At 47.1% G+C, this 57,671-nt stretch carries 51 protein-coding genes and 4 tRNA genes (1 of these 55 running past the window's edge); 11 read left to right on the top strand and 44 right to left on the bottom strand.

Translation table 11 applies throughout. The features are described 5' to 3' along the window. The 18 genes from T494_RS0105600 to iorA form a co-directional block, all read right to left on the bottom strand. Window positions 1–1,735 carry the 5' portion of a flavin reductase gene (locus T494_RS0105600; RefSeq protein ID WP_028505444.1) on the bottom strand. Its footprint begins 56 nt before the window's first position, so the window shows 1,735 of its 1,791 coding nt (coding positions 1–1,735); it begins with the start codon at window positions 1,733–1,735; its stop codon lies off the left edge, out of view. Between the two features lie 15 nt (window positions 1,736–1,750). Then, entirely contained in the window at window positions 1,751–3,499 is a 1,749-nt protein-coding gene (locus tag T494_RS0105595) for a diguanylate cyclase (RefSeq protein WP_028505443.1), read from the bottom strand. Window positions 3,500–3,878: 379 nt separating this feature from the next. Next, complete coding sequence (locus tag T494_RS0105590; RefSeq protein ID WP_155984047.1) at window positions 3,879–4,502, bottom strand: hypothetical protein; 624 nt, start codon at window positions 4,500–4,502, stop codon at window positions 3,879–3,881. Window positions 4,503–4,588: 86 nt separating this feature from the next. Continuing rightward, entirely contained in the window at window positions 4,589–4,963 is a 375-nt protein-coding gene (locus T494_RS0105585; RefSeq protein ID WP_028505441.1) for an MmcQ/YjbR family DNA-binding protein, read from the bottom strand. A gap of 1 nt (window position 4,964) precedes the next feature. Continuing rightward, window positions 4,965–6,497: an asparagine synthase-related protein gene (locus T494_RS0105580; protein ID WP_028505440.1), complete on the bottom strand. Its 1,533-nt coding sequence runs from the start codon at window positions 6,495–6,497 to the stop codon at window positions 4,965–4,967. A gap of 124 nt (window positions 6,498–6,621) precedes the next feature. Continuing rightward, window positions 6,622–6,697 (bottom strand) — tRNA-Gln (locus tag T494_RS0105575). A gap of 13 nt (window positions 6,698–6,710) precedes the next feature. Next, a tRNA-Gln gene (locus tag T494_RS0105570) sits at window positions 6,711–6,786 on the bottom strand. A gap of 212 nt (window positions 6,787–6,998) precedes the next feature. Further along, window positions 6,999–9,029: a carbohydrate-binding domain-containing protein gene (locus T494_RS12440; RefSeq protein WP_051540128.1), complete on the bottom strand. Its 2,031-nt coding sequence runs from the start codon at window positions 9,027–9,029 to the stop codon at window positions 6,999–7,001. 145 nt (window positions 9,030–9,174) lie between these two features. Beyond that, window positions 9,175–9,849 (bottom strand): DUF4956 domain-containing protein, encoded by a 675-nt coding sequence (locus T494_RS0105555; protein ID WP_242836394.1) that lies wholly within the window; start codon window positions 9,847–9,849, stop codon window positions 9,175–9,177. Beyond that, the gene (locus tag T494_RS12435; RefSeq protein WP_037344097.1) at window positions 9,842–10,570 is read right to left on the bottom strand and encodes a polyphosphate polymerase domain-containing protein; all 729 of its coding nucleotides are present in this window, start codon (window positions 10,568–10,570) and stop codon (window positions 9,842–9,844) included. The genes T494_RS0105555 and T494_RS12435 overlap by 8 nt, the downstream gene beginning before the upstream one ends. A 175-nt stretch (window positions 10,571–10,745) precedes the next feature. After that, complete coding sequence (locus T494_RS0105545) at window positions 10,746–12,020, bottom strand: HAMP domain-containing sensor histidine kinase (RefSeq protein ID WP_028505438.1); 1,275 nt, start codon at window positions 12,018–12,020, stop codon at window positions 10,746–10,748. A gap of 33 nt (window positions 12,021–12,053) precedes the next feature. Further along, window positions 12,054–12,734 (bottom strand): response regulator transcription factor, encoded by a 681-nt coding sequence (locus tag T494_RS0105540; RefSeq protein ID WP_028505437.1) that lies wholly within the window; start codon window positions 12,732–12,734, stop codon window positions 12,054–12,056. Window positions 12,735–12,862: 128 nt separating this feature from the next. After that, on the bottom strand, window positions 12,863–13,804 hold the full coding sequence (locus T494_RS0105535; RefSeq protein WP_028505436.1) for a transglutaminase-like domain-containing protein: 942 nt from the start codon (window positions 13,802–13,804) through the stop codon (window positions 12,863–12,865). A 198-nt stretch (window positions 13,805–14,002) separates the two neighbouring features. Then, window positions 14,003–14,173 carry a 4Fe-4S binding protein gene (locus T494_RS0105530; RefSeq protein WP_028505435.1) on the bottom strand — a complete coding sequence of 57 codons (171 nt, stop codon included), beginning with the start codon at window positions 14,171–14,173 and terminating at the stop codon, window positions 14,003–14,005. A 167-nt stretch (window positions 14,174–14,340) separates the two neighbouring features. Continuing rightward, a complete protein-coding gene (locus T494_RS0105525; RefSeq protein ID WP_028505434.1) occupies window positions 14,341–14,772 on the bottom strand; it encodes an ACT domain-containing protein in 432 nt (143 codons plus the stop codon). 37 nt (window positions 14,773–14,809) lie between these two features. After that, window positions 14,810–16,120, bottom strand: coding sequence for a phenylacetate--CoA ligase (locus T494_RS0105520; RefSeq protein ID WP_028505433.1), 1,311 nt, complete (start codon window positions 16,118–16,120; stop codon window positions 14,810–14,812). A 37-nt stretch (window positions 16,121–16,157) separates the two neighbouring features. Continuing rightward, entirely contained in the window at window positions 16,158–16,733 is a 576-nt protein-coding gene (locus tag T494_RS0105515; RefSeq protein WP_028505432.1) for an indolepyruvate oxidoreductase subunit beta, read from the bottom strand. A gap of 25 nt (window positions 16,734–16,758) precedes the next feature. After that, window positions 16,759–18,486, bottom strand: a complete 1,728-nt coding sequence (gene iorA / locus T494_RS0105510) for an indolepyruvate ferredoxin oxidoreductase subunit alpha (protein WP_028505431.1) — start codon at window positions 18,484–18,486, stop codon at window positions 16,759–16,761. A gap of 248 nt (window positions 18,487–18,734) precedes the next feature. Here iorA and T494_RS12430 point away from each other — a divergent pair, with 248 nt between their 5' ends. From T494_RS12430 to cdd, 4 genes are read left to right on the top strand one after another with little or no spacing between them, the layout of a single operon-like run. Continuing rightward, on the top strand, window positions 18,735–19,259 hold the full coding sequence (locus T494_RS12430; protein ID WP_051540126.1) for a hypothetical protein: 525 nt from the start codon (window positions 18,735–18,737) through the stop codon (window positions 19,257–19,259). An 11-nt stretch (window positions 19,260–19,270) separates the two neighbouring features. Beyond that, window positions 19,271–19,867 (top strand): hypothetical protein, encoded by a 597-nt coding sequence (locus T494_RS0105500; RefSeq protein ID WP_028505430.1) that lies wholly within the window; start codon window positions 19,271–19,273, stop codon window positions 19,865–19,867. After that, a complete protein-coding gene (trmB, locus tag T494_RS13815) occupies window positions 19,839–20,513 on the top strand; it encodes a tRNA (guanosine(46)-N7)-methyltransferase TrmB (protein WP_028505429.1) in 675 nt (224 codons plus the stop codon). The genes T494_RS0105500 and trmB overlap by 29 nt, the downstream gene beginning before the upstream one ends. Before the next feature lie 21 nt (window positions 20,514–20,534). Further along, window positions 20,535–20,951, top strand: coding sequence for a cytidine deaminase (gene cdd, locus T494_RS13810; RefSeq protein ID WP_037344068.1), 417 nt, complete (start codon window positions 20,535–20,537; stop codon window positions 20,949–20,951). 94 nt (window positions 20,952–21,045) lie between these two features. On the opposite strand, the gene ilvC is transcribed toward cdd, so the two are convergent. The 11 genes from ilvC to secG form a co-directional block, all read right to left on the bottom strand. Further along, the gene (ilvC, locus tag T494_RS0105485) at window positions 21,046–22,071 is read right to left on the bottom strand and encodes a ketol-acid reductoisomerase (protein WP_028505427.1); all 1,026 of its coding nucleotides are present in this window, start codon (window positions 22,069–22,071) and stop codon (window positions 21,046–21,048) included. Between the two features lie 57 nt (window positions 22,072–22,128). After that, a complete protein-coding gene (ilvN, locus tag T494_RS0105480) occupies window positions 22,129–22,629 on the bottom strand; it encodes an acetolactate synthase small subunit (RefSeq protein WP_028505426.1) in 501 nt (166 codons plus the stop codon). Between the two features lie 91 nt (window positions 22,630–22,720). Beyond that, window positions 22,721–24,346, bottom strand: a complete 1,626-nt coding sequence (gene ilvB / locus T494_RS0105475; protein WP_028505425.1) for a biosynthetic-type acetolactate synthase large subunit — start codon at window positions 24,344–24,346, stop codon at window positions 22,721–22,723. 142 nt (window positions 24,347–24,488) lie between these two features. Further along, window positions 24,489–25,553 carry an acyltransferase gene (locus tag T494_RS0105470; protein WP_028505424.1) on the bottom strand — a complete coding sequence of 355 codons (1,065 nt, stop codon included), beginning with the start codon at window positions 25,551–25,553 and terminating at the stop codon, window positions 24,489–24,491. 100 nt (window positions 25,554–25,653) lie between these two features. Continuing rightward, window positions 25,654–26,856: an LL-diaminopimelate aminotransferase gene (locus T494_RS0105465; protein WP_028505423.1), complete on the bottom strand. Its 1,203-nt coding sequence runs from the start codon at window positions 26,854–26,856 to the stop codon at window positions 25,654–25,656. A 29-nt stretch (window positions 26,857–26,885) separates the two neighbouring features. Then, complete coding sequence (gene carB / locus T494_RS12425) at window positions 26,886–30,932, bottom strand: carbamoyl-phosphate synthase large subunit (protein ID WP_081777235.1); 4,047 nt, start codon at window positions 30,930–30,932, stop codon at window positions 26,886–26,888. 30 nt (window positions 30,933–30,962) lie between these two features. Next, complete coding sequence (locus tag T494_RS0105455) at window positions 30,963–32,030, bottom strand: carbamoyl phosphate synthase small subunit (RefSeq protein ID WP_028505422.1); 1,068 nt, start codon at window positions 32,028–32,030, stop codon at window positions 30,963–30,965. A gap of 187 nt (window positions 32,031–32,217) precedes the next feature. Continuing rightward, a complete protein-coding gene (locus T494_RS0105445) occupies window positions 32,218–34,626 on the bottom strand; it encodes a glycosyl hydrolase family 65 protein (RefSeq protein ID WP_028505421.1) in 2,409 nt (802 codons plus the stop codon). Between the two features lie 222 nt (window positions 34,627–34,848). Continuing rightward, window positions 34,849–36,957, bottom strand: a complete 2,109-nt coding sequence (rnr, locus tag T494_RS0105440) for a ribonuclease R (RefSeq protein ID WP_028505420.1) — start codon at window positions 36,955–36,957, stop codon at window positions 34,849–34,851. Between the two features lie 76 nt (window positions 36,958–37,033). Beyond that, window positions 37,034–37,807 (bottom strand): GNAT family N-acetyltransferase, encoded by a 774-nt coding sequence (locus T494_RS0105435; RefSeq protein WP_028505419.1) that lies wholly within the window; start codon window positions 37,805–37,807, stop codon window positions 37,034–37,036. Between the two features lie 52 nt (window positions 37,808–37,859). Further along, complete coding sequence (gene secG, locus T494_RS0105430) at window positions 37,860–38,120, bottom strand: preprotein translocase subunit SecG (RefSeq protein ID WP_028505418.1); 261 nt, start codon at window positions 38,118–38,120, stop codon at window positions 37,860–37,862. A gap of 160 nt (window positions 38,121–38,280) precedes the next feature. Here secG and T494_RS0105425 point away from each other — a divergent pair. Next, window positions 38,281–38,369, top strand: a tRNA-Ser gene (locus T494_RS0105425). 36 nt (window positions 38,370–38,405) lie between these two features. Then, a tRNA-Ser gene (locus tag T494_RS0105420) sits at window positions 38,406–38,492 on the top strand. Between the two features lie 195 nt (window positions 38,493–38,687). Here the strand turns inward: T494_RS0105420 and T494_RS0105415 are convergent. The 9 genes from T494_RS0105415 to nagA form a co-directional block, all read right to left on the bottom strand. After that, window positions 38,688–39,659, bottom strand: a complete 972-nt coding sequence (locus T494_RS0105415; RefSeq protein WP_028505417.1) for a GH25 family lysozyme — start codon at window positions 39,657–39,659, stop codon at window positions 38,688–38,690. Between the two features lie 27 nt (window positions 39,660–39,686). Then, window positions 39,687–39,965: a hypothetical protein gene (locus tag T494_RS0105410; RefSeq protein ID WP_051540124.1), complete on the bottom strand. Its 279-nt coding sequence runs from the start codon at window positions 39,963–39,965 to the stop codon at window positions 39,687–39,689. Next, window positions 39,962–40,237: a hypothetical protein gene (locus T494_RS12420; protein ID WP_037344065.1), complete on the bottom strand. Its 276-nt coding sequence runs from the start codon at window positions 40,235–40,237 to the stop codon at window positions 39,962–39,964. The genes T494_RS0105410 and T494_RS12420 overlap by 4 nt, the downstream gene beginning before the upstream one ends. Further along, a complete protein-coding gene (locus tag T494_RS0105400; RefSeq protein ID WP_028505415.1) occupies window positions 40,234–40,728 on the bottom strand; it encodes a hypothetical protein in 495 nt (164 codons plus the stop codon). Before T494_RS0105400 ends, T494_RS12420 begins: the two co-directional genes overlap by 4 nt. Then, entirely contained in the window at window positions 40,725–41,930 is a 1,206-nt protein-coding gene (locus T494_RS0105395; RefSeq protein WP_028505414.1) for a hypothetical protein, read from the bottom strand. The genes T494_RS0105400 and T494_RS0105395 overlap by 4 nt, the downstream gene beginning before the upstream one ends. 328 nt (window positions 41,931–42,258) lie before the next feature. Beyond that, window positions 42,259–42,801, bottom strand: a complete 543-nt coding sequence (locus T494_RS0105390; RefSeq protein ID WP_028505413.1) for a stage V sporulation T C-terminal domain-containing protein — start codon at window positions 42,799–42,801, stop codon at window positions 42,259–42,261. A gap of 193 nt (window positions 42,802–42,994) precedes the next feature. After that, window positions 42,995–44,008, bottom strand: coding sequence for a sensor domain-containing diguanylate cyclase (locus T494_RS0105385; RefSeq protein WP_028505412.1), 1,014 nt, complete (start codon window positions 44,006–44,008; stop codon window positions 42,995–42,997). A 26-nt stretch (window positions 44,009–44,034) separates the two neighbouring features. Next, the gene (locus T494_RS0105380; protein ID WP_028505411.1) at window positions 44,035–44,748 is read right to left on the bottom strand and encodes an MBL fold metallo-hydrolase; all 714 of its coding nucleotides are present in this window, start codon (window positions 44,746–44,748) and stop codon (window positions 44,035–44,037) included. 98 nt (window positions 44,749–44,846) lie between these two features. After that, entirely contained in the window at window positions 44,847–45,974 is a 1,128-nt protein-coding gene (nagA, locus tag T494_RS12415) for an N-acetylglucosamine-6-phosphate deacetylase (RefSeq protein WP_037344061.1), read from the bottom strand. A 238-nt stretch (window positions 45,975–46,212) separates the two neighbouring features. Between nagA and T494_RS13400 the strand changes: the two genes are divergently transcribed. Continuing rightward, entirely contained in the window at window positions 46,213–47,391 is a 1,179-nt protein-coding gene (locus T494_RS13400) for a DHHW family protein (protein ID WP_051540123.1), read from the top strand. 55 nt (window positions 47,392–47,446) lie between these two features. Here T494_RS13400 and T494_RS0105350 read toward each other — a convergent pair whose 3' ends face one another. From T494_RS0105350 to T494_RS0105335, 4 genes are all read right to left on the bottom strand, one after another. After that, window positions 47,447–48,184 carry a glycosyltransferase gene (locus tag T494_RS0105350; RefSeq protein WP_028505408.1) on the bottom strand — a complete coding sequence of 246 codons (738 nt, stop codon included), beginning with the start codon at window positions 48,182–48,184 and terminating at the stop codon, window positions 47,447–47,449. 127 nt (window positions 48,185–48,311) lie between these two features. Continuing rightward, window positions 48,312–48,896, bottom strand: a complete 585-nt coding sequence (locus T494_RS12405) for a M15 family metallopeptidase (RefSeq protein ID WP_242836393.1) — start codon at window positions 48,894–48,896, stop codon at window positions 48,312–48,314. Between the two features lie 19 nt (window positions 48,897–48,915). Then, the gene (locus tag T494_RS0105340; protein WP_028505407.1) at window positions 48,916–50,226 is read right to left on the bottom strand and encodes an alpha-amylase family glycosyl hydrolase; all 1,311 of its coding nucleotides are present in this window, start codon (window positions 50,224–50,226) and stop codon (window positions 48,916–48,918) included. A gap of 171 nt (window positions 50,227–50,397) precedes the next feature. Then, on the bottom strand, window positions 50,398–51,183 hold the full coding sequence (locus T494_RS0105335) for a ZIP family metal transporter (RefSeq protein WP_028505406.1): 786 nt from the start codon (window positions 51,181–51,183) through the stop codon (window positions 50,398–50,400). A gap of 247 nt (window positions 51,184–51,430) precedes the next feature. On the opposite strand from T494_RS0105335, the gene T494_RS0105330 reads away from it, so the two are divergent. Continuing rightward, on the top strand, window positions 51,431–51,901 hold the full coding sequence (locus T494_RS0105330; RefSeq protein ID WP_028505405.1) for a hypothetical protein: 471 nt from the start codon (window positions 51,431–51,433) through the stop codon (window positions 51,899–51,901). A 118-nt stretch (window positions 51,902–52,019) separates the two neighbouring features. Beyond that, a complete protein-coding gene (locus tag T494_RS0105325) occupies window positions 52,020–52,472 on the top strand; it encodes a hypothetical protein (protein ID WP_028505404.1) in 453 nt (150 codons plus the stop codon). A 482-nt stretch (window positions 52,473–52,954) separates the two neighbouring features. On the opposite strand, the gene T494_RS0105315 is transcribed toward T494_RS0105325, so the two are convergent. Both T494_RS0105315 and gap read right to left on the bottom strand, forming a co-directional pair. Beyond that, entirely contained in the window at window positions 52,955–53,536 is a 582-nt protein-coding gene (locus T494_RS0105315; RefSeq protein WP_028505402.1) for a cyclase family protein, read from the bottom strand. Between the two features lie 71 nt (window positions 53,537–53,607). Next, on the bottom strand, window positions 53,608–54,645 hold the full coding sequence (gene gap / locus T494_RS0105310) for a type I glyceraldehyde-3-phosphate dehydrogenase (protein ID WP_028505401.1): 1,038 nt from the start codon (window positions 54,643–54,645) through the stop codon (window positions 53,608–53,610). Window positions 54,646–54,854: 209 nt separating this feature from the next. Between gap and T494_RS0105305 the strand changes: the two genes are divergently transcribed. Together T494_RS0105305 and T494_RS0105300 are read left to right on the top strand one after the other, a co-directional pair. Continuing rightward, window positions 54,855–55,940, top strand: a complete 1,086-nt coding sequence (locus tag T494_RS0105305) for a HAMP domain-containing sensor histidine kinase (protein WP_028505400.1) — start codon at window positions 54,855–54,857, stop codon at window positions 55,938–55,940. 330 nt (window positions 55,941–56,270) lie between these two features. Further along, window positions 56,271–57,578, top strand: a complete 1,308-nt coding sequence (locus tag T494_RS0105300; RefSeq protein ID WP_028505399.1) for a hypothetical protein — start codon at window positions 56,271–56,273, stop codon at window positions 57,576–57,578. Window positions 57,579–57,671: the final 93 nt, after the last annotated feature.

Raw genomic sequence — 57,671 nt, 5'->3', positions numbered from 1 at the left:
CCTCGGGGAGTTCCTCCCCTTCATAGATATATCCGCATATCTTGCATACCCAGCCTTTCTTGCCTTCGGTCTGCGGCTTAGGCTTGACATTGTTCTGATAGTAGGTATAGGTCATGGTATCTCTGTCGCTGATAACTCTTGCCTCCGTAACGGAACAGATAAACATTCCGTGGGAACCAAGGTCAACATAATCCTCAACTTTAAGAGACATAACAGCGTTGATATACTCGCCCAGTATCACAAGTCCATTGTCGGAACAGGTGGTTTTTAAGCCTTCAAACTTATCTGCATTTCTGCCGCTTTGGAAACCGAAACGCTCAAAAACTCTGAACGGAGCATCAACAGACAGACAGTTCACATTGAGTATGCCTGTTTGCTTGATAACATGGTGAGAATAATTTGCCTTGTTGATGTTGACAGCTATCCTGTTGGGGCTGTCGGAAACCTGTGTGACAGTGTTTACAATAAGACCGTTATGCTTTTTGCCGTCGTTTGAGGTAACAACATAAAGACCGTAGCCAATGCGGTAAAGGGCAGTCATATCGTTTTTGTTTGCAAACTCTCCGGAGCGTTCGATATAGTCACGGCAAAGCTCCGAGGAAAGCTCGTCTATCTTCTGAGCATTGTCAGAGTTCATGGCGGACATTATCTTTACCACAGGCTCTGCAAAGGTTATGTTCTTGCAGGAGGCAAGCTTTTCTTTCATTATCTTTGCAGCAAGAGGTGCCCAGCTTCCGTTTTCCATAAGAGCAACGGTGCGGTTCTTGAATCCACGCTCGGTAAGGTGGTCGATAAACTCACGCATAAACGGATAGATATCTGCATTGTATGTAGTAGTTGCAAGCACAATTTTTCCATACTTGAATGCGTCCGCCACAGCCTTGGACATATCACACCTTGCAAGGTCGTTGACTACCACATCGGGGCAGCCCTTTTCCTTCAGCTTCTGAGCAAGGGACTCCACAGCTTTTCTTGTGTTTCCGTAAACAGAGGTGTAGCAGATAACTATGCCCTCTGCCTCAACATCATAGCTTGACCAGGTGTTGTAAAGTGAGATATACTTCCCAAGGTCATCGCTGAGCACAGGTCCGTGAAGGGGACAGATATACGCTATATCCAGTCCTGCTGCCTTTTTCAGCACGTTCTGGACCTGGGGACCGTATTTGCCCACAATGCCGATATAGTACCTTCTTGCCTCGTCCGTCCAGTCCTGCTCCACGTCAAGAGCGCCGAACTTTCCGAATCCGTCGGCAGTAAAAAGTATCTTATCTGCGCTGTCGTAGGTCATTATTACCTCCGGCCAATGGACCATTGGAGCGGTGACAAAGTTAAGGGTGTGCTTTCCAAGCTCAAGGGTCGAGCCTTCGGAAACCACGATCTTATTGCTTTGGGGTTCAACGCCGTAGAAGCGGCTCATCATATCAAAAGCCTTGGCGGAAGAAACGATGGCAGCACCGGGATATCTTTTCACAAAAGCACTTATACTTCCCGAGTGGTCGGGCTCCATATGCTGTACAACAAGATAATCCGGGGCTTTGCCCCCCATGGTGTTTTCAAGGTTATCCAGCCACTGGTGGGTAAAGCCTGCATCTACGGTGTCCATAACCGCAATCTTTTCATCAAGTATAACGTAGCTGTTATAACTCATTCCGCACGGAACTTTATACTGTCCCTCAAAAAGGTCCACCTTGTGGTCATTTACACCTACATATTTTACATCGTTTGTAATTACCATATTAACCTCCTTTTTTTATAGGGTGATGACCCGGTTTTTGCCTGCCTTCTTAGCCGCATAAAGCGCATCGTCCACTCTTATACAAAACTTTTCCGGATTCTCGTTTTCCTGAACATAGGCAACGCCTGCACTGATAGTCTGATAGCCTGCTTCCTTGAAATTGATCTTGTTAAAACCAAGTCTCAGCTGCTCGGCAGTCTGCTGTGCATTCTCGGCATCCTCTCCCCAGATGCACACCATAAACTCCTCACCGCCCCAGCGTCCTGCTACGGCTTGGATACCTGTGGATTTTATCACATCCATAATAAGATCTGACAGTGATATGAGCACCAGATCGCCCTCGTCATGTCCGTAGGTATCGTTGACTTTTTTAAAGTCGTCGATGTCTATCATGATAAGCGCAACCTTTTCCTGAGTGTGCACAAGCTCGATAATATCGTCCTGTATTTTCATTCGGTTAAACAGCTTTGTAAGTCCGTCTGTTACAGCCATTTTTTCGAGCTTTTGGTTTGCCTCCTCAAGCTCTGCGGTGGAGACTTCGATAAAGTTTGCAAGCCTGCTTATGACAGAGACCTGCTTTGTAAATTCAAATCCCCTCATGTTGAAATCAACGTCTCTGCCGTACACAGCCTCACCCTCACGAAGAGCGGCGATGACCAGCGTTACGTTGTGCTGGATAAGATCCTCTCCTTTGCGAAGGAACTCACCAGAGGTATAAAATCCCGAGGTGGGAGCAAGCCCATGGAAAGGCTTTGTTTCGGTATCTGCTATTTTGCCCCAGAAGAACTTTCTTGCGGCGCAGGAAAAGATCTTTATAGCCTGGGGCTGGAAGGCACTCACCTGCTCGCCAAAGTTCATAACGGTACGAAGTATCGTCTCGGGATCTCCGTAAGCCATTCTGACGCTTGTTCCCTCTTTGATATTGGCTGTCATCATCAGCGCACCGTCCGGGGTACTTCCCGTTGGAGCACGCATAATAATGGATTCGCCTTTTTTATATACAAGAGGAAATTCCAGGGAGTTTTTGAAAAAATACCTGTCGTTTTCAATATTCAGATATTTGTAATACACATCAAAAGCAGGCTGGTTGTCTATCTCATAAAGCACCTTTCCCTGGGACCTGGTAACGTCATGGTGTACGCCAAGGGGCTTCCAGCCGCTTATCTGCCATGTCTGTGCGTGGATATTATCTCCGCCGATAAATCTGAACACCACAGAGCCTGTTTCACATTCTCCTGCGCCGGAGAACACATAAGCCTGCTGCTCATCGATATCTATTGCGAACGCTCCGCCGCCGAACAATTCCACATCCTTACGCATTTTGCTGAGTTCGCCGCAAATTTCCGTTGTGGATAGTCCACGAATGGTAATAAGCATCTCAACAGCCTTTATCCAGCTGTTGCTGTTTACATACTCAACCACCTGCTGTCCGACCTTTGCGCTGTTAGCATCATCGATACGGTACTGCATTACCTCTGCCCTTGTATCGGGGTACTCAAAAATTGTGCAGACGATACATATATTATTTTTGGAAAGCTCTCCCTGTAAAATGTTTCCGTTGGTGGTACAGCCCATGTAAACCGCCTGTGGGATCTCGCTCTTTATCACCGAACAGATAGTATCCACCGCACTCTTATCCAGTATCTCTGAATAAATGTCAAACATTACCAATGAGCTGAGATTCTGCACGCACCATTGTTTGATTTTTCTCACGTCCTGAACAAAGGCTTCTTTGCCCTGATAATCAAATTGGATCTGTTTCAAAATATCACCTCTATCTGAGATATTAGTTTGTTTCAGTTAATTAATGTCTGTTCTGACAACATAAAATTGGCTTTATACAGCTTATATAGACAATTTTATGTTGAACGAGTGCAAGAAAAATAATAAAAATAATGTTTTTTCTTGCACTCTGATTTGCCCTTTAGGGCAAAGATGAGCTTGACATCAAGAAATGTGATGCGCAAATTCACTATTATGTTAAGAATTTGCGCTCCCCGAACGCAGTTCGGGGCAATAACCGCTTGACAGCGGTTATTAAGGACACATTAATTATAACACATTTCATATCATAGTGCAATAGCAAACGAAAAAATCTCCGCAGGATCCACGGAGATTTTTTTATTATTTTTTGTTTCCTTTGTCAGTTATCAAACTCCACGGTCACGGTTTCCTTGCTGCCGTTTCCGTCGCCGTATGTGATATCTGCGCTGTCATCGTGCCACTTGATATGATAATTGCCCTCGTTCCTGTAACCGTCATCGGTGGAAAAGCGTGAAAGGCGCTTTGCGCTGCCGTCATCAACCACCTGATAGATATTTCCCCAGCCACCGAGCAGCCACGATTCTTCCTCGATAACAACGGTATGCTGAGCATCGGAAAACTCAAAGCATTTAGGGTCATAGTCCCCAAGCAAAGAATCTTCAGATATAAACCACCCGAAAAACAGTATTACTGTACACAAAGCCGTCACTATCCAGGTGAAAGAATACAGCTTTGAGGTATCCTCGTCCGTTTTGATTCTTCTGAAAATACAAATGGCGGTAATAATTATGCACCAGACAACAACGATCCAAAAGCCCAACGTCAGGGCTGCGGAAGATATATTTTTGTGAAGTGAACTGCTGATTATTTCTTTGTTCTCATAAGTATATGTGACCGTATCGGGATATTTTCTCAACAAAAGAATACCACCAACAATCAGAACTGATAATAACAGTTCTATCCACGGAAAAACAGTCATAATTCTTCTCATTCTCTTGCTCATTTTTTGTCATCTCCCCTTCCGGCATTGGGCTGCATATCCCAAGGTCACAAAGCAAAGCCACGGAGTTTCCGCCGTGGCTTTGTTTTTTATTTCTTCTTTTTTATCTTTGGCGCAGTAAGGTCAAAGCTGCGCTCTATAAGTCCGCACACTGTTTCCATTGGAACCGTACCGTCAAGCAGAATCGTCAGCCAATGGTTCTTGTTCATATGATACCCGTGGAAAAAACCCGGCTGCCGGGAGAGAAAGTCTATCTCCAGCGGATCGCACTTGACGTTCATTATCTCCACCGGCTCATCCCTGTCAAGACCCAGCACAGAGGCGTTCACCGTCATGAGCAAGCCAAACCACTTTTTATTGTTCACATGGCGCAGCACCATATCCTCCGGGTACTTCGGCCATGGGCTTTCCGGCTCCACGCCGTAGGTATCAAGCACCCATTTCAAAACATCCTGTCTGTTCATATCAGCGTTTTACAAAGTATTCTTCGTACCACACAAGGAATGTGTAGATGGTCCATATCTTTCTCCAGTTGTCCGAGTTTCCCCCCACATACTCATCGTAGATAGCCTTTATCTCGCTGACGTTAAAGAACTTTTCGGCGATGTCGCTGTCAAACAGTCTGCGTACATCTGCGTTATAATTCTCGTCTGCCAGCCATATTCTTATAGGCACGATAAAGCCAAGCTTCTTGCGGAAGGCAATCTCCTCGGGCAGTACCTTTGCAGCTGCGGTCCTGAAAGCGACCTTGTTCTGCTCGGCATTGACTTTAAAGCGTGAGGGCAGGCGTGATGCGATATCAAACACTCTCCTGTCGGTCAGAGGCATTCTTATCTCAAGTCCTGCTGCGGTGCTCATTTTATGCACGTTCAGGTAAATGTCCCCCTCGAGCCATATCTGTATATCCACATCGCTCATTTTTGTCAGCGGGTCATAACCCTCATTTTCCTCATATATCTTCTTAGCGATATTGATAGGCAGCACATTCTCGTTGTAGCTTTTAAGTATACGCTTTTTCTCGTCCTCTTTCATAATGTTGGTATTGCCAACATAGAAAGTTTTGAGGTTATCACCGTATCTCTCGGCGTTGCGGTACATATTATATCCGCCGAAAAACTCGTCTGCACCCTCGCCGGAATAGCACAGCTTTGTGTGCTTTGCGGTCTCACGGCAGGCAATGGCAAATGCTATGGCAGATGCATCGCCAAGGGGCTGCTCCATGTTATACATAACATAGGGAACGATATCAAAATAGTCATTTGGGGTGATAAGACAGCGTGAATTGCCCCTGCCCAGGATATCAGCAGTCTGCTTTGCAAGACCCGACTCGTCAAATCTCTCGTCGTCGTAGCCGCAGGAATCGGACATCTTTGCATCGCTCATTGCAAGCACATACGAGGAATCTACGCCGCCGGAGAGGAACGACTCAGCAGTTTCATCATCCGTCTTGACCTCTTTCATCATCTGATGTACGGTCGTGTGTATCTCGTCAGCCCAGTCTTCAAGCGACCTGTTCTCATCAGGTCTGAACTCAGGCTTCCAGTAACGTGTGATGCTAAGCTTACCATTTTCAAACTCAAGGTAACAGCCCGGCATAAGTTTTTTCAGTCCTTTGAAGAAAGTGTCCTCACCGCCCACATAGGTAAGGGACATATATATCTGGAGCATATCCACATTAAGCTCTTTTCTGAAGCCCTCTTTTGCCATAATATCACGGATATTCACGCCGCACAGCAGCTTACCGTCATCGGTAAGATAATAGTAATATGGCTTCGTACCGAAATGGTCACGGACGCACAAGAGCTTTTCCCCGTCCTTAATACAAAAAGCGAACATACCGTAAAGATGCTCAGGCAGGGCTTTGCCCCACTTTTCATAGCCTTTGAGCAGTATCTGTTTTTCTCTGTCCTCACGGGAAAGACCTGCTGCAAGACCCAGCTCTGCACAAAGAGCCTCATGGTTGCGGATATGTCCGGCGAATTCCATAAGTTCTGTCATAATAACACCTCGCTGTAAAATTCTTTTTTGATTATAGCACAATCATGACAAAAAATCAAGGTATGTCCTTTCCTCAGCAAACGACAAAAACCGCCCTTTGCACTATGCAAAAGGCGGTATGCACTGGCTGGGGTAGAAGGATTCGAACCTTCGGAATGACGGAGTCAGAGTCCGTTGCCTTACCACTTGGCGATACCCCAATATATTATATGTTGGCTGGGATAGATGGATTCGAACCATCGAAATGACGGAGTCAAAGTCCGTTGCCTTACCTCTTGGCTATATCCCAAAATATGGGTATCACAGCTTACGGAACCGGTCCGTCTGAACCCTCTATCAGACAGCTTATTCATTATATCACAACACGAGCCTGATTTCAAGCGTATTGTGTTTTGTTTACAATTTGTTTACACTCATCCCGAAAAAGTGAAAACAGCCATGCACTTAACTGCACAGCTGTTTTCATGTGGTGAGAAATAAAGAATATGGAGAAGATGAAAGCTATTTCATTCTGCCGCTGCCAAACTGCTGACCGCCATTTGCACCGCCGGTTATAGTTGCGGTGACCTCAACGGTCTTTGTGCTGCTGCCTGCGGCAAGGGTGTAAGTCTCACCCTGCTTGATGTCAGGGGATGTGAATACAACGCCCTGCCAGGTCTTTGGGTCTTTGACTGTAAATAACGTCTTTCCGTCCTTGTCCTTTATAGTAAGCTCGGTGTCCTTTGCAATAGTGGAATCAAAGTCCACCAGCACGCTGCACTGAGTAGAACCGTCGGAGAAATTCTGCTCCATGCCCGTTGCTCCCAGAGCGATAACGCTGCCGCCTGTAACAGTTGCTTTGCCGTTGTAGTCAAGAGCACCGTTACCGCTGTTGGTAGGTCCGTAAACTACGGTTGTGCCGCCTTCAACGTAAAGGTCGCCGTTTGAATCAAGACCGTCACCGTTACAGTTTACAGTCACCTCGCCGCCTGTAATTTTCAGATATACACCTTCCTGAGCGGCAAACTCATTTCTGCCCGACCGTTCATTTGAGCCGGTATCGCTTCCGCCTGCACAGTTTATTCCGTCGTCGCTTGCGGTAACATCTATTTTTCCGCCGCTTATGGTGGTGGTCATGCCCTCGATGCCCTCATAGGACTTGGTTATGGTTATCTCGCCGCCTGATATGGTAAGGTCATTATCGGCGTGGATACCGTCATCTCCGGAGGAAATGGAGAACTTGCCACCGGTAATGTTTACTTTGGAATTGCTGTGTATACTGTCGTCGGCAGAGTCTACTTTAAATGTGCCGCCTGTTATCTCCAGGTCACCGCCTGCCTTAAAAGCCTTTGCAGAGGTGGATGTGCTGCTGTCGTCAGAGCTTTCGGAAGATGTGTTTGCGGTCTGAGCTATTACAGCTGATACAGGCTGTGCATCTGCCTGCACAGGCTCTTTTTGCATCTGCTGTCTGTTGCCGTCATCGGGAGGCTGCTGGCCGCCGGGCATCTGTGGAGGAGTCTCTCCATCGGGCATCTGAGGACGGTTTTCCCCCTCAGGCATTTGTCCCGACTGCTCGCCTTGCATACCCTGCTTCATTCTGCCACCGCGCATTCCTCCGCCGCCGTTGTTCATATTCTTCTGCCAGTTCTCATTTGGCTTTCCGTCCTGCTTTGTGGAAGCATTCTGGCTTCCGCCGCCTGTGGTAACGTCAAATGTTCCGTCGTCCAGTTTAAGGACTGTTTCCGCCTCAAAGGCATCATTGTTGGATACTATTTTGAAGCTTCCGCCGGTCACGGCAATATATCCCTTTGAAGCGTCCTCTGTATTGTCGGCTTTGACACCGTTGGTACCTGCGGAAATATCAAATTCTCCGCCGGTTATCTTAACGCTGTCCTTTCCGGAAATGGCAGTGTTTTTACTTGTGACTGTGAGCTTTCCACCGGTTATAACAAGATCGTCCTTTGAAACTATGCCGTGCTTGTAATTTGCGGATATTGTCAAAGAACCCGAACCGTTTATGGTAAGGTCGTCCTTTGAGAATATGCAGGCATCTACCTTTTCCTCGTCGCCGCTAAGTTTATACTCACTTGCGTCGGACAGCTTGTTCTCACTCTTTTCATCCAGCGTCACGCTGACCTTATCAGCTTGCAGCACGGTAAGTGGCGAGCCTGTGGAGCTTGTGATTTCTGCCCCTTTAAGGATAAGCCTTACGCTGTCCTTTTTGTCTGCGTTTACAACCACACGACCGTCTGTGAGCTTACCGGACAGAATATATGTGCCCGCCTTTGAAATAGTCAGCTTTCCGTCTTCCCAGGCAGCACCCTCTCCGCTTACTTCGGCAGAGGTCTCGCTAAGGGTTATCTTGCAGGCGGATGTTTCATCATAGCCCACCTCGTAATCTGCTGCGTCCACCGACACACTTATGTCAGACGCCACAATGGACGAGCCTGTCTTGTTGTCATCTTCCGAGCTGTTTTTCTTATCTGAGCAAGCGGCAAAGCTGGATATTGCAATGATAAGTGCCGCTGTCAAAGCCATAATCTTCTTTTTCATACTTTCTCAACCTCTGATCTGTCTGTCAGTCTGTAATCGCTTCTCTCGCCTTAATGCGGCAAAGTGCTACTATTATCGCTGCTTTTAAAGCTTGTATCTTTCTTTTCATGGCAAGAGCGCTCCTTTCTTTTGCACGGATACGCCGTCAGAGCTGTTCGCCTTCGATTTCTTTCGCCCTTGAACATATAACCTCCAGGTTACCGTTTCTTACTCTTATCTCATCAAGCATTTCCTTTTCTTTTGTTTTGTCCTTTAATTTTATTGTGTATTTAAGCTTGTACAGGCTGCCCATATTCACGGTCTTTACCTGTGTAAGCTCGTTTTGTGTGGTATAGTTTTCAAAGATGTCGTCAAAAACCGAGGCATAATCCAGGCTTTCGGGGATAAGGACCGTAAGCTCCTTTTCGGTGCCTGATGCATTGTTTTCCGGAATAAGCGTGAACACTATGTTCAGAGCACAAACCACGATAACTGCCAGGGAAGCAAGTATAAGATGCATTGTTCCCGTTGCAAGTCCAACAGCCATTGCCAGAAATATGGAACATATATCCTTTGCGTTGCCGGGTACGGATCTGAAACGCACAAGGCTGAAAGCTCCCATTACCGCAACACCTGTACCAACGTTTCCGTTGACCAGCATTATTACTATCTGCACTATGAAAGGCAGCACACTAAGGGTCATCAGAAAACCTCTGGATTTTTTGTTTCTGAAGTTGAACGAGGCAGCTATTATCACCCCGAGAACGATAGAGACCAGTGAACTCAGAAGTAAGGTCCCGTTTGTAACAGTTGTAAAATCAGCAGTTGTAAGATCAAGCACAATAAACGCCCTCCTTTTCCATATTCTTATTCAGTAATTCTTTCTGATAAGCTGCACCGTATTTTGAAAACGATGTGGGATAGATCTTCAGCTCATCAAGTATTCTCACCAGCCACATGGGCATTGGACCTGCTATCTTTATTTCCATTATTCTTTCGCCTTTTTCCAGCAGCTCGCTGCCCCACACGCCTCTTGAAAGATCAAGGGCATTTTCACGGTATGTTACATTTGAATCAAATGTTATTCTCACCTCAGGATCATCTGATGCATAAAGGGCTATTCTGTCATAGCTCAGATACATCGCCGGTGCAAGTCCCTCATAGAGTGAAAAGCAATAAGCAAGCTCTTTCTCTATCTGGGGGTTATTCATCGGCAGAGTCCTTTCCGAAGAAAATGCATTTGACTGCTCCAGGGACATATCCACCCTTCTTTTGTAAACCACGCCCTCATACTTCTTTTTCAGCTCCACAAAAACCGTGGAACCCTTTGAGGGTGTGCCGTAGCTTCTGACTCTGATCTTTTCCTTGTAAAGGGGCTTTTCCAGCGACCTTCTTACCAGCTTGTGGTCAGGTGTATCGTAATATATATTGCAGATCGTAGTCTTTCCGTATTTATCTACTTTTGCATATCCGCTGAGCGCATGCATCATCTTTCTGTATGTCTGCTCATCCAGCAGGTATTTCTGCTCGGTACGCTTAAAAATCTCTCTGTATTCTCCCATATCACTCATCCCTTTCTGTCTCTTGCTATGGTTTAAGTATAACCATGTAACCTTAAACGTACCTAAAGTTAGTGTGCAATTTTTGTGAAAGCGTAAAAAAGCGCATCTGCGGGGTTTTCCCGAGATGCGCCTTGAATATCAAACGCTTATTTCCTTAAAAGCTTTAAGTTTTGCTTTAAACTGCTCTGAAAACTGCGGTAAAGGTAACTGTGTTGTCTTCCGCCTTGCAGGTAATTTTGCCCTTGTGTGCATTCATCACTGCACGTGCTATGGAGAGCCCTATGCCGTATCCGCCCGGACCGGAGCCTTCACGGGACCGTGAGGAATCGTCCCTGTAAAACCGGTCAAACAGCTTTTCTGTGTCCTTTGGCGGGTCGCTGCATTTGTTTGAAACGCTTAGATGTGCGTGCCTTCCGCTGGCAGACTTTTTAAGAGACACGGTTATGTCCGAATCATCGTCGGCATATTTCACCGCATTTTCCACAAGTATTCCCACAAGCTGGCTCACAGCGGATTTGTCGCCGTTTATAGTGATCCCCCGGGTTATATCGGTCTTTATCTCCTTGCCGTTGGTCCTTGCAAGGGCTTCAAAGCTCTGTGCCGCATCGCTTACCGTCTGTGAAGCGTCAAACTCCGTGAACACCAGCTTTACGTCGTCCTCCTCCATTTTGGAAAGCCGCAGAAGCTCTTTCACAAGCCCGTCAAGCCGTGTTACCTGGTTCTTTATGCTTTTTGTCCACTCGCTCTCCTCTGTGGTCATCTCTATGACCTCGGTATTGGCTGAAATAATGGCAAGAGGTGTCTTTATCTCGTGTCCTGCATCGGTTATGAATCGGCGCTGTTTCTCAAAGCTCTCCACCGCCGGTCTTACAGCACGCTTTGAGAAAATGATGACCAGCAGGCAGGTCAGCAGGTAGCCTGCCGCTGCCACAACGGCTGATATGAGCAGAAATCTTTTCTTATTTTCGCTGCCCGACCTTGCATCAAGGAATATTACCATTTTGCCCTTATCGGTGGTATTTACGCTGTATTTATATATGTCTATGCTTCCCTTTTCGTCCCCGTCTTCAAGTGCCTGCTTGGCGTACTCCACAGCACGCTCGCTGTTCACCGCAGCGATATGCCCCGTGTTCACACCGGAAACGCTGCCATTTGTGGAAAAATAGACGATAAAATATCTTGTCTGGTATTTAGTTTCCTCGTTGAAGTTCCTGTCGTTCATCCTGTTCTGCTCGCTGCCCATTTTCTTGTCGGGCTTAAAGCCGTCGTCATGCCGTGGAAAATCAGGTATCATACCGTCGTTTTCCACAAGCATATTCATGACCTTATCATAGTCTGAATCTATGGAACGGATATTGAAGATATTGATGCCGCCGATTATCAGCAGCTCAACCACAAACAAAGAGACCGCAACGATAGCCACGAACTTTTGCTGGAGCCGTTTTATCATCTTCGCTCACTCCTTATTCTCACCCTGAAGTATTTATTTCTCCTGCTTCTGAACAAGGGTATATCCAACACCTCGTGAAGCCTTTATCTCCACATCCGCCCCCACGCTGGCAAGCTTTTTGCGAAGATAGGATATAAATACCCAAACCACATTTATTTCTGCATCGCTGTCATAGCCCCATATTCTCTCCATAAAACGCTCGGTGGAGATAAGCACGTTTTTATTGCTCATCATCATCTCAAGCATCTGGAACTCCTTGTTGCCCAGTCTTTGAGTGCCGTCAGGACCTTTCAGATCAAAGGTCTCACGGCTGAGAGTTATGTTGCCAAAGCTCAGGTCATTAGGTGAAAACTCGGTCTTGCGCCGTGTCATTGCTCTTATCCTTGCAAGCAGCTCACCCATGGCAAAGGGCTTTGTCAGATAGTCATCCGCACCGCTGTCAAGACCTGTTATCCTGTCGCTTACCTGAGACTTTGCCGTAAGCAGCAGCACAGGGGTATTTATCCCCTTTTCACGCAGCTTTTTCAGCACCTCTATACCGTCCATTTTGGGCATCATTATATCAAGGATCATACCGTCATAGTTTTCGCTTATGCCGTAGCTGAGAGCGTCCGCACCGTCATAAACAGCGTCCACGGAATAGTTGCTGTGTTTTAAGACCGCCACCAAGGCGTTGGAAAGCTCCTTCTCGTCCTCTGCAAGCAAAAGTCTCATATTCTCACTCCTTCTCCATTTTCCCCATTGTAGCATGGCAACTTTAATATTACCTTAAAGTATAACACAATTTCCCCTTTTTTGCAAGAAAAAAGGCACCGCTTATCAGCGATGCCCTGAATTTCATATTACCACTTCTCTGTATATCCTCTGATATACTGTCCGGGTACTTCGGAATAAAGCTTGACAAATCTTCTGTGCGAGAGATTTCCGCCGTAGGACATATTGTCATCTACCTGCGGGTCAACAACATAAACATTGCCGTTTATAGTAAGCTCTACCCACATATGCTGACCGTATCCGCCGCCTGCAAGTGTGGTCTGACCCCATACAGTATTAGCCTTAAAGCCCATGTAACGCAGCATTGCACACATTGTATGTGAATACTCGGTGCAAGTGCCAAATCCCTTTACCAGCACGGACTGGATAGGATTGCTCCAGCCGCCGTATGCGTAATATGTGTGGTTGATAAGATAGTCATAACAGGTAAGTACCTTTTCGTAATTTGTCATCTTATCATTTACAAGAGCCTTCATGTACTTTTCAAGCACTGCTCTCTCGTTGCCTGTTACAGTGATAGTCTGCTTGAGCTGGTCAGGCTTAACGGAATTAAGTCTTTCCTTTACCGAGCCGCCAACATCATAAATAACAGGATCGCCCTGTATCTTTGTAGTGGTCACAGGCTTTGCAGCGGTCACCTTTTTAGTTGTTGTAACTGCCTTTTTTGTGGTCACAGCTTTTGTTGTGGTAACAGCCTTGGTTGTAGTCGCTGCGGAAGTTGTTGTGGTCTGCTTGGTAGTCTGTTGTGTTACAGTCTTTGTCTGAGCAGTCGTTGGAGCTGCTGCAAGCTTTGGCTGCCACATTTTATATGTTACTGTCTGTGCTGCTTCCGTTTTCTCTGCGGATGATTCTGTGGAAACTTCTGCGGCGAGAGTTGTATTTGTCTCACCTGTACTAACCTGATCTCCGCCATTGCCAATCGCAAAATAACCTGATGCGCCGGTTCCTACGGCAATACAAGCCGCAGCGGCAATTATCCTGCTCTTGACGCTGGTTTTCAATGTACTCATTAAATAGTAACTCCTTATTATGTTTTTCCCCGTATACAAGTATAACACAAGGAAAAAGGAGTGTCAACGGATTTTGTAACCAAGTTGTAATATTTCTGTAATCGATATAATTTTAACGATTACAAACTGTAATTTTTAGCAAAATTGCACAAAAAAGCGCCCATCCTTTGGGACAGGTGCTTTCCGATAATTATGTAATTATTCCTGATTTGGAGCTCCTACAGGGCAAACACCGTTGCAAGCACCGCAATCAATGCAAGCATCAGCGTCGATCTTAGCCTTGTCAGCGTCCATAGCAATAGCACCAACAGGGCAGCCGTCTACGCAAGCGCCGCAGCCGATGCACTCATCACTGATTTTATAAGCCATAGTGAAATCCTCCTTGTTTTCATTTTATACAGACACGACCTCTTGTGCCTGTTATTATCATAGCACATTTTTTTAAAAAATCAAGTGCATTTTTGTATTTTCACTAAAATTTCATTTTTTGGGAATAGTTAGCCAATGCTTACATTCAAGGCGTTTTGTGGGCACTGTCAGAGTCCCAGTTCGTTCTGTGAAAGAAGCTTGTAGCCCTTCTCCTCCAGGGCAGTTATAGCCTTGTCATTATCGTCCACACGAAGCACCAGACAAGCGGTATTGCTTTCGGTATTGATAAACGCAGCGTACATATACTCAACGCTGATATTATAGCTGTAAAGCACCTTCATTGCCTCTGCAAGTCCGCCGGGTCTGTCGGTTATTCTCAGCACAAGAACGTTGGACAGCGTCACCGAGCAGCCCTCATCTTTGAGGACCTTAACGGATTTTTCCGCATTGTCAACGATAAGTCTCAATATACCGAAGTCCTTGGTGTCTGCAATGGACATAGCACGGATATTGATACCTGCGTTTCCCAGGAGCTCTGTGATCGCACTGAGCCTTCCGGGTCTGTTTTCAACAAAAACTGATAACTGTTTTACTGTCATGTAAATGACCCCCTATCTGTAATATAGTATATGATATTTAGTCTAAAAGCTTTCTGTTATCTATAACTCTTACAGCCTTACCCTCGCTTCTGGGGATACTGTTAGGCTCAACAAGACGTATCTTTGCCTTGATGCCCAGGACTGAGAGCATATCCTGAGATATTTTTCTCTCAAGTTCCTCAATGGAACGGATAGTATCGTTGAACATCTCATCGGTAATTTCAACTCTTATCTCAAAGGTATCGGTATTATTCTCTCTGCCAACAACGATCTGGTAGTTAGGCGTTGCATTGCTCATCTTCAAAAGTACAGTCTCTATCTGTGACGGGAATACGTTTACTCCACGGATTATAAGCATATCGTCCGAGCGACCCATTGGCTTTGCCATTCTCACAAGAGTCCTTCCGCAAGAGCACTTCTCTCTTGTGAGCACGCATATATCTCTTGTTCTGTAACGAAGGAGCGGGAACGCCTCTTTTGTGATGCTTGTAAACACAAGCTCGCCCTTCTCGCCGTCAGGGAGGACCTCACCGGTTTCCGGGTTTATTATCTCGGCGATAAAGTTATCCTCGTTTATATGCATTCCGTGCTGACATTCGCACTCAAAAGCCACGCCCGGACCGCTGGACTCGGTAAGACCGTAGATATCATATGCCTTTATGCCAAGAGATCTCTGTATCTGCTGGCGCATTTCCTCTGTCCACGGCTCTGCGCCGAAGATACCTGCTTTGAGTTTAAGATCATCCGGAGTAAGCCCCATTTTCTTCACCGTTTCTCCGATATAAGCGGCATATGACGGTGTGCAGCAAAGGATCGTAGCCCCAAGATCCTGCATGAACTGGATCTGTCTTTCGGTATTACCCGATGACATTGGCAGAGTAAGGCAGCCCACCTTATGGGAACCGCCGTGGAGACCTGCTCCGCCTGTAAACAGACCGTAGCCGTAAGCCACCTGACAGACGTCGTCATTTGTACCTCCGGCAGCGGTAATTGCTCTTGCAACGCAGTCTTCCCACATATCAACGTCGTTTTGCGTATAAAAAGCCACTACCCTTTTGCCTGTGGTGCCGCTGGTAGAATGTATCCTGACGCACTCGCTCAGAGGCTTTGCCAGCAATCCATAGGGGTATGCGTCACGCAGATCCGCCTTTGAAAGAAAGGGCAGCTTGTAAAGATCCTCAATGCCATTTATATCCTGTGGTGTAACGCCCTTTTCCTCCATTTTTTTCCTATAGTAGGGAACGTTGTCCCAGACGTGCTGTACCTGCTTTACAAGCCTTTCACTTTGCAGAGCTTTCATCTGATCCCGATCCATACACTCGATCTGTTCATTCCAATACTTTCCCAATGCCTCTCACTCCTTTGTGAACTAAAAAACTACGACCTCAGTTTGCCTGCCTGCCCATTGCAAATGCTTTCTTGTTAAGCTCCAGGAACTTAGCCGGCACACATTCCTCCACAGCCTTGTTCCAGCAAGCCTCGTCAAACGGCATTTTTGTGGACACAACCCCCATAAGCACCACGTTTGAAGCCTTGGCGTTGCCGCATTGCTCTGCTATCTTCAGAGCGTCGACAGCTATAACATCAATTCCCATATCTTTGAGCTTTCCTACTATATTCTCGGGATAAACTGCCGCACCGTTTATAACAGGCATCGGGTCTATCTGCTGGGTAGAGAGCACGATATGTCCGCCTTTTTTCAGGAAAGGCACATATCTTGCTGCCTCAAGGGTCTCAAAGCTGATTATAATATCAGCCTCTCCCTTTTCCACAACAGGCGAATAAACCTTGTCGCCGTATTTAACATAGGTGACCACCGAGCCGCCTCTCTGGCTCATGCCGTGTACCTCGGACACCTTTACGTCATACCCCTGCTGCAGCAGGACGTTTCCTATAAGTCTTGAAGCGAGCAGCGAGCCTTGTCCGCCCACGCCCACTATCATAATTGATCTCGTTTCCATTTATGTACATTCCTTTCGGTATGAATTACTTTACGATAGCGCCGAGCTTACACATCTCGGTGCAGATTCCGCAGCCCACGCACTGTGTGTGGTCGATAACGGACTTTCCGTCGTGCATTGATATTGCAGGGCAGCCTATCTTCAGGCACTGCTTGCAGCCTACACACTTATCGTTATCAACTTTAAGGGGTGGATTGTGCTTAACATATTTCAGCAGCGCACAAGGTCTGCGTGAGATGATGACGCTCGGCTCATCCTTAGCAAGTTCTTCCTTGATGACAGCCTCGGTTTCAGCCATGTGGTAAGGGTCAACGACTCTCACGCTCTTTATGCCGATGGCGTGGCACAGGTCAACGAGATTTACGGCAGCGGCGGGATCGCCTTTGAGGTTCTTGCCTGTTGTCGGGTTCTGCTGGTGACCTGTCATGCCTGTGATAGAGTTGTCAAGGATTATGACTGTGGAATTTGTAGCGTTATATGCCACGTTCACAAGGCTTGTCATACCGCTGTGCATAAAGGTGGAGTCGCCGATAACAGCAACAGAGTTCTTCTCTGCCTTTTCGCCCAGAGCCTTGTTAAAGCCGTGCAGTGCCGAGATAGATGCGCCCATGCATATGGTGGAATCCATAGCGTTCAGCGGAGCTGTTGCACCCAGGGTATAGCAGCCGATGTCACCCGAAACGGTAACGCCCAGCTTTTTAAGGCAGTAGAACAATCCTCTGTGAGGGCAGCCTGCGCACATTACAGGAGGTCTTACAGGGACATTCTCTGCGAACGTATCAAACTCCGGCTTTGTGCCGAGTATCTTTTCGGAAACGATAGTCTGGGATATTTCGCCGATGTAGCCGAAAAGCTCCTTTCCGATAACGTCAACGCCGATGTTTTTGCAATGGCTTTCGATTATACCATCAAGCTCCTCGATAACATATACCTTATCGCACTTTGCGGCAAAATCCCTGATAAGCTTTGTAGGCATAGGGTTTATCATACCAAGCTTGAGAAAGCTTGCCTTGTCGCCAAGAGCCTGCTTTGCGTACTCGTAGCAGATGCCTGCTGTGATAACGCCTATCTTTGTATCAGCCATTTCTACTCTGTTGAGGTCGCTGGTTTCTGCAAACTCCGCAGCAGCCTTCAGCTTGTCCTCAACTATCGGGTGACGCTTTATAGCCTTTGCAGGCATCATAACGTACTTGTCGATATTCTTTTCATATGGTATAAGATCCTTTTCAACTCTGTCGCAAAGCTCAACAGCCGACTGGGAGTGTGAAACTCTTGTTGACAGTCTTAACAGAACAGGGCTGTCAAACCTCTCGGAAAGCTCATAAGCCTTGATAGCGAACTCCTTACACTCCGCAGAGTCGGAAGGCTCCACCATAAGTGTCTTGGATGCGATAGCATGGTGCCTTGAATCCTGCTCGTTCTGCGACGAGTGCATTCCCGGGTCGTCAGCAACAGCAATTACCATTCCTCCTGTTACACCTGTGTAGCCTGCGGTATAAAGCGGGTCGGCAGCAACATTGAGTCCCACGTGCTTCATAGCGCAAAAGCTCCTTGCACCTGCAATAGATGCACCCAGAGCCACCTCCATAGCCACCTTTTCGTTAGGTGCCCACTCGGCGTACACCTCATCATACTTCGCCAGTGTCTCGGTTATCTCCGTTGAAGGGGTACCGGGATATGCCGATGCGATACGGCAGCCTGCTTCGTAAAGTCCTCTGGCGACCGCTTCGTTTCCAAGCATAAGTTTTTTCATAATCTGTATCTTTCCTTTCATTCGCCTTTATAGCCCCAAGGCGATAGATTTCACTCTATTTACACAAATCAAGCATTATAAGAACACTTTTATCTAGTATATCACATTCAAACCGAAAATGCAACAAGAATAATTTATTAAAAATTATAAAATATGACAATAAAAAAGGGCTTTTCTTTTTACTCAAAGTATGCTATACTGAATGTGTTGTTTTTTTATTGTTCCGTAAAAGGATGAGGGTGAGTAAAATGCGGATATTCAGAAAGAAAGAGCTGCCCGTAAAGCTTGATTTTTCCGCTTGCGGAAAGATAATGATAGACGGGATGAGGTTTTCCTTCTCCGTTTCAAGCGATGGAAAGTCGTCTGAAAAGGGGCTGTGTGTTTCCTTTTCGGGAGAGGCTATCGACAGCGGAGAGGTCAAGCTCAAGGACCTTGAGATAATGCAGCAGCACAAAGGCAAACTGGTGCCAAGAAAGCTGAGTATGCCCCTTGTGACCAAAAAAGACGGCAAAAAGATATATCAGGCAAAGCTGCATGATCTGAAAATTGCCGACGCCACCCAGCGTGTTGCCAAGGGACAGACAATAGAAGATGCCCTTTCAAGCATAATCAGCAAGGACATAAGCTTTAAAGTCACCCCTGTTTACAGCGGTGACGACGAGCCTGAGATAATGCTCAACGTTTACCCTTACGAGAACGCACTGACCGGCTCATGTACCAAATGGCTCAAATGCACCTCTGACAAGGACTGGTTTGAGCACAACATGAAATAAGAGGTAAGAACATGATAGTCACGATAATATTCGGTGTGATAATTGCTGCATTTGCGCTTTATCACGCTGTCAGATCAATTAAAGGCTCAAAAAAGCACCGCATAATGCTTGTGAACATCATACTTGCTGCGGTGGCAGTGGTTTGCGGCGTGATAATCGCTGTAAATACCTCGGTGATAGAATCCGCACGCTCAGAATACAATGTCCACAATTCGACTATACTTGGCGGTGTTTATTTTGAAAAAGAGCAGGACGGCTACTATTTTTTCAGTTCCCACACCCTGTTTTCTTCCGATGAATATGTTGTTTCCACCGATGATGTAAAGCTGCCGTGGATAAGCAGGCTGGTGGGCGAGGTTGCGGTCTGCACATCAAACAGCCGCAGCCACGGTTACAGTCAGGTTGAGATAAACGGCAGCAAGTACACTCTTTGGGACAATGCTGAAAAGATCATTCCCGACTTTTCATTTATGCTGACGTATTTTATTGTCTTAACAGCATTAGTTGCTGCGATATTTGACATTGCTATGCTTATAACGTACCTGAAAAACAGGAAACAGAAAGGAGCGGCTTCACCCCATGAGGATGAGGAGAAAAAAGAATCTTGACGCAAGGCTTGAGGGCTGCGGCGACAGGATAATATATATGGACAGAAACGAAAAGAATTTTCAGGATAAGAGCGAAAAATCTCTGCTGGACTACAATTCCCTGTTCGGCAACCACAATCCTGTGATACTGGAGATAGGCTGCGGCAAGGGACAATTCGCTATCGAGTTTGCAAGACAGCACCCGGAGCTTAACGTGCTTGCGGTGGAAAAGTCCAGCAACGTTATCGTTGACGCTGCGGAAAGTGCGATACAGCTCAGCGTCCCCAATCTTTTTTTCATGCGGGGAAATGCGGAGTATCTGGACTGCTATATCCCCGAAAGATCCATAGGGCTTATATACCTGAATTTCAGCTGCCCATTCCCAAAGAATACCTACGCCTCGCACAGACTGACGCACAAAGGCTTTCTTGAGATCTACAAAAAGCTGCTGAAGCACGGCGGAGAGATACATCAGAAAACAGACAATATGCATTTTTTTGAGTTCTCTATCGAGCAGTTCACCGCTAACGGCTTCGGGCTTAAAAACGTAAGCCTTGACCTGCACAACAGCAGCTTTGAAGGCAACATAATGACAGAATACGAAACACGATTCTCGCAGATGGGATTGCCGATCTACCGTCTTGAAGCGTATATGACAGGACAATAGCTCAAAAAGCAGGTGATAAAAATGACAGACAGAAAACAGCTTATCCGTGAGGCACTTGACTGCCTGGTAAACTCATATGCGCCCTACTCGGGATACAACGTGGCAGCTGCGGTGCTTTGCAGCTCGGGAAAGATATACACGGGAGTAAACGTTGAAAACGCATCCTATCCTGCGGGTATCTGCGCTGAAAGAAACGCCATATCCCACGCCGTTGCCTGCGGCGAAAAGGAGATCGAAGCTATCGCCATTGTGGGCGGTGCAAACTACTCGGCAAGCGACTACTGCCCTCCCTGCGGCATATGCAGGCAGGTAATGCGGGAATTCTGCGACCCGAAAAAGCTTGCGGTCATCTTTGCAAGGTCGGAAACGGACTACAAAGAGATGACGCTTGAACAGCTTCTTCCCGAGAGCTTCGGACCTGAAATGCTTGGGAAATAGTACAAAAAAGCGGACAGTTCAAAACGAGCTGTCCGTTTTATTTTTTTGAGTGAAAAAAGGACAGCCCGTAATGAGCTGTCCTTTTGCGTTTTAATTAGTTGTTGATGAACTTGTCCTCTTCGTTGTTCCAGCTGTACAGCTTTCTGATCTCCTCGCCCACCTTCTCGGAAGGATGCTCTGCGTGGAGCTTTCTCATAGCCTTGAAATGAACCTGTGAGCCTGCGCTTGACATTTCGAGCAGGAACTCCTTTGCGAAAGAGCCGTCCTGAATGTCTGCGAGGATCTTCTTCATTGCCTTCTTGGTCTCCTCGGTGATGAGCTTAGGACCTGTTACATAGTCGCCGTACTCAGCGGTGTTGGAGATAGAATATCTCATGCCTGCAAAGCCTGACTGATAGATAAGGTCAACGATGAGCTTCATCTCGTGGATACACTCAAAGTAAGCATTTCTCGGGTCGTAGCCTGCCTCGCAGAGTGTTTCAAAACCAGCCTGCATAAGAGCGCACACGCCGCCGCAGAGGACTGCCTGCTCACCGAACAGGTCTGTTTCTGTCTCGGTTCTGAATGTTGTTTCAAGAACGCCTGCTCTTGCGCCGCCGATACCCAGTGCATATGCAAGACCAATGTCATAAGCGTTGCCTGTTGCGTCCTGCTCAACAGCGATAAGACAAGGAACGCCCTTACCAGCCTGGTACTCGGATCTTACTGTGTGACCCGGTCCCTTAGGAGCGATCATAACGATGTTTACATTCTTAGGCGGAACGATGCATCCGAAGTGGATGTTGAAGCCGTGAGCGAACATAAGGGTCTTGCCCTCTGTGAGATGCGGCTCGATGCACTGCTTGTAAATTGCAGCCTGCTTCTCATCAGGGATGAGTATCATAATGATGTCAGCAGCCTTAGCAGCCTCTTCTGTTGTGAGAACCTCGAGTCCCTGCTTTACAGCCTTGTCCCAGCTCTTTGAGCCCTCGTAAAGACCTACGCATACGTCAACGCCGCTCTCCTTGAGGTTGAGCGCATGAGCGTGACCCTGTGAGCCGTAGCCGATGATAGCGACTTTTTTGCCCTTGAGCACGTTGATGTCGCAGTCCTGCTGATAGAATATTCTTGCCTGATCCATGATTGATTCCTCCAATTAAATAGTTTACTATTTTTCAGCCTTACGGCTGTGTGGTACTTAGTTTTTCTTCGGGCTGAATGTTTCGCTGCCCTTTTCAATGGCAACCGTGCCTGTTCTTACCATTTCGATAATGCCGTAAGGAGCGATTATCTCCTCAAATCTGCAAAGCTGTGCGTATGTATCGCATATCTCCAGCGTCATTGTGGTAAGAGTAACATCCATTACCTTTGCGTTGATTATCTCCGCAATGGTCATTACCTCGCTTCTCTTTTCGGGAGAAACGGTAAGCTTTACAATCATCAGCTCTCTTGCAAGGAACTCGTCCTTTGCAAAAGTCTTGACCTTGATGACCTCGATAAGCTTGTTGAGCTGCTTTTCGATCTGCTCAACGGTATGCTCGTCGCCGTCGGCAACTATTGTGATCCTTGAGATAGAGGGGTCGTGGGTAGGTCCCACTGCAAGACTTTCGATATTGAAGCCTCGTCTTGAAAAAAGTCCCGAGATCCTTGAAAGAACGCCGCTGTGGTTTTCAACAAGGACAGAAATTGTATGCTTCATCAAAAAACCTCCGAATCCGATTAAATGTCCACTTGAAAGTATATCATCTATTTGTTATATTATTGTGAACTAATGATTGATAAATTATCAATCAGCGTGTAGGGAACATATCCTCCACATCGACCTCCACAAGGCATATTCCCTTGTGGTTAGCTATCATGTCCACAGCCTTGTCCACGTCGCTGCTGCTGTCCACACGGAAAGCGTCGATACCATAGGCTTTTGCCAGCTTTATAAAGTCGGGAGAACCGTCAAGGAAAACAGCTGTTTGTCTGTCGCCGTAGCCCACGGTCTGGAGCTCACGCACCATTCCCAGTCTGTTGTTGGTCATAACCACGATCTTGATGTCCACCCCATGCTGAACGGCAGTAGCCAGCTCCATCATACACATCTGGAACGCACCGTCACCGCATACAGCAACAGTAGGACGCTTGGGATCCGCCATTTTAGCACCGATAGCAGCAGGTATGGAATAGCCCATAGTTCCCATACCGCCTGTGGTGAGCAGCCTTCCGCCCTTGGAGAATTTATAGTTGTTACAGGTCCAGATCTGGTTTTGTCCAACGTCCGCCACAATGGTTGTCTTTGCAGGCATAGCCGCCGAAAGCCTCAGCATAAACTCCTTGGGGTCAACTGTTCCCTTGGGAGTTTTCACCGGCTCATAGCTTGTTCTGTACTGTTTCAGCTCCTTGAGCCACTGTGTGTGCTTCATTGGCTGTGCTTTTTCAAGCAGCTGCTGCAGCACCAGTTTTGCGTCGCCCACAAGGGGGATATCCGTTCCGATATTCTTCCCTATTTCCGCCGGGTCGATATCTATGTGAATAATAGTAGTTGTCTTTGCAAGCGTCATAGGCGTGCTCACGGCTCTGTCACCCACTCTTGCTCCCACAAGGAAAAGCGTATCGCAAAGGTTTACAGCTGCATTTGCGGCTTTGATACCAAAGGAGCCTATCATTCCGCAGAACAGCTCATCATCGTCCGGGAACACAGAAATACCCATCATAGTTGTGATAACGGGGATCTGCATTGTGTGGGACAGCTTCACTATCTCCTCCTGTGCGTGGGCGGCAAAAACGCCTCCGCCTACACATATAAGCGGCTTTTCAGCCTCACAAAGTGCTTTCATTACCTTCTTCACCTGAAAGGCGTTACCCTTTCCGGTAGGCTTATAGCTTCTTATATCGCACTTTTTAGGATAGCTGAAATCCACAGTCATCTTCTGGACGTCCATTGGTACGTCTATGAGCACAGGACCCGGTCTGCCGGTACCTGAAATATAAAACGCCTCTTTGAACACCCTTGCCACATCATCAGGGTCTTTCAGCAGGTAGCTGTGCTTGACAAACGGTTCAGCCGCACCTGTGATATCCGCCTCCTGAAAAACATCAGAGCCGATCTGGTCGGTGTTGACCTGACCTGTGATACAGATTATAGGTATAGAGTCCGCATAAGCCGTAGCTATGGCGGTTATAAGATTAGTCGCACCCGGACCGGAGGTGGCGATGCACACCGCAGGCTTGCCGGAAATACGAGCATATCCGTTGGCAGCGTGACCTGCATTTGCCTCGTGGCGCACAAGCACGTGCTTTATATCCTTCCCGGTTTTTTTAAGCTCATCGTAAAACGGGCAGATAGCTGCGCCGGGATAGCCGTAAACGGTATTTATACCCTCAGCTTTAAGGCACTCTACCATAGCCTGACTTACCGTCATTTTCATAAAAAACTGACCTCCATAAGCAATTTACTGTTTTAAATCAGTATAGCACAAAAAGCCTGTCAAGTCAACAGCAAAATACCCCGGCGGCGGTGCGCTTGTCCGCCGCAATATATTTTGTGATAGAGGCAGGCTTTCGCACTTCCTACTTCTTTTTTGCAGACAAGCCAAAAAGCACTTGCAGATACGGCACCTTTCTCACTCCCACGCACAGCGCATAAACCAGCGGATAGCAGATAAAAACAGTCACAGTGAAATTTGGGATAACGCCGACACCTGTATGGCTTAGCAAATACTGGCACAGTATCACTATCGGGAAATGCAGGATATAGAACACATACGACACACTTGAATTGAACCTTGTAAAGCTGTTTGCGAAATCAAGGTGATCGTGAGCAAGTATCATAAGCGCAGGCACAGCAAGCGCAAACGAAGCATAATTGCAGATAGTATTAAGATCCTTATGTCCGCCTATAAATATAAATATCGCCGTGTTGGCGATGTTTGCCGCAAGTGCAAGCATCACAAGCGGAATTTTGCATCTTTTAAGGCTCAGCGCAAAGCTTTGCCGGCTGAAAAAATAGTACCCCAGCAGATAAACGCACAGATATGTGGAAACTTTTTTGCCCATAATATCCACATTAAACAGTGCTATCGCCGCAACCGTCAGCACTGCGGCAACGGCAAACCCCTTTTTGCCTTTCACGTCAGTATCTCCGACCAGCCTGATGATCACACAGGATAAAATTGAAATAATTATCAGCACACCGAGGAACCAGAAATGTCCCAGCGTAAAACCGCCATCATACCCCGTCAGGTCGGTGAATTTTGTAAAATACGTTGTGTAGTGGGCGAAATATCCGCCGCTGTAACCGTTGTGAGTAACATCTGCGACATAGCTCATTATCGGGTTTACAGCGAGCAGCCCGAACACGAACGGGATACCAAGGCGCACAAAACGCTCTTTTATAAACGTGCGGTATCCCCTTTTTTGAAGCGAAAAGCGAGCCGAAACGCCTGCCAGCAGGAACATTATCGGCATGAACCACGGGCTTATAAATGAAACCACCGCAGCTATCGGCTTTACAGGCTCAAAGAATATGTAATTTGCCTCGTCCCACGTGTTGTAGGCTATCGCCGCATGATAAACTATCAGCAGCGAAACCGTCATCCACCGCAGATTGTCGATGTAGTTCAGACGCTTAACCATCTTTTTACCCCGTTCTTATTTTTGTTAAGTATATCACACTGTGCAGTGCAAGTCAATAAAAAATCTCCCCGCAAAATGCAGGGAGATGATCTGTCTTCATTCAGAATTTAAGGGTCTTGAGCCTTTGCATAGCCTCGATAGTTCTGTCCTTATCGCCGAATGCGGTAAGTCTGAACCAGCCCTCGCCGTTCTTGCCAAAGCCTGCACCGGGTGTGCCGACAACATTTATCTTTTCAAGCAGCAGGTCAAAGAACTCCCAGCTGCCCATATTGCCGGGGCACTTGAGCCAGATATACGGGCTGTTCTTTCCGCCGGTGTACTTTATTCCCAGCTCGTCCAAAGTTTCACCGATTATCTTTGCGTTATTCTTATAATACTCGATGTTCTCTCTTGTCTGCTTTAAGCCTTCCTCGGTGAAAACTGCCGCAGCAGCGCACTGTACCGGGTAAGATACGCCGTTGAACTTGCTGCCCTGTCTTCTTCCCCAAAGGTCCGCAAGCTTTACCTCACTGCCGTCGGAAGCCTTTACAACAAGCTCGCTTGGTACTACCGTGTAGCCGCAGCGCATACCTGTAAAGCCTGCTGTCTTGGACAGCGAGCACATTTCGATAGCAACTTCCTTTGCGCCCTCTACCGCATAGATAGATCTTGGCACGTTCTCATCGGTGATAAACGCCTCGTAAGCGCTGTCGTAGATAATAACCGCATTGTTCTTTTTAGCGTAAGCGATCCACTCTTTCAGCTGGTCATAGGTGTAAGCCGAGCCTGTGGGGTTGTTTGGCGAACAAAGATAGATAAGGTCACAATTTACGCTGTCGTCGGGCATTGCAGCAAATCCGTTCTTCTCGTTTGAGTCCGCAAAGATAACATTTCTGCCGCACATTCTGTTTGTGTCCACATAAACAGGGTAAGCAGGGTCTGTGATAAGCACGGTGTTGTCGTTTCCGAATATATCAACGATATTTCCGCAGTCAGCCTTTGCACCGTCGTTGATACGGATATCTCCTGCGGGAACGTCAACTCCGAAGGACTTGTAATAACCCGAAACTGCCTCACGCAGGAAATAATAGCCTGCACCGGAATCCTCGTAGCCCTTGAAAGTCTCCTTCACGCCCATTTCGTCTGCGCCCTTTTTCATTGCCTCAACAACACATTTTGCGATAGGCAGGGTAACATCGCCGATACCCATTCTTATAATATCAGCTTCGGGGTGAGCGGCTTTGTAGGCATTTACTTTCTTTGCAATATTTATGAAAAGATAATTCTTTTCAAGCTTCAAAAAATTTTCGTTTATCTGTGGCATTTGTAACAACTCCTTCTGGATATATGTGGTCAGATGACTATTTCACCGGAGAATACGGTAACAGCGTCACCGGTAAGATAAACCGCATCGTCTGTATAGCGTATCTTCAGAGTGCCGCCCCGCAGAAGAACAGTTATCTCCTCGTCCTTCTTGCAGTAGCCGTTGAGCACAGCGGCAGTAACTGCTGCGCAGGCACCTGTTCCGCACGCCCACGTCTCACCGGAGCCTCTCTCCCAGACTCTCATTTTAAGTGTGCGCTCGTCAATGACCTTGATAAACTCGGTGTTGACTCTCTCGGGGAAGATCTCATGGTGTTCAAATACAGGACCGTATTTTTCAATATCAAAATCGTCCACGTTGTTGATGAATGTAACAGCGTGAGGATTGCCCATTGAAACGCAGGTGATATTGAAATCCTTGTCGATGATATGCACCGGTCTGTCAACCACCGCACCGTTGTCCCCTGCTTCAAGGGTAACAGGTATCTGTGCAGGTTCAAGTATAGCCTTGCCCATATTTACGGTAGCTCCGTTGACCTCGCCGTAATGTCTTGTAAGGCTTATCTTCATAATGCCGGAAAGAGTCTCGACGGTCATGTCGTCCTTGTCAACGATGCCGTTGTCACGCATGAACTTGGCAACACATCTTATGCCGTTGCCGCACATCTTTCCTTCCGAACCGTCAAGGTTGAACATTCTCATCTTGGCATCAGCTATATCTGACGGACATATAAGAATGACTCCGTCGCCGCCGATACCGAAATGTCTGTCTGAAAGGTTGATAGCCAGACCCTCGGGGTTGTCGACCTCCTTGTCAAAGCAGTTGAAGTATACATAATCGTTTCCGCAGCCCTGCATCTTGGTGAATTCAAGGTGCTGCTTTTCTTTTCTCATGTTGTTGATGTCAACTATCTCTGTGGAGTTCTCGGTGAACTTGCTTCGCAGGGACGTAGCAATAGCGTTGGCTGTATCGATAGAAGTAAGGCAAGGGATATTCCACTCAACAGTCTTTCTTCTTATCTTAACAGAATCTCTTGTAGGCATTCTGCCCTTTGCCGATGTGGAGATAACATAGGATACCTTTCCGCTTTCGATAAGGTCGATGGTGTTGTTCTCTCCCTCGTGTATCTTATTGACCACCTCTGCCTGGATACCGTGCTCTTTAAGCGCAGCAGCAGTGCCTCTTGTGGCATAAAGCTTGAAGCCCAGGTCCGCAAAAAGCTTTGCTGTCCTTGGGATCTCTCCCTTGTCGGTATCTCTTACGGTGATGAACACTCCGCCTGTTTTGCCAAGCTTATAGCCTGCGGCGGTAAGACCCTTGTACAGTGATTCCTCAAGGCTTGAAGAAACTGCAAGCACCTCACCGGTTGACTTCATCTCGGGACCAAGGTGGTTATCAACGTCGATAAGCTTTTCAAAGCTGAATACAGGGACCTTAACAGCTACATACGGGGAGTTCTTGTAAAGACCTGTGCCGTAGCCCATATCTGCCAGCTTTTCGCCCAGCATAGCCTTTGTAGCAAGATCGACCATTGGCACGCCTGTAACCTTTGAGATGTAAGGGATAGTTCTTGAAGAACGTGGATTTACCTCGATAACGTAAAGCTCGTCATTGTTTATAAGATACTGGATATTCACCAGACCTTTTGTTTTAAGCGAGATAGCAAGACGCTTGGAGCAGTCAACTATTCTTTCCATAAGCTTATCCGAAACATTCCATGCAGGATAAACAGCGATAGAGTCGCCCGAGTGGATACCTGTTCTCTCGATATGCTCCATAATGCCCGGGATAAGTATCTCCTCTCCGTCGCATATAGCATCTATCTCCAGCTCTGTACCCATAAGGTACTTGTCGATAAGCACAGGGTTCTCGATGCCCTGGTCAAGGATTATAGCCATATACTCCTTGATATCGTCGTCATTAAAGGCGATTATCATGTTCTGTCCGCCAAGCACATAGGACGGTCTCATAAGTACAGGATAACCTATCTTGTTTGCAACGTCCAGAGCCTCCTGTTCAGTCATTACCGTAAAGCCCTCAGGACGCTTTATTTTAAGCTGTTCAAGCAGCTCGTCAAATCTCTCTCTGTCCTCGGCTGCGTCGATAGAATCCGGAGGTGTACCCAGTATCTTAACTCCCTTGCTGTCAAGGAACTTTGTGAGCTTGATAGCTGTCTGTCCGCCGAAAGCTACAACAACTCCCACCGGCTTTTCAACTCTGATGATGTTCCATACGTCCTCGTCGGTAAGCGGCTCAAAGTAAAGTCTGTCGGCGGTATCAAAGTCTGTGGATACCGTCTCGGGGTTGTTGTTTACGATAACAACGTCGTAGCCATGCTCTTTAAGTGCCCATACGCAGTGAACGGAAGCATAGTCAAACTCGATACCCTGTCCGATACGGATAGGACCTGAGCCGAATACGATAACTGTCTTTTTCTCGCCCACTCTGTTGGCAATAAACTCGCTCGCCTCGTCCTCGTTATCATAGGTGGAGTAGAAATACGGTGTCTGCGCCGCAAACTCGGCAGCACAGGTGTCAACCATTTTATATACGCAGTGGATATTCTTTTTGATAGGCTGACCGGAAAGTCTTTGGATGACCTTGTCGGGGTAGCCCAGCTTTTTGGCTGCAAGGTAGACCTCGTCGCTGTAATTATCCTTGAGCTGTTTTTCCATGGCGATAAGGTTAAGGAACTTGTTGAGGAACCACTCGTCTATCATGGTTATCCTGTGTATCTCCTCAACGCTTACGCCACGGCGCAGTGCCTCATAGACCACGAAAAGTCTTTCGTCGTCGCAGTTATGTATCTTAGCTTTTATCTCATCGTCGGAAAGATCTTCCATCTTCGGTGAGATAAGGCAGTCGTGTCCTATCTCTGCACCTCTCACAGCCTTCATGATAGCCTGCTCGAAGCTGGTACCGATGGACATTACCTCACCTGTTGCCTTCATCTGGGTGCCAAGCTCACGCTTTGCATAAACGAACTTGTCAAAGGGCCACTTAGGCAGCTTGCAGACTATGTAGTCGATAGTCGGCTCGTTGCAGGCATAAGTCTTGCCGGTAACTGCGTTCTTTATCTCGTCAAGAGTATAGCCGATAGCGATCTGGGCAGCAACCTTTGCGATAGGATATCCTGTTGCCTTTGAAGCAAGTGCGGAAGAACGGGAAACTCTGGGGTTTACCTCGATAACCGCATATTCGTTTGACTCAGGGTCAAGTGCGAACTGGCAGTTGCATCCGCCCTCCACCTCAAGGGTATCAACTATCTTCAGCGCAGCTGTGCGCAGCATTGCATACTCCTGTGTTGAGAGTGTTACCGCAGGAGCGATAACGATAGAATCTCCCGTATGCACTCCCACAGGGTCAACGTTCTCCATTGAACACACTGTGATACAGTTGCCCTTTGAGTCACGGATGACCTCAAACTCTATTTCCTTCCAGCCGCTGATACATTTTTCAACCAGCACCTGGGTTATAGGTGAAAGGTAAAGACCGTTTCTTGTTATCTCACGCAGCTCTTCATCGTTATGCACGATACCGCCGCCTGTTCCGCCAAGGGTAAAGGCAGGTCTTATGATAAGGGGATAGCCGATAGAGTGGGCAAACTCAACTGCATCCTCTACGGTATTGACTACCTTTGATGGGATACAAGGCTGTCCGATGGACTCCATGGTATCCTTGAACATCTGTCTGTCCTCGGCTTTGTCAATAGTCTCCACTCTTGCGCCCAGCAGCTTCACGTTGTACTTGTCAAGGAACCCTTCCTTTGCAAGCTGCATGGAAAGGGTTAGTCCGGTCTGTCCGCCAAGGGTGGAAAGCACGCTGTCAGGGCGTTCTTTCTTGATGACTCTCTTGACTGTTTCAAGAGTCAGCGGCTCGATATATATTTTATCCGCCATTGCGTTATCTGTCATGATCGTGGCGGGGTTTGAGTTTATAAGAATTACCTCAAGTCCCTGCTGTTTAAGAGCACGGCAAGCCTGTGTTCCCGCATAGTCAAACTCAGCTGCCTGACCTATAACGATAGGACCCGAACCGATGACAAGGACTCTTTTTATATCTTTTTTCAAAGGCATTTAGATTCATTCCTTTCTGAGTGTGCTGTATTACTTGGTCATGTATCCCTCGAACTTTTCGTAAAGGAAGCTTGTGTCCAGCGGTCCTCCGTCAAGCTCCGGATCGAACTGCACGGATACCACCGGCTCGCCCTCATACTCAAGCCCCTCACAGGACTTGTCATTTACATTGACAAAGCTTGCCTTTGCGTTGCCGGGCAGGGCAAGGTTCTCAACGCCGTAGCCGTGATTCTGTGAGGTGATATATGTCTTTCCCGTTGCCATGTATTCAACAGGCTGGTTTGCACCTCTGTGACCGTATTTCAGTTTATATGTCTTTGCGCCGTGTGCCACAGCAAGAAGCTCATGACCCATTCCCACTGCAAAGACAGGCATCTTCATCTCGATTAGCTTTTTAAGCTCATCTGTGATCTGTGTATACTGTGACGGATCGCCGGGACCCTGGGTAAGCACAACGCCCTGCACCCCAAGCTCCTTTATCCTTTCAGCCTTGGTGAATGCAGGAACCACAGTGACCTCATATCCCCTGCTGAGCAGCTGTGCCAGCATGGAATTTCTCATGCCAAGATCCAAAGCAGCCACTCTGAACTTAACATCGCCCTGAGGCTTGTATGTCTTTTCCTCCTTGCAGGTAACGCTCTCCACAGCATCTTCGATAGCATAGCCCTTGATGTCGGTCAGACCGAAGCTTGCGCCCTCGCCCACGATCTTTCCGTTCATAACTCCGTTTTCACGGATTATCTTTGTGAGCTGTCTTGTGTCGATCCCGCAAAGACCAACAATATTTTTTTCCTTTAAAAAAGTGTCAAGATCACCCTCACAACGGTAGTTGCTGGGCTCCTGACACCATTCTCTGACAATATAAGCTTTAACGTGTGAATCAGCCGATTCCATATTGTCGGCAATAACACCGTAATTTCCAATGGAAGGAAATGTCTGAACAACGATCTGTCCATAAAAACAAGGATCGGTAACGGTTTCAAGATAGCCCGCCATGCCGGTAGTAAAAACTATTTCACCAACAGCTTCACCGGCAGCACCAAAGCTGTTACCCTCGAAAATAGTACCGTTTTCCAGAATAAGATATGCCTTTTGCACTTCAAGCTCCTCCTTTTCGCATTTTATCCATTATAACATAAAACGTTTTCTTTGTAAAGCGAGTTAGGCTGTTTTTTTCAATTCTGTCACACTCAACAAAATTGTCAGAAAATAATGTGCATTTTTTCGGCAGGCTTGAAAAGCAAAAAAGAGGACGCATCGAATGCGCCCTCTGTGTGATCTTGAATCATCCCAGGATAACCTCTACCTTTGTGGTATCTGTAAGCTTGTCTGCCGAAAGGAAATTGCCCTGTACCTTTTCGCCGTTGACGGTCATTTCCCTGACTCCGCTCTGAACGTGATCCGGATTCTTTATATCAATGCTGATATGCTTTCCACGGAAATTCTTTTCGATAGTAAATCCGTCCCACTCATGTGGTATGGACGGGTCGATAACAAGTCCGTCTGCATTGGGTCTCATTCCGCAGATACCCTCAACACAGCCTACCATTACCGTTGAGCCTGTACCTGTCAGCCAGTGAACGTGGGATCTGCCGGCAAAAGGCGAACGTGTTGCCTCGGTAAACTGGCCGTGAACATACGGCTCCATTACTCTTATCTCAGCCTTATCGTTCATGCTTGCAGGAGCTGATTCCATAAAGTATTCAAACGCTCTGTCGCCTCTGCCCAGAAGTGACTCGGCAAGTATAGCCCAGCCCTGAGGCTGTGAGAAGATACCGCCGTTTTCCTTGGTATCGGGGTTAAAGATATGCATGAGCGCACCGTCGAAATAATGATCCTTGTAAGGCGGCTCCATAAGCTTTATGCCATATGGCGTATTGAGTATCTCATGGACCTTGTCCATAGCTGTAACTCCCTGCTCCTTTGAAGCAAATCCGGAGATAACAGACCATGACTGAGGATTGAGCCACATATTTGCCTCGGGGTCCTTCTTTGCGCCAACGACAACGCCGTTGTCCCTAATACCTCTGATAAATCTGTCCTCGTCCCAGCAGTCGCCCAGTGCCTTGGCAAGCTCGCCCTGTGCCTTGTCAAGATAAGCGATATACTCATCGTCCCCTCTATCCTTGGCAATATCTCTCATAACGTTCATAGCATAGAACAGCTGGAAAGCGACGAATGTGGACTCGCCCTGTGCGCCCAGACGCAGACAGTCGTTCCAGTCAGCGTGCAGGCCTGCAGGCATATGGTGTGCACCCAGTCTTTCCATTGAAAATCTGATAGCATTTTTCAGGTGGTCGTAAACTGTGTCCTCGCCGCCGTTTGCATAAACGATGACCTCGTCAAGGAACGCCTTGTTTCCGCTTTCACCAATATATTTAACTACCGTCGGGAACAGCCACAGTGCATCGTCAGCCCTGTAAGAGGGGTGACCTGTCTGCAAAGCGTACTCCGAGTTGGGGTCGTTTTCGTCCGGGCAGTTCTCAAAGCCTGCCTTATGGTCAAACTTTACAAGAGGTAATCCGCCGCCGTTGTCCACCTGAGCAGAGATCATAAACCTTATCTTGTCCGCAGCAAGCTCCGGATCTATATGGATAATGCCCTGAATATCCTGAACGGTATCACGGTAGCCGTATCCGTTTCTCAGTCCGCAGTAGATAAACGAAGCTGCTCTTGACCAGATAAACGTGATAAAGCACTGATATGCGTTCCACACATTCACCATGTTGTTGAACTCGTCGGAAGGTGTCTTTACCCTGAAGTTATCCAGCTTTGAGTGCCAGTAATCCACCAGCTCTTTAAGCTCTGCATCGACTGCACCCTTTTTCTCATACTGTGCCATTACAGCCTGAGCTGCCTGTGGATCCTTCTGACCCAGAACATAGATCAGCTCTGCGCTCTCGCCGTCAGCAAGCTCTATGTCCGACTGCAAAGCTCCGCAGCAGTTGCTGTTGAAGTTAAGCCCGTCATCGCAGCTGCCTCTTTCCAAAGCAATGGGGTTGCCATAATCTCTGTACGGACCGATGAACGCATCAAGGCTGCCGTTATAATGGCTTACCTTCTGTCCGGCAAGTCCGAAAAATCTCTCCTGTCCGTTGTAGCCTCTTTCGTCCCTGTTATCGAACTCATTGATGTGCTCAACTATCATATTGCCCTCAAAAGAGGTTCTTGTGATGAACAAAGTATATTGGAGATTGACCTGATCCTGCTCATAGTTATTCTCGTTGGTGAACTCGATAAAGCCGAAAGCGGACAGCTTTCTTGCTCTGCCGGAATTATTGGTCACCTTTGTTCTCCACACCTCGTATGTCTTGTTGAGCGGTACATAATAGGTTATCTCCGAGCTTATGCCGGAATAATCCGACTTAACGGTGGTGTAAGCTGTTCCGTGGTGACACTCTGTCTTGTACTCGTCAAGGCTCTTGCCCACCGGCTGCCATGTGCATGACCAGTAGTCCCCCGACTCGCTGTCACGCAGATAAACAAATCTGCCCGGCAGACCGATGTTTGAATTGAAGCGGTATCTGGAAATACGTCCGTTGGCACCGCTTTTAACAAAGCTGTAACCAAAGCCGTTGTTGGACACGATAGCACCGTACTCAGGCGAGCCGAGATAATTCGCCCAGGGGGCGGGTGTATCCGGTCTGGTGATGACATACTCTTTATTTTCCAGGTCAAAGTAGCCGTAATTCATAGTGATCTTCTCCTTTTAATTCCTTTTTATTCCAAAAGATAAATATAATCAAATATATTCAATTTATTGTAACATATCCGAATAAATAATACAAGGGGTATCTGGATTTTTAGCACTTTCTTATAAAAACGGGTAAGATAAATATACTTTTTGACCAAACCCTATGTCCGCAGCGGCACAAGAAAGCCGCCCCTGCAAAGCTGCAAAGGCGGCTGATTTCGCTTATTCGTCCGCAAGGGCAAAATCTATCTTTCCGCTGTTGACATTAGAGCCCATGACTTTCACTCTTATCCTGTCGCCGACGGTATAGGTCTTTCCCGTTGAGTAGTTTTTAAGGCTTATCATCCCGTCGGACTTGTACATTCCCTCCTGCATCTGGTCGATATGCAAAAGCCCCTCACAGGTATTTTCAAGCCCCACAAAAACACCGAAGTCGGTCACACCTGTAATAATGCCGTCAAACTCCTCGTCCACATGGTCAAGCATATACTCCGCCTTGTAGCAGTCCTCACAGCTTCGCTCCACCTCCATGGCGGTTATCTCCGTTTTAGTTGCCTGGTCTGCTGCGGCATAGGAGAACTTTGAGTATCTGCGTGCAATTTCCGCTGCCTTTTCGCCCCTCAGGAAATCCGACATTATGCGGTGTATGGCAAGATCAGGGTACCGTCTGATGGGAGAGGTAAAGTGAGCATAATCGTCAAGTACCAGACCAAAGTGTCCCACAGGCTCGGTGGAATACTTTGCCTTGGACATACTCCTGAGGGCAATGCTATTAACAACAGGTGCCAGCGCTGTATCCTTTACCTGTTTGAGTATTGCGGCAATGTCCTGAGGGGTGGTGTGCTGTCCTATCTTGTATGGTATGTTCAGCTGCACCAAAGCCTGCTTTAATCCCTCTGTCTTTTCCTCGCTTGGCTCTTCGTGGATACGGTATACAAACGGCAGCTTATTGTCAAAGCCAAAGCGTGCGGCACACTCGTTTGCCACAAGCATGAAATCCTCTATCATTTCCTCACTTCTGCCCCTTGTTCCGGGAACAACATCAACGCACCTGTCGTTTTCGTCAATGATAAGCTTTCCCTCAAGGGTCTCAAGCTCCGGACAGCCCCTCTCCAGACGACCTGCCCTGAGTATATCAGCCAGCTCCAGCATGACCGGCAGCTGATCCTCAACATCCGCATATTTAACGCTGTTGGACTTTGAATTGTACCCTTCAAGCATCTCGTTTATCTCGCTGTATACGCCCTTGACTCGGGAACGGATAACGGTCTTGGCAAACTTGTAGCTTGTGATATGCCCCTGCTTGTCCAGCTGGGCTATACAGGAAAAGGCAAGTCTGTCCTCTCCGGGATTGAGGGAACATATGCCGTTTGAAAGCTCCTTTGGGAGCATGGGTATTACCCTGTTTGCATAATAAACGCTGGTGCCACGCTTGAAAGCCTCATTGTCAAGCTCCGACTTGGGCAGCACATAGTGTGATACGTCTGCGATATGCACCCCAAGCTCGTATCCGCTTTTTATCTTTCTCACGCTTATCGCATCGTCGATATCCTTTGTGTCCGCTCCGTCAATGGTAAATATGGGCACATCACGCAGATCCAGCCTGAGCGGTATCTCAGCGTTTATACGTGAATAGTCGCTGACGTTTCTTGCCTCCATTATTACCTGGGGCGGGAATACAGGAGTAAGTCCGTTGACCTCAACAACGCAGAGAGCACAGGACGACGCCCTCATGGAGCTTCCGTAGCTTGCGGTGATGATGCAGCTGTGCTCGCTGTGACGCTTGCCCCTGTGGGTTATCTCGGCGATCACCTTGTCCCCCTCGTGCAGCTCAAGACCCTGCGGGTTCTCAAAGCTCATGGAGGATTTGCACATGGTATCGGGAACGATCTTCAGCTGTCCGAACTCGCTGACTATCTCACCCATAAAGCGTGAATAATTCTCCTGTTCAATGGCAGTTACCTCGCCCTCAAGGGATTCACCCTTTCCCTTGAAAACACGCACAGATACAATATCCCCCGGCATTGCACCCATAAGATACTTTCCCGCAACAAAATAATCCGCACCTGTTTCCAGATCCCGCACAAAACCAAACGTGCGGTTGATGCGCACCACCTCGCACCTGCGTTCCTTCTTTTTTTCGCCCAGGCTGAAACCGTACTTTGTTTCGGTTATCTCACCTCTGCGTTTCATGGCAGAAACCGTGTCGTTGAACTTGTCTATATCAAAATGCTTTCTTTTGCAGTCACGCAAAAGCTCCTTGTAGCGCACCGGTTTTTTCCCTGCACGCTTTAGCTTGCTGACTATAAGCTTTGTGTAATCTGTTTTCATCTTTTCTCCTTTTACGCTGATTTCTCTGAAGATCCTGATTACCCTGTTTGTCCTTTGACAGGATCATTTTGTTAACTTATTCTTTGAACTCATATGCTGTATATGTATCATGCAGCTCAAAACCCAGCTTTTTAGCAATGCTCACCGAAGCCATGTTCCTTGCGTCCCAGTTGGGGGCAAGCTGCCTGTGGATACATTCGAGAATAAACCTCGCCGCTGTTATCCCTGCAAGCCCCTTTGATCGGTGCTCGGGCGAAGTGGAGACCTCCACCTCCACACCTTTGCTGTAATAGCAATAGGTGCTGGTTCCGCTGACTACTCTGCCGCCGTGCTTGACGACAAAGCCGAAGCCGTGCCTCCGGAACTGTTCATAGTCCAAAAAATTGGACACAAAAGAGTATGCCCAATCCGAACCCAGACATTCTCTGTATTCGCTCTCACCCACACCGCAAAGCGTATAGCCCTCAAGCTGCGGACAATTTATCTTATCCGCCAGATCTGCAAGCGACTTTGTGTCAAACCCGCCCTTTGCAGCACGCATATGATAACGCTGCACCTTTATAAGCCTGTGACCGCAGGCAGCATCCAACATACCGAACCATTCGTCCCGCCCGGGCACGATCACCGCATTGGGCTTGTCCTGCAAAAAAACTGCTATCTCACCTGCGTTTCCGGGTTTACCTGCAAGATAGAGAAAATCTCCCGAAACTATAACTGCTGTCCCGGGCTTTTGCTCATCGTCACACCAAAGCTCACCGTAAACCCCTTCAAAGCAGCTTTGTATCATTGAATCGTCAAAGCAGTCAAACAGCCTTTTCAGCCGCTGGCTTATGAAATTTGCTTTTTGCATTTTCTCTCCTTAAACAAAAAAGCTGCCGCATGATCTGCAGCAGCCTGGTCTCTTACTTTTTAGAGTAGATCGAAACTATAATGTTTACCGCAAGTGTAACGATAAACAGCAGTACCGAGCAAACTCTTGCAATTCTTGAAAGCTTGGCTTCCTTAGTGCTCTTACCGTTCTTTCCGAAGAAAGATTCGTTATAACCGCCGCCTATGGCAGATGTAAGTCCCTGGTCCTTGGATTCCATAGAAAGAACTATCAAAACCAGTATAAGACTGACAAAGATCAGTACTGAACCGGCAACTATTTCCATTGTAGACATAGATAAAACCTCCGTTTTGATAAATATCTCGTATAGTATATCACACATTTTCTCAAATTGCAAGTGTTTTTACAAATTTTTTCTTCTTAATTATGATTTTTTTGAAACAAGCCTATTGACAAGAGTAAAAAACTGTGATAAAATAATTAAGTCGCTGAATGGACAGGTGTCCGAGTGGTTTAAGGAGCTGGTCTTGAAAACCAGTGATACGGCAACGTACCGTGGGTTCGAATCCCACCCTGTCCGCCATTTTTTATAAAAAAGCATTGCTTTGGCAATACGTTTGCGGATTTACCCAAGTGGTGAAGGGGCTCCCCTGCTAAGGGAGTAGGTCTGGAAACGGGCGCGAGGGTTCAAATCCCTCAATCCGCGTGCATTGAATAAAGCTCACAGGTTTATTTCCCTGTGGGCTTTCTATTTTTTAACTGTCCAAAAAAAGTTACCACAAATGAAAAATAATGTGCTATGATACATACATAGAACAAAAGGACGACAAACCTATTTTTACATCTCCTTACTTTGCAAAAAAGCCTTACGCTTCAAACGTAAGGCTTTTTGCTTTCTCGGTTATCCGTAAAGAATTTCGTTCACTCTTTTCTGCACCGCATCGTAATCGTATCCTGCGGCGGTAAGGCGTTTTCTGCGCTCCTCGCCTGCTCCCCAGTCACCTCGGATGACCTCACGTGCGATCTGGTCAATGGACTTTTTCGGCGGCTGTGGCTTTGGATCGTAAAGTATCTCGTTTACCTTGTTCTGCACCGCATTATAATCATACCCTGCGGAGGTAAGAAGCTTTTTGCGCTCCTCACCTGCACCCCATTTGCCTGCGATGACCTCACGGGCGATCTCGTCCACGCTCTTTTTCGCAGGTTCCGGCTTTGGTGCAGGAGCCGGTGTGGGCTTCACGGTAGGGACAGTCTTTGAAAATCCGTTTCTGCCTGCCTCCTTGATTATCCCGGGATAGTCCACATAGCAGTAGTCATGGTCAACTCTGCCGCTTATGCCGCTGCATGACCAGTCAGAGGTGTTCTGCCAGATGCCGTAGGGTCCGTCATAATTGCAGCTTGGACCGTACTCGGCAACTGCAATGGCGTACCTTTCACGTATCTGCTTGCTCACATAGGTCTGAAGTGCGCTGCGGTAGATATAGATACCAACGAAATATCCAGCCTTTTCAAGCTTGTCACAAAACGCTGTAATAATGGCGTTGGTGTTTCCGGATCGGAAGATATCAAATTCCTCCACATCGTAATAGACCGGATACTCAAACTGCTTGCCCTTTAAAAGAGCGATGCAGCTGTCCGCCTCACGCTCTGCCTCGGCAGCGGTTGCTGCGTAGCTGTAAAAATACACGCCCACCGGTATCCCTGCCGCCTTGCAGCCCTTATAGTTGGCTTCATACTGATTGTCTATCTGATACGGGAAAGAAAGTGTGTTGCCGTAACCTGCACGGATAAGGGCAAAGTCCACCTTCCCCTTTACCTGCGCCCAATTTATTGCGCCCTGCCACTGGGAAACGTCAATTCCGCTTTTTGTCATGAAAAAATCTCCTTTTCTTGAATGTGTCTACCATTTTGTCAGCTTCTGAACTGTATTTTTTATCCCGCTGAAAAGTCCGCAGGCACTTAGTCCGATGGCAAGACCGATCATTACTCCCTTGACAGCACCAAAGCCAAGCTCGATGCCGCAGACAAATATTCCGCAGGCAAGACCAAGCACCAGGTCGATCAGCGGGATGTACTTTATGGGACAGCCTATCTTTTTAAACACTTCCGCAAGACCTATCACAAGCATCACCTGTCCTGCCGGCGCAAGCAGGTAGTTTATCAGCTCCTGTGAATTCATCTTATCGCCTCCTCCAGTTCGTCCAGTCTGCGGGTGACTGAAAGCAGTTTTTCCTTGGTTATCTCTGTGTCCTGCTCCAGCTTGTAAGTGCGCTGGATCATATTGTTATGTACTGTCATTTTATGCTCCAGCTGGTCAAGACGATATGTTATCAATCTCTGGCTCTCGGCACGCTCTCTTTGCGCTGCCGACCGCCCCGAGATTGAAATGATTATCTGACACACCACCGCTGCAACGGCGGTAATAATGCCTACAATTACGGGATCGCTCATTGAGCACCTCCGCCGTTTATTACAAAGCTGAAGGTAAAGGTTTCCCCTGCGGCGGCGTTCCTTGTGGGCACGATCTTTCTTGCAATCATGTATTTAGTTCCTGACGAATCAAAGTACAGCAGGCACAGCTCGTTTACTGTAATGCTTTCATTGGCTGTGAAGGTAAAAGTATATAGTACTTTGCCATCATCTGTTACCGTAGGATGACCCCCTGATGAGCTTCCTCCTGCGGAAGTACAGGTATACTTTGTACTTTCTATCTCGCTTTCAAGACAATAATCGTCAAAGTCAACAGGTGTAGTCCCTGAACCGAGCTTCATTGTAACACCGGAGTTTGATGCAAAAACATCCGGTCTGAGAAGGGTAAGAATTATTGATTCACTTGACGTTGTTTGTGTGCCGTCCCACTTTGTAAGCAACCCTCGGGGTACTGAGTTAGTATTGTTGCCAATAAGCTGGGACATGATATTCGCTCCGTTTTTAACTATCATTGTGTCACCTCCGTTACTTCGTCTGTAATTCTTTCTGTTTGTGTTTCGTTGTATCCGCCTGAGGATTGCTCTTTAAGCCGGTCTATCTGCTCCTGCAAGGTAGGGGAATATGGCTGCCATGTGTTGGCTGTTCCGCTTCCGGGATATCTGACGGATATCTTTGCTGTTTTGTTGTTGAACTGCACTCCTCTCTTGACATAAAGAAAGATACAGTTGTAGGGATACTGCTGATCGTCCGCAATAGTAAAGCTCTGATCCGATTGGTTTGCCCATCGCTGCGCAACACCTATCCCTACATAGCCGCCATCGGGATTCCAACTATACTTTCTTATGCTTACTCCGCAGTCGTTATCGTTTTCAAAATCCCCTTCTAAGTATAATATGTAATTACCGTTTGCAAGGTGCTTTTCCGGCTGGGGCATCAGCCATGGATTGAAATCACCGCAAAGAGATATATCGCTGTATCCGCTGCCGGGAGGATCGGTCACCGGTATCTCGCCGTTCAGCGTTATGCTCGCATCATCATTGACAGTCAATGTCAAGCCGTTATACTCCTTTTCGGTATATACCGGTTTAAATATATTAGGTCGGGCGGCTCCAATATCATTTTTGTTCCTGAAGATCTGATCGGCATTTTCCGAGGCAATAGCAGCATACTCCTGAGCGGTATCAACAGAATCGTTTATGCTTTCTATGCACTGACCGAACTGGGTCATAAGCTCCTGCTGTGCATCGTCTATCTGCGACATTTCATCATCAAGATGCTGCTGACGTCTGTCAAGCAGCTCCGAAAGATCGGTGAGCAGATCGGCTGTACCGTGTATCTCGTCAAGCACACGCAGGGAATCATCAATGCTTGGGAACGGCGGGGATTTTTCGTCCAGCGACGGCTTGATCTCCAGCTGTATAATGTTGCTCTTTTTAACAACTATGTACTCCTCGTCACGGGTGATGCAGGCTACCACTTGTGCGAGAATAATTCCGGACATACGCATTACAGCATTTGTGAGAGTTACCTCACTGTCTGAGATCTCCGACTCAAATGATGCCCCGTCGGGATAGGTAAAAATAATACTGTATCTGTCCGCAGACACATTATCAAGCCCCGTAAAGGACATTTTTCTTGCATCTTTTTCACCGCAGTAGCCAAGCAGCTTCTCGTCACTCACGGCAAAATAATCTGCATTTAAAGTTATTGTCATTTGTTAACCTCCTTTTTCCGCTTTCGCTGTCGGCAAAGCAAAAACGAAAAATACAGCGTGTCGGCAGATTACGCTGTCGAACATTAGTTCTGATAATATAATAGCACATATGTTCGGTGCAGTCAATGAAAAATCTGCTCATTGCAGGTATATTCTGCCTTTTGAACTGTTTTGGGTCTTGTAATTGTGCTGTACGCACAAATCAGGTAAATAAAAATGCAATAAGAAATAAAACATCGGTGTGCAGTTATTTGCTCAATTATTAACAGATAAATCCTTGCAAAACAAAAAAGACCCGGTAAAAACCAAGTCTTTTTAAAATACCCTGTCAGTCACCTATCTGTTTTCCCAGAAACAAGGCTGCTGTCTTAGCCAGAAGCGCCTGTTTGACCGTGGCACACTCGTTTTCCTTCTCTGCCACAAATGCCACAGCTCCCGAAACATCGCCGCCTGAAATAATGGGGGCAATGGCAAGGGCGTGTGCGTTCATTCCTTCAACGGGATAGAATGCACGTTCTGCGGCGGAGGTATACTCATAGCTCCTTCGCTGCTGCAAAAGCTCCTCCAGAGCCGGTGAAAGTCTGCGCTGGGAATACTCTTTTTTGGATATTCCCGACACAGCTACCACATGGTCGTTATCAAATACCACCGCAGGTGCGCTGCCAAGCTTTGCGATAACCTCTGCTGCCTGGACAGCACCCTCGGAAAGCTCGTTGATGGGCGAATATTTTTTGAAGATGACCTCGCCGTCAGGGTTTGTGTATATCTCCAGAGGGTCGCCCTCCCTTATACGCATGGTACGTCTTATCTCCTTTGGTATTACCACCCTGCCAAGGTCGTCGATGCGGCGGACAATTCCTGTTGCTTTCATATATTCAGTTCCTTTCAAGCTGATTTACAGTTATATTTTTTACTGTCATTGCCATATTATACGCAGAAAAATTTAGAAAACGATATCAGGTGCTTTGCGACATAAAATATCCCCTTAGAGTATCACACGTTCTTTGTTTTACGTGCGTCTGCTCTAAGGGGATCATCATATCTGATAGATCGCCTTGCCCGGCTTATCCGTACACCTGATTTCTTCCGTTATCCTTTGCGGTATAAAGGCTGTCATCAGCATATGCAAAATTTTCCTCAATGGACTTTGTACGATCGTAAAGTGAACAGCCGAAGCTCATGGTTGCCTTTACAGGTATTACAGAAGCCTTGACCGCACTGTCTTTGACCTCAACTCTTACCTCCTCGGCGATCTTTTTACAATCCTCAAGCTCTGTTCCCGGCAGAACCACAACAAACTCGTCTCCGCCCCAGCGGTAGGCAGTTGCGTGCTCGGGACAATGCTTTGAAAGAATGCCTGCCACATTCTTTATGATAAGATCACCGATATTGTGTCCGTAGTTGTCATTGATGCGTTTGAATCTGTCTATGTCGCAGATGAACACAGAGAACGGGCTTTTCATGCCTACCTGGAGATACTCGGCATACTTGTGCATAAAGTCGTGATAAAGACCCTTACGGTTTTTAAGACCTGTAAGAGTATCGTACTGTGAGTCAGTAAAGAATGTTTCCGATTCAAGAGTAATACCGCAGGCAAACGCAGCAAGGGAAAGCTTCTTGACGTCTTCAACCTCGTCAAAGCCCTCTTCGCCCATTTTGTTGATTATCTGGAATGCACCGATGTATTCCCCGTTTATGTCCGCAACAGGCATGACCAGCACGGAGAATGTGATATATCCTGTCTGCTTGTCCACATCCGAGTTGAACTCAGGCTCGCTGTAAGGATCGTTGGTAACGATAACTCTTTTTTCCTTAAGAGCCTTTCCCACCAGTCCGGAATCATCCGGTATCACTATCTTGTCCACCTTTGTGGCAGATGTTGTCCACAGCTGATGGTTTTCCTTGTCCCACTTCCAGAAGCTTGCTCTGTCTGCACCCACAAGTATTCTTCCAAGGTCGGTGAGCAGGTTGAAAACGTTGCCGTGACCCTCCTCACTTCTGCTGCCCATATTGGCATAAAGCTTTTCGCCGATGTCATAGACCTCGTTAAGCATCTCGATCTGATAATCCATATCCATAGTATGATCCTCCCGGTAATAGTATTTTATATGTAAAGCGGAGCAAGCTGTACCCCTGCTTTTCGGGCAGCCTCGCCCAGCATCTGCTCGTCGTCAAGGTGCATGAAATAAACCTTCACGCCCTTGTCCCTGAGCCGGGGAATAACTGCTTCAAGTTCTTTGATATGCATATGCACCACACAATCGTGTGCCGACGCATCCGTATAAAGATATGTACCCTTTTCAAGGTACGGAATAAATGGTTCAAGTGTAGTTGTGTCGCCTGTAAATACGATCCTTGTCCCCTCAGGCTCGATCACCCAGCCGAAGCATCTGCCCTCAAGCTGTTGGGTGTGAACAGTTGCCACAGCCCCCACGATCCACGGGTACTCCTTCTTTGCCTGCTGTACGGTCAAAAGACTGTACCCCTCATCACAGCAGCCTTCAAGCACCGATAAAAGATACCTAACATTTTCTGCTGTTTCCTCGTTTGCGGTTATGACCTTCACCGGTAAATGCAGCAAATAGTAACAATAATGTATCATCATTCCTATTCCGCCAACATGGTCCGAATGGGTATGGGTCACAAAAACGGTTACGCCCTTTGTCACGCCATTAACAAGCTTGTCAAAGCCAAGATACTTTATTTTGTGAAAGGCTGACATGGGACAGTCCATAAGCACAAGTTCACCGTCTTTCACAAAAAAGCCGCAGTTGTTCTGTGAATGAAAAGCGGAGCCCCTGCCTAAAAACTTCAGCAATACACCTCACCTCTTTTTTTATTATTACTCTGTTCATTATAATAACACATTTCAGCCGATTTTTCAATAGTTTATCATACTTTTATTACCCTTTAAAACTAAATCACCTTTCTAACAGACAACTCATTTTTATCCACAACAAGAAAATGTGCCGCCTTGCCTGCACAGATGCTTCCGAATCTATGGGAAACACCAATGCTCCTGCATGGATTCAGCGTTGCGGCTCTCACTGCGCTTTCAAGGGGTATGCCCATTTTCACTGCGTTTACCATGCACTCATAAAGGTCTGAAACGCTGCCTGCAAGGGTACCGTCCTCAAGGCGTGCACTGCTGCCCTTTTTAAGTACCCTCTGCCCGCCGAGAACATACTCTCCGTCAGGCATTCCGGTTGCCTCCATGCTGTCGCTTACAAGCACGATCCTGCGGTCACCGAAAAGCTTGAAAGCCGCTCTCACAGCCGCAGGTGAAACGTGCACACCGTCACATATCAGCTCCACAAAACAATCCTCGCTGTCGGCAGCTGCGCCCACCACTCCTGTGTCACGGTGGTGAAAAGGCGTCATTGCGTTGAACAGGTGGGTTATGTGGTCTGCCCCTGCGTCAATGGCAGCCTTTGCGGCAGAATAGTCTGCACAGGAATGACCCAGTGAAAAATGAATACTGTCCCCAAGGGAGCTTATGCACTCCAGTGCCCCCGGCAGCTCGGGGGCTATTGTAACCAGCTTTATCATGCCCTTTGCCGCCTGCTGCCATTTTTCCAGCTTGTGCACATCAGGCATCTGTATGTACTCCTTTTTCTGCGCACCGCACTTGCGGACGTTAAGGAACGGACCCTCAAGATGTATGCCTGCGATCAAAGCTCTGTCCGTTTTCTCACAGTCCGAGGCATACTCCGAAATACAGCTGACTATATCGCTTATCTTCTGCTGTGGGAATGTCATCACAGCAGGACAAAACAGCGTTATCCCATTTTCAAATTCATATTGTGAGATCCTGTCAAGTGACCGTCTGTCACCGCCGGATACATCTGCCCCACATGCGCCGTGCATATGCACATCCGCAAGCCCCGGCAGTACAAGGCAGCCGCTGCAGTCAACGACATTTTCTCCACCCGTCAGATCCTTTCCAAGGGCGGTTATAACACCGTTTTCGTATTCTATATCAAGCCGTCGGAAGCTTTCCCCCTCGGCAAAAACAAGTCCGTTTTTTAGTACAGTTGAGCCCATATTTTACTTCCTGTCTTTATTTGTTTTTACTTATTTTTCCGCCTTTAAAGCCATACATCAGCGTTTCCTTTTGTAGGAGTATAACATATTTTTCCCCTAATGTAAAGCATATTTATGCTATTGCATAAAAACCGTTCGTATACCCTTGACATTTGATTAAAATAAATGTATAATGTTATGAGTCAAAATGTATGTCCAAAATTTCGTACTATAAACAATAAATGAAAGGAAAATGGGAATGAAAAAAACTAAGCTCACCGCTTTGCTTCTTTCGCTTGTACTGACTGTTTCCATGGCAGGCTGCGGACAGGAGATCAAGAAAAGCAGTTCCGATGTCAACAAAGCTTCGGTACCTAACGCCGACAGCTCCGCTGTAACAACATCTTCCGATACATCAGACAGTGAAAAAGTCACCACCGCTGCCACAGAGGCAACCACTACCACCACTGCCACAACTACCAAGCTTGACGAAACAGGCACAGCAAACCCTGCTGCCGATTACGCAAGCATTCCGGAATCAGGCTACTGGACCAACAACGTTGTGGTCTGCGACCAGAACAAGGGTCCCAAGATAAGAGGTCTTCTGGGATTCGGCGCAGATGAAAGCAGCGCAAAGGTGTTCACCACAATGGTAAACGACGTTAAGAAAATGGTTGGCGACAAGGTAAACGTTTACACTCTTCCCGCACCTGTTTCTTCCGCTTACTATACTCCTAAGGGAATGGACGGAGTAACAAGCGACCAGCACGACGCTACCCTTGCGCTTTCCAAGACTCTTGACCCCAGCATAAAGAATATCGATGCTTATTCCGCTCTTGCAAAGCACACCAATGAGTATATCTACTACCGCACCGACCACCACTGGACAACCCTTGCTGCGTATTACGCAACAAAAGAATTTGCTAAGGCAGCAGGTGTCCCCTTCACCGAGCTTGACAAAATGGAAAAGGTGACCAAGGACGGCTTCTCCGGCTCAATGTACACATACAGCGGCTGTCAGGAGTTCCTTAAATATCCCGACACATATATCTACTACAAGCCCAAGAACCAATACACGACCACCTATTACGACTGCGACTTCACCAATCCTGTAAAGTCCGAGCTTTTCCATGAGTATGCCGAAGGCTCCAACCTTTACTGTACTATCCTGGGAACAGACATGACTATCTGCGAGATGAAGACAGACGTTAAAAACGGCAGAACGCTTGTGCTTATCAAAGACAGCTACGGCAACGCAATGGCGCCCTACTTTGTGGGAAGCTTTGAAAAGATATACGTTATCGACATGAGATACACCACCATAAAGCTCAAGGAATTCTTTGAGAAAGTCGGTGCAACCGATATCCTTTTCGGTTCCTCCATCTCAAGCTTCTACACAATAAGCCGTGCAGAATATCTTAACGGCATTATGAAATAAAAAAACACAAAGACCTTTCGATGCAGCAATGCAAAGAAAGGTCTTTTTTATGCCCTTATCCGTTGTAATCATAAAACAGCTTGTCGATTAGTTTGTCGTACTCATCACAGTCGCCAAGCGCCGCCTTTGCCAGCGTTCCCGCATTTTCAAGCATAAGCTTTATGTACAGCCAGTCACCCATGTCATCCCATTTGCGTGTGGAGTTGATAAGATAGTTCCTTTGCAGACAGCCGTACTTTTTCCCCAGCCTTTTTCCGTAGGCTTTAAGATTCCTTGCGGTCTGAACGTCCTCCATGGCACGCTTGTCCGCAAATCCGCCGATTGCTTCAAATGTCGCTTTTTCCGCCCAGAAAATGCCGCAGTAAAGCCCTGTCAAGCCAAATCCCACTCGACAGATGTAGTCGTTCATATACAGCGGAAACGAGTACCTTTCAAAGCGGATAGGCGCACCGCCGCCGATAAATATGCCGCTTCTGAGCATACAGTATGCCTCTTTTATCGTGCCCTTGGTCATACGGTTGTCGCAGTCAATGGTCAAAATGTATCTGCCCCGGGCAGCCTTTATGCCAGCATTTCGCACGGCTGCGATACAGCGTTCCTCGTTGAGCACAACTCTTGCGCCGTTTTGCTCGGCAAGCTGCTGCGTATTATCGGTGCATCGGTTACAAACTATAATTATCTCCACCGGCTTGCCGAAATATGCGGCTGCCCTTTTAATTGAATTTATACACCGCACCACATATTTTTCCTCGTTGTGAGCAGGCACTACCACCGTAAAAGCATACTTCCCCATTTTTCTCTCCTGTTTTAACTGTCCATTATTTTGTACTCTTAAAGGAGCAGCACAATAACTTGCTTATCCCGTATCGAGAATACCACACAAACCATTAAGAAGTCTTTAAGCTTTGAGGGATAATCTTTCAGGTCTTGTAGAAATGCTGATAATCCTTCTGGGTCTTCCAGTCTCCGCCCCAGGTCCAGCCTTTGCTTTTGAAAAGCTTGTAGCACAGGTCGTCATGGTCTATCTTGTGGGGGAACTTTGCCTTTCTGTTTGCGTACTCGGCAGCATTTGCAGGCATTATCTTTTCACCCACTATGTAAGGATTTATCAGAGGATTTATGTCTATTGCCCTGCCGTAAGCGTGCATGGATACTATGTCCGTATCAGCCACCACACGGTAGTTGAACGCCGAGGAGTTGTTATCCGCCATGGAACGCTCGTCTTCTGCGTCGTATTCGTCCACAAGACGCATTTTTTCTATCTGATACCCTGCGTTGTACAGCTCGCAGAATATCTCCAGCACCTCCCGGGCAAGAGAATAATGTACCACCATCTCACCCATGTGGGTCTTACCGTCAAATCCCACGTGTTTCATTTTAAGATAAGCAAGCTCGTCAAGCCCGATATCTTTGTTTTCACGGAACGACTTGCCTATCATTTTATTTTTTATTTCCTCAGGCAGAGGCTCTGCCGTAAATCCTTCTTCATATGTGATAAATTCCAAGTAAATGCCTCCTTTGGGTTTACTTCTCCATTTTCCACACTTCAACGCTGTACGGCTTCAGCTCGCTTCCGCCGCCGAAATCATGGACAGTATCGGAAAGAAGCTCCTGCGCCATTCCGCAGCCGGCATCAAAGTGAGCTGTGTAAGGCTGAGAGTCTGCGTTGATAGCAACCAGCACTCTTTCCTCCGGAGTTTTTCTTTCGATTATACACTGTCTGTTTGTCAGCACCGGAACGGAGATCTCACCGTAGCTCAGCGCCTTGCTCTCTCGTCTTATACGGCAAAGCTTTGCGATAAGGTCCGTCAGCTCGTTCCATTCAGGCTTTTCAAAGCAAGCCCTCAGCGCAGGGTCACCCTGTGACTTTTCCGCCTTGGTGCCCCACTCTGAACCGTAGTATATACACGGTATACCCTTTATTGCAAACAGCAAGCCGTAAATAAGAGGCAGATGCTCGGGGTTTGTAAGTATGCTTGCCACCCTTGTTACGTCGTGATTATCCACAAAGTTCAGCAGTTCCATACCTCTGCAGCGGCACCATTCCTGTGGTCCGAACATATTTTTTACCGAGTGGCATATCTCAAACATATTCATTGAGTTGAAGCTGGAATACATACCCTTGTAGCACTCGTAATTCGTGCAGGACTGAAGCATCTCGTCGTTCACGATCTGCTTGTAATCCCCATGGATTATCTCGCCCACAAGGAAGAAATCCTCCTTGACGCTGTTGCAGTGCTGGCGCAGACGCTTCATAAAGTTTCTGTCAAGGCAGTAAGCCACATCAAGGCGAAGTCCGTCAATGTCAAATTCGCTGACCCACTTGCTTACACATTCAAGTATATGATCCACGACCTGGGGATTATTCAGATTAAGCTTTACAAGGTCAAAGTGACCCTCCCAGCCTTCATACCAAAGTCCGTCGTTATAATTTGAATTGCCCCCGAAGTTAATGTAGAACCAGTCTTTATACTGAGAGCCTTCACGGTTTTTCAGCACATCCTGGAACGCCCAGAACCCTCTGCCCACATGGTTGAACACACCGTCCAGCACCACTTTGATACCAGCCTCGTGCAGATCTTTGCATACCTTTGCAAAATCCTCGTTGGTTCCCAGGCGGCAGTCTATCTTACTAAAATCTCTTGTGTTATAGCCGTGGGTGTCCGACTCGAACACAGGGGAAAAATATATTGCATTTATCCCCAGCTTATTGAAATGATCCACCCAGTCGGATACCTTGGTTATCCTGTGCTCCAACACGCCGTCGTTATCAAACGGCGCACCGCAGAAGCCGAGAGGATAGATCTGATAAAACACACTTTCATTTGCCCACATAATACTTACATCCTTTCACAGCGGCTGGTTTTCTTGATACCGCTTTTACTATTATAACAAATTCCACATATTTTTTCAATACACATATCCGATTATATTTGCCAAACTTTTTGTGCTGTTTTCACAAATCCATAATTTGAAATCTTTGGTTTTTGCAGTAAAATTGCCAATTCAAAGAGCAACATCAAGTGTCATCATCAGAATAAAGCCCACCATGACCCCCAGCGTACCCAGGTGGCTGTTGCCAAGGTGTGCCTCGGGAATAAGCTCCTCCACCACAACGTAGAGCATTGCACCTGCGGCAAAAGAGAGCAGCCAGGGCAAAAGCAGCTGCGCCGTGCCTGCGATAAGCACTGTGATAAGTCCGAAAACAGGCTCCACCACACCCGATGCCGCACCACAGGCAAACGCCCTGCCCCGTGAACGCCCAGCCTGTCGTATTGGCAGGGAAATAGCTGCCCCCTCCGGGAAATTCTGTATACCCATCCCCACCGCAAGAGCTATTGCAGATGCAAGAAGTACGCTGCTTTCGTTTTTTGCCGCCAGAGCAAAGGCAAGCCCCACCGCCATGCCCTCGGGAATGTTATGCAGCGTTATTGCGAATATAAGCATTGATGTGCGTTTAAGACCTTTCTTGACGCAGTCCTCCCTGTCCGGCTCCGGTCTGAAATAGGGTATCAGCTTGTCAAGGAGCATAAGGAACACCACCCCAAGCATAAAACCGAAGGATGCAGGCACCCAGCCCGTCTTTCCAAGCCTTTCCGCCTCCTCGATAGCAGGAATAAGCAGCGACCACACAGAAGCAGCGATCATCACCCCCGACGCAAATCCAAGGAACACACTCTGCGTCTTGTCGCTGTGTTTGTCGCTTTTAAAGAAAAACACCACCGCCGCACCCAGCACAGTCATCATGAATGTGAACCCGGTGCCGCCCAGCGCATAAATAAAACCGTTCATCACAAAGTCCTTTCATGTATTTGCAGGTGTACAAAATTTTGTACTATTGAACACACCTGCCTACTACAATCTATGCTTGTGAGCAAACGGTTGTTAAAACAAAAAGACTGTCCCAATACAGTCACAAATCGCACATAAACTTGCGTACAATTCAAATACATTGTTATTTCCTGTTTCCGTGGGGGCTTGACTTTTTGCGGCGAAAATTGTATTATATTGTTGAAGTTTATTTAGGGGAGAGATTTTTATGTATTTGGCATCATTCTATAGTAACTATGACACTTCCTTCTGGGTAGGTATTTTGATCGGCAGTCTTATCGGCTGTACGATCTGGGGCTTTGTTGTGCGCTACATAATGAAAAACAAAGGCTATACCAACCTTGGCACTTGGTTTGTCTGCGGATTTTTCCTGGGAATTATCGGACTCGTGATCGCAATCACCCGTCCGGATCTGAGCAGACCGCCTTTCCCAAACGGCAATCCCTACGGTCAGCCGCCTTATGGGCAGCCACCCTATGGTCAACCGCCCTACGGTCAGCCCTATCCCAATCAGCAGTACACACAGCCAATGATGCAGCAGTACCAGCAGCCCTACACACAGCCAATGCAAGCTCAACCAACGGCAAACCAGCCGCAAGGCGTGCGGTGCCAGAGCTGTGGTATGATGAATACACCGGGCTCTGTTTTCTGCGCAGGCTGCGGTAATAAAATTGTATAAGCTTTCTGCAAGTCCTCACTCAGAGGGCTTGCTTTTTTGTGGACATATGTCGAATTATCTTGACTTTTGCTGTCAAAGTGATACAATAGTAGTAAAATAAAATCCGGAGGTAATAGGTATGGTTCATAGTTATGACGATGCTTTCTTCGGTCAAACTGCCCTGTTTGTCCTAATTATCGGTGCATTTTTTTCTGTTTGCTTTTTCACAGCTCTTGGCTTGGTCTGCAAGACTATTATGAAAAATAAAGGCTATGACAACCCCGGCGGATGGTTCTGCTGCGGTTTCTTTTTGGGTTTATTGGGTGTTGTAATCTGTATCGTTATGCAGGATAAAAGACGCCAGAATCCCCCTTACGTACAATACCCGAATCAACAAGTAAATCCCAATCAGCCCTATCCCAATCAACAGTATGCACAGCCAACCATGCAGCAGTACCGGCAGCCCTACGCACAGCCTATGCAAGCTCAACCAACGGCAAACCAGCCGCAAGGCGTGCGGTGCCAGACCTGCGGTATGATCAATGCTCAAGGTTCCACGTTCTGCTCCACCTGCGGTAATAAGTTGACCTGATATTTTAAAAGCTCCCACCCCCCGGGAGCTTTTTTCACTATAAATCAGAATTTATCATCATACGTTCAGTGCATAATCGGGCTGGAACTCTTTGAAAAGAGTTCCCCCCGTGCCCCCTTCAGAAACTTTTTAATGATTTTTGGCACTTGGGAGTTTCACTCCCAAGCACCAAAAATGGTTAAGAGCTTTAAGGGAGTACAAGAGGAATCCTTTTTAGAGAAATCTAACCTGACTATGCATCAAACATATGATGATAATTCGGATTTACCACAATATCCTTGCATAGCAGTTGGAGATATTCTCTTGGGAAAAGTTTTCCTCAAACTCTCCTCTTGAACTTCTACATATTTTCGGTGATCGGGAGGCGTGGCTCCCGATTGCCGAAAATCTATAAAAGGTTTAGGAAGGGGGTCTGGGGGATAACCCTTCTCCAAAAGGGTTTCCCCCAGCTGCCACGCAAGGGTGCTGCGGTAAATTCTGATTTATTTCAATAAGACGGCACGGCATGGAGCGCCGTCGCAGCCGCCCAAATTCAAGGGTTGAGCCATAAGGAAATACTTTCCCTGCTCAACGCCTGCGAGTCTGATGCCTTCAAGCAGGGTAATATCTCTGCTGAGGAGGATAAGGTGGACGTTACGTGGGGAATCCTGAGGACCGACGGTCTGGCTCTCGTTTCCGATAAGCTTTATCCTTGCGTCAGCGAACACCTTTACCGCCTCCTCGGTAACAGTTGCCCGTCCGCCTATGAGTATGCGTTCCCAGCCGCCTGCTTGTCGGGCATTATTGAGAATAAGCTCTGCGTCGGCAGCCGACACATCGCCGTCGTGGTGGGCAACGTAGCAGTCCCCGATGTAGCTGTCAAGCGGCATCTGGTCAATAGTCCTGCCGCTGTCTATAAAATGGTACGGCGAATCCACATGAGTGCCGTTGTGGGCGCACATATGCAGCTCTGTAAGATTGCATATATCCCCTTTTTGAATACTCTGAGCCCTTATGTTCTGCGGCTGGGGATCACCGGGAAAAACTGTGCAGGTAAAAACCTCCTGTGAAATATCAATAAGCATGACTGCTCACCTCCGTAAAGAAAAAGGCTGCCGCAAAACGCAGCAGCCTGATTATAGCTTTCAGATCACTATTAGCAATTCTCAGCGAAATACTTAATAGTTCTTACCATCTGGCTTGTGTAGCTGTTCTCGTTGTCGTACCAGGAAACAACCTGTACCTCATAGAGATCGTCAGCTATCTTGCTAACCATTGTCTGTGTAGCATCGAACAGGGAACCGAACTTCATGCCGATAACGTCAGAAGAAACGATAGGATCCTCGTTGTAGCCGAAGGACTCGGAAGCAGCAGCCTTCATAGCAGCGTTGATGCCCTCAGCTGTAACGTCTGTGCCCTTAACAACAGCAGTAAGGATAGTGGTAGAACCTGTTGGAACAGGAACTCTCTGTGCAGAGCCGATAAGCTTGCCATTGAGCTCAGGGATAACAAGTCCGATAGCCTTAGCAGCACCTGTAGAGTTAGGAACGATGTTAGCAGCACCGGCTCTTGCTCTTCTCAGGTCACCCTTTCTGTGAGGACCGTCAAGGATCATCTGGTCGCCTGTGTAAGCGTGGATAGTGCTCATGATACCGCTCTGGATAGGAGCATACTTGTTAAGTGTGTCTGCCATAGGTGCAAGACAGTTGGTTGTGCAGGATGCAGCAGAAATGATCTGATCGTCGCTTGTAAGAGTCTTCTCGTTAACGGAGAATACGATAGTCTTCAGATCCTTGCCGGCAGGAGCAGAGATAACAACCTTCTTAGCGCCTGCATTGATGTGAGCCATAGACTTATCCTTTGAGCAATAGAAACCTGTGCACTCCAGAACAACGTCTACGCCGATCTCGCCCCAAGGGAGCTTGCTTGCGTCAGCCTCTTTGTAGATAGTAAGTGTCTTGCCGTCAACTGTGATGGTGTTAGCCTCGTCATCAGCAGAAACAGTGTGTACGTTCTCGCCGATCTTTCCGCAGTATCCACCCTGAGCGGTGTCATACTTGAGAAGATTTGCCAGCATGGAAGGCTTTGTGAGGTCGTTGATAGCAACAACATCGTAGCCCTCTGCTCCGAACATCTGTCTGAATGCGAGACGTCCGATACGTCCAAAACCATTGATTGCAACTTTAACTGCCATAATTGATATACCTCCTAAAAATTTCTGTAATTATTATACTACATTTTCATTTATATTGCAAGTGTTTTTGTAAATTTTATGCCAACTTTTTGTAAGCCTTTCCCTGCAGGGTCAAAACATGCAAATATAAAGGGCTTTTATTGACAAACAGACACTTTGCGGGTATAATGTGTAATAAAGTATAACCGATAATTGAAGGGAGTGTTCCCATGATTTGCCTTGAAACTTTGAAAAATATATATTCTTCTTTCCAAAAAGCGGTAATGGTGACCGACAGCCTGCTTGTTCCCCTGTGGGACAACGGCAAAGGTGTTCCTGCTTCATTTGACAAAAACAAGCTGCGCCACTACGGCGACCGTGAGCTTTCGCTGCCCCTTGAAGCGCCTGCCACCGTCAGATATCACGCCGACTTCGGCAGATCACCTGCCGTTGACATCATACCGATCCAAGAGGGCGGAGATATATGCGGGTATATCCTGCAATTCTATTCGTGCAGCGACGTAGAGGAGCTTTCGGATGTTTCCGACCACATCAGATTCAAAAACAATTTCCTGGGCAATATCAGAAATGAGCTTGCCTCGGTGGTCTATTCCATCGAGGATGAGAGAAGCAAGCTTGTGCAAAGCGGTGACCTTGAAAGGCTTGCTTCACACCGAAGCATAAGATACAGCATCTTAAAAGTCTTTTCCGCAACCACTAACCTCAACGAGATATCCAAGTATTACAACGGGCTTTATTCTACACAGGTGCTGGATGTTTCAAAGATAATCGAAAGTCTGGCGCAGGAGCTCAGCGATGCCTTTGAGGAGAACGGATGTGAGTTCATCTGCAATATCACAGGTCCGGTTTATATGAAAACCAATGCGGACAGGCTAAGAGCGGCGGTGTGCAACCTGCTTGTCAACGCTTATATGTACTGCAATGCAGAAAAAAAGCAGTGCACCCTTGCCATTGAAAGGACCTCGGACACAGCAGTCATCAGCGTTACCGACAATGGAACCGCTGCCGACATAAAAGCTCTTGAGGAGTATAAAACACCATTTGGTGCGTTTAAAAACTTCGGTCCCGGAGAATCGCTGGGAATTGCCGTTGCGGCTTGCTACTGCAATTCAATGGGCGCAAAACTTGAGTTTTCTTCACCGCAAGGTAAACAGACAAAAGCCGAGATGATTTTTCCTGTCTCATGTCTGTGCGAGCCGGACAGTCTGCGTGCTGTGACCCCTGCCCCATTGTCCGGAACATACGACCTTCCCAACTGCATTATGGCAAAGGGCTTTGACCCTTTGAAGGGGTAAGCGGCTTATTATAAATTGTTTACGGATATTGCGGATCGCCGCTGCCGACTTAATGTAAATTTTTGCAGGCATTTCTGCCCCGAGCCTGAATAAACTGCGATTTCATTCTATACTATGGGCGAGGGTGTTGCGGACCGCCGCTGCCGACTTAATGTGAATTTTCGCAGGCATTTCTGCCCCGAGCCCAAGAAAGCTTCGGTTTCACACCGGACTTATCGGCGAGGGTGTTGCGTACCGCCGCTGCGGTCTTGACTTATAGAAAGTTTTGGTGTATAATAAATAGGTTAAGTGCAGATATAACACTTTTTTACGAAAGGAAATGAATAGTATATGGCAAGGCTGAAAAGACTGGCAAGTGCAGCAGTCAGCGTGGCACTTGCAGCGGTAATGCTGACAAGCTGTTCTGCCGGCAGATATTGCATGAGCTACAGCGATAATAAACAGGTCAATTCGGGAATATACATCTACAACATAATAAGCGAGCTTATCAACCAGCAGTACATGTCCTATTACACCGGTTCCACCGAGAATGTAATGGACAAAAAAGTCGGTGACAAGGAAATGGCTGTCTATCTTGAAGATAACGCCATGAAGAACACCAAGGCGTACTGTGCAATAGTTTCAAAGTTTGACGAGCTGGGTCTTAAGCTTACAGACGATGAGAACAAGACGATAAAGGATTCCGCTACAAACTCGTACAATTCACAAAAGGATATGTATGAGGAAATGGGCATCTCAAAGGATTCTATATCCGAGATCATGAAACAGAGCAAGATGCGTGAGAAGCTTTTTGACTACTATTACGGAAAAGACGGCAAGGAAGCTGTTTCCGACGATGATCTTGTGAAGTACATCAACGACAATTACCTCAGATACAAGATGATATCCATAAGCAAGAGCACAAAGACCGATGAAAGCGAAAAGGATAAAGAGAATAAGGAAAACGAAGCTAAGATCGACGAGTATATGAAGAAAGCCGAGGGCAAGAGCTTCAAGGACTTTGACTCGGTGATCGAGGAGTACAACAAGGAAACTCAGGGCACTTCACAAACAAATACCTCGTCCTCCGATTCAAGCTCGTCTTCCGCTGATTCAAGTTCTTCAACTGCCGACTCAAGTTCTTCTGCTGCCGAGTCAAGCTCCGCTGCCGAGTCCAAATCCGACAGCAGCAAGGTTGGCGATACAGACAGTTCTTCCAAGACAGACAGCAGCTCCACATCCGACAGCTCAAGCTCCATTCCCCTGCAGACCACAGGCGAGGAGACTAAGAACAAATACCCCAACGAAACAATGATAAACTATGCATCTTATGATGAAGAAACTTTAAAATCCGATTACGGCAAGCTGCTCACTGAGATAAAGGGAATGTCCCAGGGCAAGGTCACCAAATATTCCAACGACACAGCTTATTACATAATAATCAAAGGCGACGTTACCGAAAGAAGCAAGGAATACGCCACAGAGTCCCGTGACACCGTGATAAAGGAAATGAAGAACCCGGACTTTGACAAGCTTATCGAGCAGTGGGAGGAAGACATCAACATAAAGGTGGACAATGCCTCCATAAAGAAGTATTCCGCAAAGAATCTGTACAAGAAATACACTGACTACTCCAAGAACAACAAGTCAGCAGCATAAATAAATATCACACCGGCGAAGCCGGTGGTTTTATAACAGCCCTAAAAGGGCACTTCACCAGCCGCCCCTTAAGGGGCACGTAATACGCTAAAG

The organism is Ruminococcus sp. FC2018 (assembly GCF_000621805.1).
Classification (GTDB): domain Bacteria; phylum Bacillota; class Clostridia; order Oscillospirales; family Ruminococcaceae; genus Hominimerdicola.
Note: the sequence above shows the minus strand (reverse complement) of the source record. Positions and strands in the feature narration are given on the sequence as shown.

Excerpts from the sequence above, each read along its gene's own strand:
- T494_RS0105590 (WP_155984047.1), bottom strand. The coding sequence starts at position 4,502 with ATGAGCAAGAGAATGAGAAGAATTATGACTGTTTTTCCGTGGATAGAA.
- T494_RS0105585 (WP_028505441.1), bottom strand. The coding sequence starts at position 4,963 with ATGAACAGACAGGATGTTTTGAAATGGGTGCTTGATACCTACGGCGTG.
- T494_RS0105580 (WP_028505440.1), bottom strand. The coding sequence starts at position 6,497 with ATGACAGAACTTATGGAATTCGCCGGACATATCCGCAACCATGAGGCT.
- T494_RS12440 (WP_051540128.1), bottom strand. The coding sequence starts at position 9,029 with ATGAAAAAGAAGATTATGGCTTTGACAGCGGCACTTATCATTGCAATA.
- T494_RS12435 (WP_037344097.1), bottom strand. The coding sequence starts at position 10,570 with ATGGGAGAATACAGAGAGATTTTTAAGCGTACCGAGCAGAAATACCTG.
- T494_RS0105545 (WP_028505438.1), bottom strand. The coding sequence starts at position 12,020 with ATGATAAAACGGCTCCAGCAAAAGTTCGTGGCTATCGTTGCGGTCTCT.
- T494_RS0105540 (WP_028505437.1), bottom strand. The coding sequence starts at position 12,734 with ATGAGACTTTTGCTTGCAGAGGACGAGAAGGAGCTTTCCAACGCCTTG.
- T494_RS0105535 (WP_028505436.1), bottom strand. The coding sequence starts at position 13,804 with ATGAGTACATTGAAAACCAGCGTCAAGAGCAGGATAATTGCCGCTGCG.
- T494_RS0105530 (WP_028505435.1), bottom strand. The coding sequence starts at position 14,173 with ATGGCTTATAAAATCAGTGATGAGTGCATCGGCTGCGGCGCTTGCGTA.
- T494_RS0105525 (WP_028505434.1), bottom strand. The coding sequence starts at position 14,772 with ATGACAGTAAAACAGTTATCAGTTTTTGTTGAAAACAGACCCGGAAGG.
- T494_RS0105515 (WP_028505432.1), bottom strand. The coding sequence starts at position 16,733 with ATGGAAACGAGATCAATTATGATAGTGGGCGTGGGCGGACAAGGCTCG.
- iorA (WP_028505431.1), bottom strand. The coding sequence starts at position 18,486 with ATGAAAAAACTTATGCTTGGAAACGAAGCGGTCGCCAGAGGACTTTAC.
- T494_RS12430 (WP_051540126.1), top strand. The coding sequence starts at position 18,735 with ATGCGGATATTCAGAAAGAAAGAGCTGCCCGTAAAGCTTGATTTTTCC.
- T494_RS0105500 (WP_028505430.1), top strand. The coding sequence starts at position 19,271 with ATGATAGTCACGATAATATTCGGTGTGATAATTGCTGCATTTGCGCTT.
- trmB (WP_028505429.1), top strand. The coding sequence starts at position 19,839 with ATGAGGATGAGGAGAAAAAAGAATCTTGACGCAAGGCTTGAGGGCTGC.
- cdd (WP_037344068.1), top strand. The coding sequence starts at position 20,535 with ATGACAGACAGAAAACAGCTTATCCGTGAGGCACTTGACTGCCTGGTA.
- ilvC (WP_028505427.1), bottom strand. The coding sequence starts at position 22,071 with ATGGATCAGGCAAGAATATTCTATCAGCAGGACTGCGACATCAACGTG.
- ilvN (WP_028505426.1), bottom strand. The coding sequence starts at position 22,629 with ATGAAGCATACAATTTCTGTCCTTGTTGAAAACCACAGCGGCGTTCTT.
- ilvB (WP_028505425.1), bottom strand. The coding sequence starts at position 24,346 with ATGAAAATGACGGTAAGTCAGGCTATGGTAGAGTGCCTTAAAGCTGAG.
- T494_RS0105470 (WP_028505424.1), bottom strand. The coding sequence starts at position 25,553 with ATGGTTAAGCGTCTGAACTACATCGACAATCTGCGGTGGATGACGGTT.
- T494_RS0105465 (WP_028505423.1), bottom strand. The coding sequence starts at position 26,856 with ATGCCACAGATAAACGAAAATTTTTTGAAGCTTGAAAAGAATTATCTT.
- carB (WP_081777235.1), bottom strand. The coding sequence starts at position 30,932 with ATGCCTTTGAAAAAAGATATAAAAAGAGTCCTTGTCATCGGTTCGGGT.
- T494_RS0105445 (WP_028505421.1), bottom strand. The coding sequence starts at position 34,626 with ATGAATTACGGCTACTTTGACCTGGAAAATAAAGAGTATGTCATCACC.
- rnr (WP_028505420.1), bottom strand. The coding sequence starts at position 36,957 with ATGAAAACAGATTACACAAAGCTTATAGTCAGCAAGCTAAAGCGTGCA.
- T494_RS0105435 (WP_028505419.1), bottom strand. The coding sequence starts at position 37,807 with ATGCAAAAAGCAAATTTCATAAGCCAGCGGCTGAAAAGGCTGTTTGAC.
- secG (WP_028505418.1), bottom strand. The coding sequence starts at position 38,120 with ATGTCTACAATGGAAATAGTTGCCGGTTCAGTACTGATCTTTGTCAGT.
- T494_RS0105415 (WP_028505417.1), bottom strand. The coding sequence starts at position 39,659 with ATGACAAAAAGCGGAATTGACGTTTCCCAGTGGCAGGGCGCAATAAAT.
- T494_RS0105410 (WP_051540124.1), bottom strand. The coding sequence starts at position 39,965 with ATGAATTCACAGGAGCTGATAAACTACCTGCTTGCGCCGGCAGGACAG.
- T494_RS12420 (WP_037344065.1), bottom strand. The coding sequence starts at position 40,237 with ATGAGCGATCCCGTAATTGTAGGCATTATTACCGCCGTTGCAGCGGTG.
- T494_RS0105400 (WP_028505415.1), bottom strand. The coding sequence starts at position 40,728 with ATGATAGTTAAAAACGGAGCGAATATCATGTCCCAGCTTATTGGCAAC.
- T494_RS0105395 (WP_028505414.1), bottom strand. The coding sequence starts at position 41,930 with ATGACAATAACTTTAAATGCAGATTATTTTGCCGTGAGTGACGAGAAG.
- T494_RS0105390 (WP_028505413.1), bottom strand. The coding sequence starts at position 42,801 with ATGAAAGCAACAGGAATTGTCCGCCGCATCGACGACCTTGGCAGGGTG.
- T494_RS0105385 (WP_028505412.1), bottom strand. The coding sequence starts at position 44,008 with ATGGATATGGATTATCAGATCGAGATGCTTAACGAGGTCTATGACATC.
- nagA (WP_037344061.1), bottom strand. The coding sequence starts at position 45,974 with ATGGGCTCAACTGTACTAAAAAACGGACTTGTTTTTGCCGAGGGGGAA.
- T494_RS13400 (WP_051540123.1), top strand. The coding sequence starts at position 46,213 with ATGAAAAAAACTAAGCTCACCGCTTTGCTTCTTTCGCTTGTACTGACT.
- T494_RS0105350 (WP_028505408.1), bottom strand. The coding sequence starts at position 48,184 with ATGGGGAAGTATGCTTTTACGGTGGTAGTGCCTGCTCACAACGAGGAA.
- T494_RS0105340 (WP_028505407.1), bottom strand. The coding sequence starts at position 50,226 with ATGTGGGCAAATGAAAGTGTGTTTTATCAGATCTATCCTCTCGGCTTC.
- T494_RS0105335 (WP_028505406.1), bottom strand. The coding sequence starts at position 51,183 with ATGAACGGTTTTATTTATGCGCTGGGCGGCACCGGGTTCACATTCATG.
- T494_RS0105330 (WP_028505405.1), top strand. The coding sequence starts at position 51,431 with ATGTATTTGGCATCATTCTATAGTAACTATGACACTTCCTTCTGGGTA.
- T494_RS0105325 (WP_028505404.1), top strand. The coding sequence starts at position 52,020 with ATGGTTCATAGTTATGACGATGCTTTCTTCGGTCAAACTGCCCTGTTT.
- T494_RS0105315 (WP_028505402.1), bottom strand. The coding sequence starts at position 53,536 with ATGCTTATTGATATTTCACAGGAGGTTTTTACCTGCACAGTTTTTCCC.
- gap (WP_028505401.1), bottom strand. The coding sequence starts at position 54,645 with ATGGCAGTTAAAGTTGCAATCAATGGTTTTGGACGTATCGGACGTCTC.
- T494_RS0105305 (WP_028505400.1), top strand. The coding sequence starts at position 54,855 with ATGATTTGCCTTGAAACTTTGAAAAATATATATTCTTCTTTCCAAAAA.
- T494_RS0105300 (WP_028505399.1), top strand. The coding sequence starts at position 56,271 with ATGGCAAGGCTGAAAAGACTGGCAAGTGCAGCAGTCAGCGTGGCACTT.